Source organism: Roseobacter sp. CCS2, from assembly GCF_000169435.1.
In the GTDB taxonomy this organism is placed as follows: Bacteria; Pseudomonadota; Alphaproteobacteria; order Rhodobacterales; family Rhodobacteraceae; genus Yoonia.
On sequence record NZ_AAYB01000003.1, the window covers coordinates 57,672 to 114,361 of the forward strand.

A 56,690-nucleotide genomic window follows, 5' to 3' on the forward strand; every position below is an offset into this window, starting at 1 on the left:
GTGCGCCCAATACGCTGTTTGTCGGCTTGCTTGCGTCGCTCATCGGCATGTCCATCGGCATCTTCCTTGGCTTCTCCGCCGGTTTCCTTGGCGGGCGCACCGATGACGTGATCCGCGTTAGTGCTGACGTGATGATCACCATCCCACCTTTGCTGATCCTCGTCGTGTTTCAATCGGCTTTTGGGGATGTCTCGCTCACCATGATGGCCCTGCTGATCGCGGGTTTCGTTTGGCAATCACCCACACGCCTGATCCGCGCGCAAGTGCTGTCGATGAAGCAATCGGGATATGTTCAGATGGCCCAACTCTCTGGTGCCTCCACCAGCCACATCATGTTCCGCGAGATGATGCCAAATCTGGTACCTTATCTCTTTGGGTCCTTCATCGCGTCGGTCACGACCTCCATCGTCACGGCCGTCGGCCTCGAGGTTCTCGGCCTTGGCCCACAACGCATCCCGACGCTTGGCCGCACGATCTATGAGGCGATCAATGCAGGCGCACTGATCCAGAACCTGTGGTGGTGGTGGGGTATTCCCACGCTGTTGTTGGCGGTGATTTTCATCGGTCTTTTGCTGATTAACCTTGGCCTTGATGAGGTCTCAAACCCACGCCTGAGGAAACTGTCATGACAGATAAACCCGTCCTCACCCTCAAAGACCTGTCGATTGAGTTTCCCACGCCGCAAGGTGTTGTCCAAGCGGTCAAAGCGCTGTCGCTCGACATCCACAAGGGCCGACGCGTCGGGTTTATCGGCGAAAGCGGGTCGGGCAAAACCACGACCGCGCTGGCCGTCATGCAAATGCTGGCTGAACCGGGGCGCGTGGCCAGTGGCATGATTGATCTGGGTGGGACCAACGTCCTTGATCTGGATGAAGAGCAGATGCGCCGCGCGCGCCTTAGCCGCGTCGCCTACATCCCGCAAGGTGCGATGAATTCGCTGAACCCTGTGATGCGGGTGGAACCGCAGATGTGGGACGGGATCATCGCGCACGAGGGCAAGCTTGACCGGGCCGAATTGAAACGCCGTTCCGATGCGGCGCTGGAAAGCGTGGGCCTGCCAGTGCACACTGCTGACCTTTATCCGCATGAATTGTCAGGCGGCATGAAGCAACGTGTCTGTATCGCGATGGGAATTATTCTGAACCCCGAATTGATCATCGCGGATGAACCCACCTCGGCTTTGGACGTCGTCACACAGCGGCAGGTGATGCAGACGCTGAAGGCCATCCAGACCGAGATCGGGTCGGGCCTGATGCTGATCGGGCATGACATGGGGTTGATGGCGCAGACGGTCGATGAACTGGCCGTCCTGAAAGATGGCGAGTTGGTCGAACACGGCTCGGTGCAGCAAATTCTTGAGGCCCCAAAGCACCCCTATACGCGCGATCTGATCTCTTCTGTCCCGCTAGTTGGCGGCGAAAGCTTCCTTAACCCCGATACCCGTGCCGAAGCCCCCAAAAGGGCCAGCGCTGAACCGCTGCTCCGCTTTGAAAATGTCCGCAAGGACTATGGTGCCGTCACCGCCCTACACCCGATGTCTTTCCAGTTGCAAGGCGACACCCCGCAGATCATTTCTATTGTGGGGCAATCGGGGTCGGGCAAGTCGACCATGGGGTCGATCATGCTGGGCTTTAACCCGCCCAGCCAAGGGCGCGTGCTGTTTGAAGGACAGGATGTGGCGACAATGTCAGCGGCGCAATCGCTGGATTTCCGCAAGAACGTGCAGGCCGTGTTTCAAGACCCTTACGCCTGTTTCAACCCGTTCTACCGGGTGAACCACGCGCTGAAGTTCCCGTTCAAACAGTTTGGTATGGCCAAGTCAGATGCGCACACGCAACAGGCCATGGAAGAGGCTTGCGCGGCAGTTGGTCTTGACCCTGATCTGGTGCTGAACCGCTATCCGCATCAGTTATCCGGCGGACAACGCCAACGGCTTGTGGTGGCCCGTGCGCTGATGCTCAGCCCCAAACTGCTGATCGCGGATGAACCCGTGTCCATGGTCGATGCATCCCTGCGGGCGTCGATCCTGTCGAATATCTATGACCTCAAGGATAAATACGGCATCTCGATCCTCTATATCACGCACGACCTTGCCACAGCCTATCACGTCAGCGACTACGTCATGGTCCTGTTCAAAGGCCACGTGGTCGAAGCCGGACCACCCAAAGAGGTGATCGGCGCGCCACAGCACCCCTACACGAAACTACTGATCGACAGCATCCCTTGGCCCGATTTACACCGCAGTTGGGGTGATGGGCGGCAAGATTGGGACCCCGCAAAACTGGAGGCGGAGGCAGCGCAAGCATCCGCGGTCTATCGCGGTATGGTGCCGGGTTTTGATTTGCAAGAAGCATGAAACGCAGCTGGCCTTTTACGCCTGAAAAGATCGCAGCGCGGCTGCGCCTGATCGCGCCTTATGTACATCGGCAACGGTCAGTGCTGCCGCATTTTCGGATTTTGCCATTATCAAAGCCGATGCTGGACGCACCCATCTGCAATGATCCAACGCTCTGGGATGAAATCCCGCATGAAAGCTATTGGGGGCATGCGGATCTGAATTTTGTGATGAAATCGACGTTTCGGGTGCCTGATGGCTGGGACGCAAATCATCTTGCCTTGCACCTTCCGCTTGGCATTTTGGGGGATGTATTCAACCACCCCGAAGCGCTGGTGCATGTTGATCAAATCCCGATCGGGTCGGCGGACCGGTATCACCATACAATCCCGCTTGCCGCCGATCTGGCAGATGACGCGGCGCATGTGCTTTCATTGCACGGGTGGACCGGGCTTGCGGGCTGGCCACCCGACCTGAACTCAAAATCGAAACTGTTCATGGGTCTGCCGGCATTGGTGGAACGGGATCCGGTGCTGTTGACGTTTATGCAACTGGCACAAACGGTCTTGGATACGGCGATAACATTGGACGATGACACAGGTGTGGCACTGCTGGACATCTTGGATCAATCCGTGCGCCTGCTCGACACACGCGATCCGATTGGCGATGCGCTGTATGACAGTGTGCCCGCAGCGCTGGCCTTGCTAAGACAAGGTTTGCCTTCAGTCGGGAAACCTTTGGATGTCACCCTGCACGGCATTGGTCACGCGCACATGGATATTGCCTATCTTTGGACGATAGATCAGATCAGACTGAAGAATGCGCGCACCTATTCCAACGTCTTGCGGTTAATGCAGGACGACGCGGACTTTCGCTTTTCGCACTCACAACCGCAACTCTATGCCTATACGGAACGCGACTATCCCGCCCTTTTTGCCAAGATCAAAGAACGGGTTGCAGAAGGCCGGTGGGAAGTCATGGGCGGGATGTGGGTCGAGCCTGATTTGAACGTCACCGGTTCAGAATCGTTGATCCGCCAGTTGGTTTTGGGCCGGACCTATTTCAAAGACACCTTTGGCGATGTCGAAACGCCCGTTTTGTGGTTGCCTGATACGTTCGGCTTTCCTGCGCAAATCCCGCAACTGATGCGCTTGGCCGGTCTCGAGCTTTTTGTGACCAACAAATTGAACTGGAACCAGTTCAATCAGGTGCCATCATCGACGCATCATTGGGAAGGGCTGGATGGATCGCGCGTGTTGGCGCACGTGTTGACGACACCGCGCGACGTGCAATATCTGCCATTTCCAACCAATTATAAAAGCGACCTGTCCGGTCCCGAGGTCTTGGGCACCTACACGCGATCTACTGCACCGCAATCTGTCCGCGATCTGCCGATTTGCTTTGGCTATGGCGATGGTGGGGGCGGCCCGACCGAGGATCTGCTGGCCAAGGCGCAGGTCTATAAGGCAATGCCCGGCATGCCGCAGTTCAAATACAGCACCGTGCGCGATACATTTGAGGCGATCAAAAAGATACCTGACCTGCCTGTCTGGCAGGGTGAACATTATATGGAAGGCCACCGCGGCACCTATACCTCGCAAGGATGGATCAAACGCGCGAACCGCAAGGCCGAATGGGCCCTGCATGAGGCAGAGGCGATGGCGGCCATGGCAGGCCAGAGCCCTGACCTGACCGAAGCCTGGCAGCTACTTTGCCTTAATCAATTTCACGATATCATCACGGGCACGTCGATTGGCGCGGTATTTGAGGATGCCCGCCGCGACTTTGCCAAGATCAGGGATGTGACTGAACGGGCGGCCGTGAGTGCCGCCAAAGCGTTGGGTTGTGCGCAAGCAAGCGTGGTGAATACCGCGCCGACACGCGGCCCAAGGCTGGCCACCTTTGGCAAAGATGCTGATATTACGGGACAAAAGACGGATGACGGCACATTAGTCTACTTCGATGATCTGCCGGGTTATGCCATCGCACCGATGGCATCCGCCAACATGCCTGATGGTGATGTTATCGTGCGCAAGGATGGTGATGACTTCGTTATGGAAAACCCCTTGGTCCGCGTTGTGCTGACAGCCAGCGGGCAACTCAACAAAGTCTTTGACAAAACGCTGGATCGTGACGTCCTTGCTGATGCAACGCCCAGTAACCACCTACTCGCGTTTGAAGATCGGCCAATTTGCTGGGATGCCTGGGATATCGACCCCAGCTATGAAGACCGATGCGAACCTGTGCTGGGACACACAACAGGCAAGATTGTCGAAAACGGCCCGCTTCGCGCCACTGTTTTGTTCAAGACCGCTTGGCGCAGCAGCACAATCATTCAACGGGTGCAGTTATGCGCGCATTCCAAGCGGATTGATTTTGTTACCGATGTGGATTGGCATGAAACCCATACGCTTTTGAAGGCAGCTTTCCATACGACAGTGGTCAGCGATACTGCCGCGTTTGACACCCAATGGGGCCGTATATCGCGCAGCACGCGACGGGACACCGATTTTGACGCGGCACGTTTTGAGGTGCCGGCGCAGAAATGGGCCTGTCTGTCGGATGATGCATGTGGCGTCGCGGTGTTGAATGACTGCAAATACGGATATGATGTTCTTGAATGCCGGATAAGGATTACTTTGATCAAATCCGCAACTGCGCCAGACCCAAAGTCTGATCAGGGGGCGCATCGGTTTACTTACGCCTTACTGCCCTTTGATGCGGGGCAGCCCGAGCAGCTGAACCACGAGGCCTATGATCTCAATGCGCCTCTCAGGGTGTTGGATGCCACAACTTCGGCTAGTGCGGACACAACACCGCTGATCCTGTCAAGCGCGTCTAACGTTATCATCGAGACGGTCAAACCGTCCCTGGTTGGCAATGACCTCATCATCCGACTGTTTGAATCGACCGGCGTTGCGACTACGACGGAACTGCGCATCGAGCCGCAATGCCGTTCGGCCCATTTGGCAACGATCTTTGAAAAGACGACAACCCCTCTGATGCTTGCGGGAAACAGGGTTGCGCTAACCCTGCGACCATTCGAGATTGTCACCATCAGGCTTGAACGTGCATAAAGTGTGCATTCAAGTCGCGCGATATTTTTAGGACATTCAATGACAGATCAAGCACAGCAGATCGCGCCGCCGGGCCCCATGGATAGCGATTGGTTTTGGCTGGACCAGGCAGACCATCGGGCGTGGTTGAAGCGGCAAAGCGAAAGCCAATTGACCTTTTTTGCCGCCAGTATGCAACCTGGTCCCGGCTTTTGCCTGCTGGGCCATGATGGCACGCCGTTACCGACCAAAGAGCAGGAACTGCATACAACGACACGGCTGGTCCATTCATACAGTCTTGGTGTTTTGCAAGGTCATCAGGGTGCAAAAGATATTGTCGATCACGGTATGGCTTATCTAGCCAGCCATCACAAAGACACGGTGCATGGCGGTTATGTATGGGCGCTGACCGATGATGAGATCAGCGATGATCGCAAGCTGGCTTATGGTCATGTCTTTGTCCTGCTTGCTGCATCCAGTGCGAAAATGGCGGGTCATCCTGACGCCGATGCGCTTTTGGCCGATATCACCGGCATTTTGGACCGGCATTATTGGGAAGAAGATGCAGGCCTTTTATGCGACGAATGGAACCGCGATTGGACCCCGTTTTCCACCTATCGCGGCATGAATGCCAATATGCATGCGGTCGAGGCGATGTTGACGGCCGTTGAAGCAACAGGAGAGACAGTTTTTCTGGATCGCGCGGCCCGTATTTTGGATTTCTTTACGCGCCAAATCGCACCGAAGGAGAACTGGCGTCTGCCAGAGCATTACACACAAGATTGGCAGATCGACCGGAACTATGCTGGCAATCACATGTTCCGGCCCGCGGGCACGACGCCGGGGCATTCGTTTGAATTGGGGCGGCTGACCCTGCAACATTGGGACCTGATGGGGCGTCCAGAAACAGACGCCCCACAGGTGGCGCGCAGGCTGATTGAACAGGCGTTGCACGATGCATGGCTGCCAGAGGGTGGCTTTGCCTATACATTGAACTTTGATGGGACGGTTGCGGATGGATCCCGCTTTTGGTGGCCGGTGACCGAAGCAATCGGCGCCATCGCAACGCTGATCGCGCTGGATCGGCGCACCGAGGATGAAACCTGGTACAGACGGTTATGGCATTTCGCAAATGCGACTTTCATTGATCATGATCAAGGCGGGTGGTTCCCCGCAATCGATGAAGAGGGGGCCCCGACAAGTTCAATCTTCCTTGGAAAGCCTGACATTTACCATTCGCTGCAGGCCTGCATCTTTCCACTTTCTGGACGTCTATCAAGGATGATAGTGCCGCCAAGTTAGAGGTGCGAGATGGCCGTTATCAGCACCGCAGCTGAAGTGTGATGGCTGGATGTCTGAAAGCCCGCACTTGTTCGCCGCGCAGTTAGACCGCTGGTTTACCCATCGCGTGGTGCAAGCGTGATACTTCCTCGTGTGTCAGGCCCAGTGCGGCCGCCAACTCTGACAGAAATTTCTTTTCAGCAAACGTATCGGGGTTCCCGACCAAAAGTGCTCCGGAATAGACCTCTTTGCGCGCGTGGGCTGGTGTATCCGCCGCAATGGCATTTGGGTCGATGGGTTCTTGCATCGCGTTGCGCAGGGTCGCCTTTTCCTGCGTCGTTGCATCGTCCAGAATTTCCATCAACGTCTGCTGTTCGGCATCCGAAATAGCGCCATCCGCTCTGGCCATTTGCACCATGGCCCTTAAAACCGGCCCACTCTCAGCGTCTGTATCGAGTGTTTCTGACGACATTTCAGCTTCAACATCCGCAGCGGCCGTTTCCGTATCGGACCGATGACCAAGCGCGCTGGCCAGCGTGCCAAGCATGGAGCCGAAGGATTGATCCATAATGCTGGTGGATTCAGTGCGCTGGGTCGTGTTGGCCCCATTCAACGACCCCAGAATAGAGCTGAGAATGTCAGGTGAACCGGCTGGTTCCACATCACCACGAGAGTGGGCGGTTTGACTGCTGGTCGGCTGTGCATCGCGGTTTTGTAGCGCGTTCTTGATGCCCTCTAATCCACCTGCGGACCTGACAGCGTCCATTCCCTTTTTTGCGGCAAACGCCAAAGCGAGTTTGGTCACCATTCTTTTGATCGACATCGTCTTCTCCTTTGCGTGGGGTGTCTGCGGACACATCAGTATAGTGTTACAAAGCCCAGCAGCGATGTTGGTTCCCAATGCAAGGCGTCGAAATCGGCGACGCGGCAATGACGGTGCTGGAAATATTTGTTCGATGCGCCGCGGAACCTAAGTGTAACGAAAGCGGTTTTGTTTCTATCTAAAGTCGAATGAGCAGACCCGTTGCAACGCCTTGATGTACCCCCATTGAAAGATCCGCATGCCAGCCGAAAATTCCCCTCCACGTCCCCTGACAGTTGTGTGGTTCAAGCGTGACCTGCGTTTGCATGATCATGCGCCACTTTCCCAAGCGGCGCAGGCTGGCACCGTGCTGCCGCTTTATGTGATAGAGCCTGAATACTGGGCCTTGCCGGATGTCAGCTATCGGCAGTGGCGGTTCTGGGCTGGTGCCATTGCGGATTTGCAACAACAGATTGCGACACTGGGTGGTCAGCTTTGTCTGCGCAGCGGGGCGGTCGTGGATGTTCTGTCGCAATTGCGTGCGGATTACGGGCCTTTTGATTTAGTTGCGCATCAGGAAACCGGAAACGCGTGGACATTTGCACGCGACAATGCTGTGCGCGATTGGTGCCACCGCAACGGTGCAGATTTCACAGAACATCAGCAACATGGCATCTGGCGCGGTGCAGCACTTGACCGCAATCGCTGGGCGAAACGTTGGGACGCAATGATGGCCGCGCCGCTGACCCCCATTCCATCTGACATTGACTGGGCTCGGGTCACGTCAGACGCCTTGCCAGATGCTGCGGCTTTGGGACTGACCGATGACGGGATCGTCGCTATGCAATCACCGGGGCTTGCAGCGGCACGCGCCACTTTGGACAGTTTTTTGCATGATCGCGGCGCGCCTTATCAAAAGGCGATGTCCAGCCCTGTCAGCGGTGAAACCGCCTGCTCGCGCCTGTCCCCGCATTTGATGGCAGGAAGTATATCCATGCGCGAAGTGTATCAGGCAACCCTCGCACGGCAGTCTGCTGTCGCAGCACTGCCCAAAGCGGACCGTGGCACATGGCCAAGTGCCATGAAGTCTTTTGTCGGGCGACTGCATTGGCACTGCCATTTCATGCAAAAACTAGAAGCCGAGCCCGAAATCGAATGGTTGCCCATGGCCCGCATTTATGAGGGGCTGCGGCCCACACCGACCGACAGCAGTTTATTGTCCGCCTTTGAGGAGGGGCGCACAGGATACCCCTTTGTAGATGCTTGCATGCGTTACCTGCGCGCAACCGGTTGGATCAACTTTCGGATGCGCGCCATGCTGATGTCTTTTGCATCTTATAATCTGTGGCTGCCGTGGCAGCAGTCCGGCACCGTCCTTGCACGGCTGTTTACTGATTATGAGCCGGGTATTCACTGGCCGCAAAGCCAGATGCAGTCAGGTGAGACAGGTATTAACGCCGTGCGAATATATTCGCCGGTCAAGCAAGGCTATGATCAGGACCCGACCGGCGTATTTACACGTCAATGGGTGCCTGAGCTGGCGCATCTGACGGGGAAGGCCTTGCAGGATCCGTGGACGTTGGATGCACTACCCAAAGGTTATCCGGCGCGCATCGTCGACCATCAGCAAACCGCGCGAGAAGCGAAACAGCGTATCTATGGTCTGCGCCGTACTGCAGAGGCACGTAGCCAATCCGCCGCAATTTTTGAAAAACATGGCAGCCGCAAACCGCGTGATCTGCGCACACGGCGGAAGGTGGCACATACAGATGACTGACTGGCACCCCGATATTGCTGATAGGATTAGACCATTGAATGCCACGCCTATCGGTGCACCAGCCTCTTGCGCCTATGTATTGTGCTGGATCCAGCAAACACTGCGTTCCGATGACAACCCCTTGATTGATGCCGCAATTGACCTTGGTAACCGGCTGGGCTTGCCGGTATTGGTTTATCATGGCCTGCGCGAGGATTACCCACATGCGTCTGACCGACTGCATCATTTTATCTTGCGTGCCAGTCGCGATCTGCAGCGTGAATGTGTGCGTCGCGGATTACGCTGTGTGACGTTTGTTGATCAGGCGCAGACGCGCGAAAAAGGACTGGTTTACCGCTTGGCGGCCACCGCTGCTGCGGTCTTAACAGACGATCAGCCTGTATTTGTGGCCCGCCAGCAGGCTGATAATTTCGCCGCACGCTGCGACAGGGCCGTATTTGCGGTGGATACTGCACGGTTGGTCCCGACACGTGTTCTGCCAGCAGGCCTCAAAACCACCCCCGCATTTCGCAAGGCAAGCGGCGCCCTGCGCCCCCAATACGAGGTACACCGTAATAATTTTGTGCCAGATTGTCCTGCCTATACCGGTGATGTGTGCTTTAAAGATGCCAACCTCGCGCAGGCGTCTAATACTGCGCTGAATGATTTGATGGCGCATTGCGACATTGATCATAGCCTGCCGCCCGCGCCGGACTTTGAACCCAGCGCTGCTGCGGCCCGATCCGCACTTGATGGTTTTGTGACTGACGCATTGGCGACCTATCCATATCGTCGCAACAATGCGGCGGACAAGGCGGGTGTTTCACGCTTATCGCCATACCTGCATTTTGGCGTGCTTGGACCGCGCAAGATGACCGCCGCCGTGCGTGCCGCTGATGTAACGGCGAATGCCAAATGGAAATATCTTGATGAATTGCTGACTTGGCGCGAGTATTTTCATTATCTTGCCTATCAGGACGACAATTTTGCCAGCTTTCGGTCGCTGCCGGATGCACCACGCACATCGCTTGAGGCACATTCCAGCGATCCACGTCCCACACTTTATGCATTGACCGATCTGGTGCATGGCAACACCGGTGATGAAACATGGAACGCCGCACAGCGCCAATGGTTGGCCACCGGTTATATGCACAATAATTTGCGCATGTATTGGGGCAAGCAAATCATCAAGTGGACGCCTGACCCTGAAACAGCGTGGGATACGGCCTGTTATCTAAACGACCGGCTGGCGCTGGATGGGCGTGATCCGGCAACATATGGGAACATGAAATGGGTGTTCGGTATGGCAAAACCGGCTTGGAAAGAACAGCCGATCTATGGCTGGGTCGCGCCCAAGTCTGACCGGGCCTTGCGCAAGCGCGATGGTGTTGTGGCGTGGCTTGCGCAATCGGCAAGCCGGGACGTACCACAAATCAACGTGCCAGACGCCGTTCCGACCTATTCCCATGCCGGATGACACCAGTGAACAAACCCTGCGTCGTGCCATACTGCGCCTGACGGCAGATCGTGGTCCAAACAAAACAATCTGCCCTTCCGAAGTGGCCCGCCACGTCGCAGGCAATGATCCTGACGCGTGGCGCCCGTTGATGCCGCAGATCAAGGTGGTGGGCTCTCGATTGGCGGGGGAAGGCCACGTCGCGTTGAAACAGGGGGGGCAAACGATTGATCCTGCGGCGGTTCGCGGCGCATATCGGATCGCGATCATAAATTAAACATCCTGATCTTTGCGGGTTAAGTCATACCACCACGCGGCATAGTGGGTGTTCTTTGGATGATGCCTATTCACATCTTCGGCCCCGTCATCCCATCACACCGGGCCGCGTTCGCCCAATTTGACCTTGGCACTGTGAACCGCGGCACGTGCGCTGGTCAACGCCGCATCTGTTTGCGCATTCTTGACCGCACGACGGGCCGTCATCAGTTCCTTGACGTATTGTGCCCGCACATCTTCTGGCAAAGCCGGGTTACTACAACGCCACAGCCGGTCGTTGACCAGAAAATAGCGTCCATCAGGCGTCGTGGGATATGATTTGCGCGCTGTCATACCGTGCAGAAATGGGTGTCTTCATCTGCGACTGGCGCATTGCCGAAATCGGATTGGTCGGGAATGCGGCCAAAAGCGATCTTGGCGCCCAGATATCCCCCCGGCACCGCGTCTTGACCGCCTAGTGATATTGCCTCTGGTCCGTGTTGCTGGCGCAATGTGTCCATCAGATCGCTGACCGCCTCCCAGCGGGAGATGTTGATTTGTTCTGGCGCGGTCGGGGTCAGAAACAGATCGTTTGTCATCTGCTCGTTTGCGATCAGACCATGCAGCATCACACTGACCGATCTAGGAGGAAAACCAACCGCGCGTTGCGCCGCGTCCAGACCCTGCGCCAAAGTTGCCAAAACCGTGTGATCATCCCGCGTGGGCAGAAAGTGCCCTTCCCAATCCCAGCGCAGATCATCTTTCCGGCTGCCGCTGCGCCCTCGATATCCGCCACCCTTAAAACCCAGCGTCAGCTTTGTCGCTCTGAGGTCAGCGCGGCGCAGGCGGCGTGCAGCCCCCAGTGCCAACTGCCGTGCACAGATTGTCACTTTTTGGGGCGTGCGCCAGTCGGCGGGCAACATGCGGCTATGGCCGAACATCCGCTTTTGTGTTGGCAGGCGTTCGGCATGTTGGCCGTGTAGTTCGTTCCAGAACCTTTCACCTTCCACACTGCGCCAGATCGCCCGCGCTTGCTTGGGGGCGAGGGCCCAGAGTGACTGAAAATCCGTGACACCCGCCGCCTGCAGCCGTTTTTCCATGCCGTCTGAAACACCTGGCAGATCATCCAGTGCGATATGAGCCAGAGATGCGGGTAAATCAGCCAGTTCGATTAACGCAAAACCATCAGGTTTATGCGCTTCGGCGCCAATCTTCGCCAGTAGTTCGGTTGGTGCGATCCCGATTGAGCAGGTCAATTCCGGGCTAAACGCGGCCGCGAGGGCGGCTTTAATCCGGTCTGCCAGCGCGCGACCCTCACGTGCTTCGCTGGGTAGCAGGTGGCAGACGACCTCATCAATGGATCTGACATGGGCAACCGGAACAACGGTGTTCACAACATCAACAATGCGGTTGTGCAGTCGAACATAGACATCATGGCGGGCAACCACAAAGATCATATCGGGCACGATACGCCGCGTATCTGCGATGCGCGCCATTGATTTGACACCCAGCGCTTTTGCTTCGCGGCTGATTGCAATGCAGCCAGTGTGCGGACTGTCCAAAGGTACGACCCCAACTGGCCGCCCGCGAAGGGCAGGGTTAAAGTGCTGCTCTGCGGTTGCAAAGAAGCTGTCAAAATCGAGATAAAGACGTGATATGTTGGTATCCGGGCACATGGTCTGGGAAGAATCGCTTTGTGATTGCAGCATGAGAACATAACAAGAACATAACTGTGATGCAAAGCCTGCCTTGTTGATCTAGCCGTCTAAAAACAGCGATTTGCGTTGCAAATTCTAATTCACACGGACGCAACGCTCTAATGCTTGCAGCAACGTTGTTGGATGCGACGGTTTCGACACCACCTCGATCTTAAGCGTTTCACCGGTTTTGCTGAGTTGTTCGGCGTTACCCGAATGTAAAATCATCGGAATGCCATATCTCTTAAGCTGCTGAATTATTGGTTCGCATGTCCCATCCAGCAATCTGTAATCCAGTACCGCTCCGTCAAAGCCGTCATCCGCTGGGCACTGTTCAATTTTCGAAAGCGTTTCTGCAATGCTGCGGTAGGGGCCTTCCACACTTGCTCCTGCCTCTTCCAGCGTCAACAAGATATCGAGACCGATAAGTGGTTCATCCTCTACCACGAGAATACATTTGTTGCGCAGCATTATGCCACTTCCTTTGATTGGTTGCGAAGACGAAGAAGTTCGACCTGTATAAGACCAACCTTGCAAACCGGTAAAAGTTGCCACGCAACGCAATCTTTCGTGTACTGCTGTTGTTGAAAGGCGTCTTTCGCAGCTGTCTCGCTGAATGATCGCGAAAGATGGCCCATGAAAATTGACACTGGCGACGGGGTATCGCTAGCAGCTGGGACAAAAGACCTATGCTCATGTGTGCAATGGACAAAGACACCGATATCTTATCCGGCATAGACGCGTTAAACACGGGATGCTTTTGTGATGCTTCCGTATATATGTGAACAAATATGACCGACTTCAAAGATCAATTCGTTCAGGCTGGTGGCTTCAAGACGCGCTACTGGCGTATTGGTCAGAGCGACATTCCTTTGGTGATGTTGCACGGGCTAGGCGGCACAATCGAAGATTGGGTTGGCACGCTTACCCCGCTTAGTGCGCATCGACAGGTTATAGCGATTGACCTGCTTGGCAGTGGAAAGTCAGACAAGCCCAGCGACTGTCGTTATTCACTCGATATCATGCGCGATCATATTGTTGCGACGCTGGATGCGCTGGAACTCGAAAAGATTGACCTGAACGGCTGGAGCTTGGGTGCGCGCATCGCTTTGGACATTGCGTCGTTGGTGCCAGACCGCATCAATCGGCTTGTTTTGACAGCGCCAGCGGGTATTGGACCCGATACGATACTGGATCTGACTGCCCCAGCGCATGAAATACTTATCCAGCTTGCGACGCGACCAACGGCATCGGCGGTGCGGCTGATCGACAATGTGATAAAAAGCGATAGCGGTTTCAGAATGCTACAGTTCTCTAAGCGACGGTTGCAGCTTGTTGCCGACGCTCGTTCGCGTGCCGCATTCATGTGTCAATTAAGAAGTCTTGTAGGCCCGTCTGGTTACTTGTCAGGACCTCGCGAGGATATCCTGTCGAAGCTTCCGCAAATCGCGGTTCCAACTTCGGCGATCTGGGGGCGCGAAGACCATTTAGCACCCTCCAGCCATGCCGAGATTTTAGCACGACTGATGCCCAACTGCGACGTACATTTTATTGAAGACTGCGGTCATACCCCTCATATTGAGTGGCCTGATAAGTACAACGCAATTCTATCCGGGTTTTTGGAATGACAAAGGGGCTTTTAACAAGCCCCTTTGCACTAAGACAGTGATCGCGATGGTTTAGTTCCACCAACCTTCGTCGACGGATTCCATCTCTTCCAACTGCTCTTCAGTTTTCCGTGTCACGATAACGTAGGTTTTGTCATCAACCGGTGTCAGACGAATATCATCAACTGGAATCAAGACATGCTTATCGCCAATGTCGAGAAAGCCACCGACCTCTGCCACAATCCCAATCATGTTGCCGTCACGATCCAGAATGATGTCTTCGATTTCGCCAATGTCGTTCCAATCAGGTCCAACGCCATCGGCCTCCCAGTTGCCCCAGGTATCGTCATCCAGCGGGCCGTTCAGCGTATAAACATCACCACCGGTAATATCGCGTGTACGGATCAGGTTTTCAGTATCCATTGAAGACTGCGCAAGCACCGGTGCGGCTACTACGCTGGCGGCAAGCGCCATAAGGCTAAAACGTTTCATTTTGTGTTCCTTTGCTAAGCAATTGAGGAGCCGACGATCATGTCAGCACCCTGTATGGGCTTAGCGTGGCTGATCGCTTTGCAGGTAGCCAGCGGTCGGCGCTGTCAATCATGCCAAACACTAAACCAGAACAGGTTTTTAGTTGGAAAGGTGTCAGGTCTCGCTTCATCCGCTGCTTCAATAACGCCGAGACTGTTTGGTTTCCCGGTTTGAGGAAAGGGCTGTCAAGTAATGCCGGTCGCCGGTCGCGTTTTTCAGTTGGCATGCAAAACATCATCACCTACGTGCGCGCGACGATGTCATTGCATGCATCAAACCAGACGTGTACCCAAGAACAATTAGTAGAATATTGCACCAAGAGTAATTGTTTAAAGTCACCTGAAAAACCCTATCGAATGATGGGATAATAACAGACAGGACAACACAGACAGGGTTCATGATGACCCACCCCGATTGATGATTGTCCTAAGAGACACGCCCATGCGCTGCACGGCAGGAAAGTTGCGACGCCCAAACTTAATTTATGTTAATAATGCTTATGAATGACGACTATCAAAGCTGCCTTAGCAGCCGACTGTCCCGCTTTGTATCTTTGACACAAGCAGAATGTGGCTTCATCCAGGAAATGGAAAAGGACGAACACCAGCGGCGCAAAGGGCGACCGGTAATCAGCGTGGGTGATGCCACCGAGGGGATTATGGTCCTAAAAGCCGGGTGGGCTGTCGTGAAAGCAGACAGTGCTGATGGCCGCAGCCAAATCCTGCGTGTCTATTTGCCAGGTGAGGTTATGGGCCTTGCAGAAATCGGCTCATCTCATGCCAATCACAGGGTCATTATGCAGACTGACGGCACGATATGTCCCTTTCCGCGCCGGGGCTTGGCACCGCTCTTTATCGACTACCCAAGATTGGGCGCGCTTCTGACCGCACTTGGCAGTCTTGATCAGATTGCGCTACGCCATCATGCAAGTAGCCTCGGATCGATGGATGCCTCTAACAAGCTCAAATTTTGGCTCCTGCAACTGCGGTCGCGTCTTGAAGTGGCAAATGTGGGCCTTGGAAATCGGTTTCGTGTGCCTTTTAGCCAAGTGGAGATTGGGCAAGCGGTCGGGCTGACGTCGATCTATGTGAACAAACTTTTGCGGAAGTTCGTTGATAATGGCGACATCGAGATTGAGCGCCCTTACTTTCGCCTGCTGAAACGTGATGAATGGGAAAAAGACTGCGAGTTCGTAAACGCCTTTCATGATATGGATACGTCATGGTTTCCATCAGCGATCGGCGAAGGAACAACCGGCAGTGCTGATCTATCTGCTCCGTTGCGCGCCTAAGCTGACGTATCCCTGTTCATGCGTCCGGTTGCCAGCAAGTTCATTGTGCGATCACCCTCGTAAGATGCATTGAGACATTTGGTCAACGCAGTCAGATCATCATCTAACTCTAGTTGGTCTGCAAACGCCGCAAGACAGCCATAGCCGGCAATCGCATAGTGCATCAGGCGCTGATATTGGGTGATAATCATTGCGTCTTTTGTTGCATATTCGCCGAATAACTGTTCCAGCGCGTGCGCGCGTGCCTCGCTCACCAGACCTTCCATGCCTTTGCACACGTCACCCTCGACATTCTCATCATGGCGATCCGCAATCTCTTCAAGTGCCGCAATCGTATCTTTGACACCGGCGACACCCGCTTTCAACGCATTGCCCAGATTGTTGTCGGTGGCGGCGTTTACCATCTCACTGGTGACGTCCAAGGCCTGTTTGTTTGCGCTGTAAATATCCTTGAGTTGCTCAACGTACAGGTCTTCCAATGTGTCGAGGCGCATTATCAATCCTTTCAAGATGTACCTTAACGCTAACCCAGATCAGTCAAACGAAAAGGCATCATCCAAGAATGAGGGGTGATTTGTGGGGCTACGCTAAACCAGATTAGTATCTGCGGTCCCCGTCCGCCGCCGCGGGTTCATATGGTCATCCGTTCAAGGGTATGGCGCATGGACGCAAAGCCGAAACGCCCGCCGGCGTTCCGGCAGCAGGCTGGTAAAATATGATATTTCGTTTCAAGAATGACATCACCAAAGATCGCACGGGGTGCGTTGCTGCGGGTGTTGTGGTCCATGGGTCGCTGGCATTGTGTCCTATTATGGTCGGACAGACTGTAATGAGCGGCTTTCTTGCGTTCACAATCTTTGGGCTTGCGGTGCTGTATCGTTACGCGCCATCAAGAGGCACGCCTGAATGGGAAGGGGCCTTACCGGGTGCAGTAATTGTGGCCCACGCGCATGTTGATACGGCGCAAGAACGATGTCTACTGGCGGGGCAATACGATGCCCCAAAAGCGGATACGCTAGGTGAGGCAGCTAACAAGAAATGATAGGATCAATCGAATGTTGAATGCTGTGTTTTGGTCCTTTGCAATTGCCATCGTCGTCGTAACGCTATTGCCGTTCACCAACAGCGTGCAGTGGTGGATACGCATGTGGGATTTCCCGCGGTTGCATATCGCCATAATCGCGCTGACCGTTGTCGCGTTGGCCGTTCCATTGGCAATATCTTATAAGCCGTTATTCTTAGGCATGGTTTGCGCTGCGTTCGTTTATCAGGCGATCCAGATATTCCCCTACACGCCTTTCGCTCCCAAAGAGATCGCACTATCCGCCGCACCATCCGCGTCTGATGAAGTAACATCTATGGCGGTGAACGTTTTGATGGAAAATACGCGCTATGATGATTTGATCAATATCATTGAACGCGAAGACCCTGATGTGCTTTTGCTGATGGAAACCGATGCTTTATGGGCGGAGGCGTTGGAAAGTACATTGGCGCGCTACGCCACCGTTAAATCCTATATTGAAGATGATCATTATGGAATGATCTTTGCGACGCGGTTGGATGTTGTCAGTACGGAATTCATTTGGCCCATTGATGACGATACGCCTGCTGTGAAGGCAATCTTGCGCGCCCCTAATGGCCCCGAATTCAACTTTATAGGGCTACATCCGCGCCCGCCAGTACCGGGTAACGACACTGAAACACGCGACCGGCAAATCAAGAATGCAGCGCTGATGACATCGTCCATGGATCGTCCGACGATTTGTATGGGTGATTTCAACGATGTGTCGTGGTCATGGACCACCAAGCGCTTCAAGGAATACGGCAATTTTCGAGAGCCAAGAATTGGGCGCGGCATGATATCAAGCTTTCATGCGGATTATCCGTTCATGCGCCTGCCAATTGACCAGCTGTTCGTGACCGAGAATGTCGGGCTCGTCTCGTTTGCGCGGCTAGAGAATTTTGGATCGGATCATTTTCCGATGATTGCCACGATTTTCCTCAAAGAGGATGGAGCTGGTATCGATGGAGAATGAAACCGAAAAAACTGCGCCGGATTCAGAGTTTTCATCGCATGCGGCAAGTTGGAAGCGGCTAGAAATACCCATTATCGGTATTTTTTGCCTGCTGATGTTGCAGGCAATGATTGCTGCCAGCGATTTTCTGGTGCCGGTGATTACAGCCTTTCTTGGATATTTTGTGTTGAACAGACCACGCCGCTGGCTTGGCCAACTTGGCATCCCGCCAGTCATTTCAGCAGCACTTTTTACAACGATCCTGACGCTTTTAATCGTCGTTCTACTGGTTCAGTTGAGCAGCCCTGCCGCGCAATTCATTGAAGATCTACCAAGCCTCATGGCTGAGATACAAGAAAAGCTGGCATCCGCAGGCGGCGCATTGGAAGCGATCAACGAAGCCTCAGAGGCCGCAGAAGAAATGATGTCTGATAAAGCGGCGGAGACAGTCGCTGTCGAGGTTGTATCAGACACCGGCATTGTTGCGACAATCTTTAGCATGGCACCGGGATTCCTGAGCCGCATCATGTTTGCGCTCGTGCTACTGTTCTTTCTTGTCGCCTCGGGCGACATGTTTTTAACAAAGACTGTACAAAGCCTGAATAAGTTCAGCGACAAGAAAAAGGCAGTCGAAGTTCTTCACACCATCGAAGACCGCCTTGGTTATTACCTTGGCGGGATCGCAATCATCAACGCCGGTTTAGGGGTCGCAGTGGCCGTGGCGATGACATTATGGGGGCTGCCGAGCGCGATTATTCTGGGCTTCATGGCGTTTGGCCTAAATTTTGTGCCGTTTGTTGGTGGGCTTATTGGCGCGATGATTGCAGCGGCAGTGGCTTTTGTCAGCTTGGATGGAACTTGGACTGCTATGGGCGTTTTTGCCACATACATCATGCTTACCTCAATTGAGGGCCAATTCATCACACCGCTCGCAATTTCGCGTCGGATGAGACTGAATACAACTGTCGTTTTCTTGTCAGTTGCGTTCTTTGCATGGATTTGGTCGGTTATGGGGATGGTCGTGGCATTGCCGGTCTTGATCGTGGTCAAGATCGTTTGTGATGAAACAGGAACATTTCAAACCCTTGCAAGGTTTCTTGGTGATAATGACCGTGCCAGCACTGCTGTGGAAAGCTAGTTTCTGACGGAAGGGGCAATTGCGGCTGTTACCGAATTGCCCCCACAGCCTATGTTTTGCGCCGAATAAACCGGCCCAGAAAGATAAGAAGGCATGCGCCAATTATCGCGACAACCAACTGACCGATCCAACCGCCCAGCGTTGTGCCTATGATTGCGATCAGTAGCCAATTCATAACCAACGCGCCAACGATACCAAGCACGATGTTCAACAGCAGACCTTGATCCGATTTCATAATTTTTTCGGCAACCCAGCCAGCAAGCGCGCCAAGGATGATTGCACCAATCCAACCTATTCCAGTCATCTGAATTCCTTTAATTTACTTTAGGTGAAAGCCAAGAATGGGCGAAGCCGCGTGACCACGGGGACAGTACGTCACGAAACTTCGCCCACAGTGCCATAGCTCGGGTACTGCTATGACATTTCCCGCTTAGTCGAGACCAAGCTGTTCTGCCAAACGCACACCAGGTTCCAGGATGCGCACTTCGCTTTCGTTGTACTCAGGCATGTTCTCAAGCTGCGTTTGCGTGACCTGAGGGACGATCAACTCATTACGACGCACGATCAGCTTTTCAAGTGGCACGGCCACTTCGTTTTCGCCCATGCCCAAGAAACCACCAACACCTACGATGGCGACCAGGGTCTGACCGCGCATACCGACAAAGTCGACTTCGCCAACATCTTCGCCGGTTTCTGTGGCGACGCTGCGACCAATCAGATCCTCAGCGTTTTGGTCAAAGATCGGCAACATACGCACCGCTTCTTGGTAACGCGCGCGATCTTCGTCTGCCATGTTGCCCTGCGCATCAGCATTGAAGTCTTCCAGAACGACACGAGCCTGCATCTGTTCAACCGTCACATCGGCTTCACCACCGTCAACAACGTTGACTTCAGGCTCTTCGCTGGTGACAGAAATATTTGCGCTGTCGCCTTGCTCAACATTCACAAGCGCGTCTTCCTGCGTCACATTGATTTCAGCATTCTCGGCACTGGTCATGTTGACTTGTGCTTCACCTTGCTCAAATTCGACCCGCGGTTGCGCCTCTTGAATTGTGATCTTTGGCTCTGGACGGATGAAACGCACGACGGGCTCTGGCTGGTCCAGATCGATAATCGGCTCGCCTGTCTCAACATCAACAACCGGGTTTGGCACCATAACCGTGACAACAGGTTCAGGAATAACAACTGTGATCTGCGGCTGCGCCTGTTCAACAGTGATAATGGGTGCCTGCTGGCGTACGCGCACAGTTGGTTCAGGCACTACGACAGTAATCTCTGGCTGCGGCTGTTGTACGGTGACGACAGGTTGGCCTTGTGTCACTTCGACGTTCGGATCAGGAACAACCACATTAACTGTCGCGTCTTCTTGTTCGACCACAACTTGACCACCCTGAACCGGCACAGCCGTTTCATTGGTATCAGTTGTCGTTTGCGCAAATGCGCTGCCAGCAACGACTGCGCTAAGCGCGACAGTGCTAAGTAGTATTTTCATAGTTGAGTTCATTTTCTCTTTCCTTCGTCGTCCCAGCAGAGCCGCAACACACAGGTGTGCGGCAATCGTTAACAATGCCGGTTTTGGTTACATTTCGCGAAGTGTGGGTCAGAGGATTTTGGCCATGCGACATTCACTTGCGGTGGCCCAGATTGGCGGTGTCGCCAGTCTTTCAAGCTGCTTTAAATATATCAGGCTCACCGCCGCATAAGGCGGTGTTTGCATTAAACCAGAACAAGATTTGGACCTTTATTTGCGGCAAATTCGCCCTCAGCCGGGTGCAGCCGCGCGGCGAACTACAGCGTCATCCAAGTGCTTGCCATGCATCACCAGAACATCGCCCGTTAAGCCATGATCTGAAGGCAGATTCCGCGTTTCGGCCTCTGGTCATTTTCGGTGATATGCGTGCTAGGCCGCGCGTTTACCATTCCGCATCAAGAATACCGCTTTATTCGGTCGCGCCTAATCAACAGCAACGACCGCGGGCAGGTTAGGCGGCCTCGGCGGGTTGCGCATCGGGGAAGATGGGTGTTTTGCGGTCGTTGGCCAGCTTGGCACCTTTTGCAATAATCCTTTCGCGCGCGATGCAGGCCACATCCCAAGAGGTATTGGGATCTGCGCAGGGCAGGGCGAACCAAACGTCTTTACCAAACACATCCTGATCCGCGACACGCACTTTGACATTGTCCAGATCACCCAGTTCGTCTTGATCAAGCTCTTCGATCACATCGTTAAAGATCCGGCGCAGCGCTTCAATGTCTGCCTCATGCGCGCATTTGATCTTGATGATCCGCTTCATCGCGGGTTCTTTCATCGTCCAGTTTTCAAACGGCGTTGATACAAATTCTTCAACCGGGACCACCAAACGCGTGCCGTCCCAATCGCGCAGTTGAACATAGGTGAAATTGATACGTTCTACATGACACAGATAGTCTTTATAAACGATGCGATCACCAATCTTGGCCGATCCGTTTAGCGCAATTTGCAAAGAAGCCATGATATTACCAAGCACCCGTCTTGCGGCAAAGCCAAGAACCAGCGTCAGCGCACCAGCAGTACCCAATAGTGTTAAACCAAGGTTCTGAAAAATACTTGTTTGGCTTAGAAACACGCCGCCGCCGATAAATACAACGATGACGATAAAAGCACGCCGAGCGGCTGCAATCCGCGTGGCGACCGTGCGCGTGTGTTCTTCTTGGCGTTGCGTCAGATCCGTATCTTCAAGGTCGACCAGTTGATCAAGTATGGCTTCGACCGCATTGACAACAAGCCAAAGACCGGAAGCCATCAACCCGATCCACGCGACAGGCGCGAGCCATGTCGTGATCTGGCCTGAAAATACAAACAGGTTTGCACCCACATACAGCGCAAAGCCGGTACTGGCACCTGTTGCAGCCGGACCTCTGACCGCATTCAAGACATTCCTTGAGATACGCCTTTTGGCCTTTTGCGATAACGCACCAAGACTATTCCAGACCAAATATCCGATCAGGGCAGATACAAGAAGAAGTATTGGAAGCCCCGCAACCTCCCACCACATAAGGCCGAATATGGCGTTTTGCTTAAGTGCATCTGGCAGCCAGCGTTCCAGCGGACTGGGACCGTAGCGTTCGTAAAGTGCCGGAATGTCCGCGACGGTTTGTGGTGCGAAAACCCAAACGGCATCATTTTCACCGGGCTTTACACGGTTCAGACGGATTGCCGTTGGGTGATCTTCAAGTTCGAGCGTCCACAACAGTATGGATTTACGCGCCTGACCGGCCATACGGTCTTCTGATGGTCCCCGCGCATCCAACCCATCTGGGCGGTCAACAATGTTGTTCCAATCAATGATTGTTTTGCGGGCGATAATGGTTTCGAGCTGGCGAATAAGCTTTGGACCGTCCACAGCCTGTTGATCATTAGGAAGCGCATTGAGGTTCAGCAGATGCGCCGCCGCTGACCGGTCATCGTTTCGCGCCGCAAAAATCAAAGATTCGATTGCCGCCCGTGGCGTGGTCTGGTCCAGCGTATCGGGCGCGGTATCCAGCCCATCGTTCAAACCATCAACGCAATACCAACGCTCTATGTCGCATGATTGCGCGGTGGCCGGTGAAGCGATCGCGACCAGTAGGACCAGCATTAAGCAGTTCAACAGACGATATAACATGACTGGTTACGCCGCGGCGGGCTGGGCCTCAACGAAATCCCACGCTTGTGCTATCTCGTCTGTATCAAACGCACGCGCGTCGACAGGGATAACCTTATCCATCAGGTCAATCATCTTTGCCGCTGACGCAGGAGCGCCGACCACCGCGTAACGCGCGACATGCGTCAAAGACCGGAAGCGAGATTTGATAACGTCAATATCTAAAACGCTGTCCCAATCGCTGCCGGTGAATTTAGTCATCTCCAGCAGCATGCTCACTTTCGGCTTCTTATCGAAGACATCGTTCATAAATTTTGCCAGCGCTTCTGCCGCGTCGTCGTCAATATGCCCGGTGATATGAAATGCAAAAACCGCGTCGTTATTCGTCGCAATTTGCTGGATAGGGCCATGGGAAAAACTGGTCACGATTGTCTCCTACACGCAATGTTATAGTGAGATAACTTCGTGCAAGCCGCAAAAGTTCCAAATGGGTCCCCACGTTTCACAGCTAACGCTGCCTTTTCGCGAAAAACTGAGCGCGCGTTGCGGGATTTACCTGAAAATGCGGCCCGCTATCCTGAGTGAGAACGCATACAGGATGGCGCACATAGGCCATTCATCAACGCGATGCCAACAAATCGTTGGCATCTTCTTCCAACTGGTCTTCATCGGTTTCGAGCGGAAGCAGATCGCTTTTCAAATCATCTTCTCCGGCGGTATGATCAGGCTCAATCGGGGGTGGCTTCGGCGTAGGTAATGCCGCGACAGATCCTGTTGATCCATCGACATGTTCGACCTGCGTTTGCACATTTACCCCTTCTGGGAAGATTACTTCACGTGCTTCGTCGGGCATTGAAATCCCGGCTTCGGTCAGGTCGGATTTAACCATACGCAGAAGCGCTGACTTCAACTTGATTGGCGACACCTCTAGCCCATCAAACCAAAAGTACGTTTTGATGTTGATGGTCGATGCACCCAGTTCGTCCACCAAAACCATCGGCGCAGGATCGGTCAGGACTGCGTCGTGGGACGCTAGACCTTTCATAATGACGTCTTGAGCCTGCGCGACGATGGCATCGTACCCTATCCCGACCGTGAACTCGCCACGGCGCTCTGGTGATGACGTAAAGTTCTCAATCACGCTTTTGAATATAATTGAATTGGGCACGTGGATAAGGTTTCCTTCAACCGAGGCTATGATTGTGCTGCGCGTATTCATACTCCGCACAGTGCCGGCAATTCCCACGACCTCAACAAAATCCCCCCGGCGAAAAGGGCGGCGTACACTCAATATCAGGCTGGACAGGAAATTTTCGGCAATATCGCGGAATGCAAAGCCCAAGACGATGCCAAGAACACCGGCACCACCAACAAGTGAAATCGCCAGTTGGGTCAAACCAGCGACCTGCAAAACGATGTACAGACCAAGAAGTAATACGGGAAACGCGATGGCACGCGCAACGACCGTGCGCAGGAATGGTGACTGGATACGAGTTGTGAGTGCTGCTTTTGCCATCCGTGATACCAGCCGTGCAGCGAACCATGCCAAAGGCAACACTAGGACCGCCAAGACGACCAGCGGCATAAGGGCCACGGCTTGACGTGCTAGTCGTTCAATCTCGTTGATTGCTGGATCAAACGACCAAACCACAGCGTCATCCACTGTCATGCGGTTCACAACTGCGACCACGCCGGTGGTTTTGGCCGCTAGCTGCCGCGCCCATTCTTTCCGGGCCTCTGTTTCTGCGATGCCATCCAAGAAAACGACACCTTCCTGTACCGAAACACTGACGTTTGAATACCAGGTTGTCGCATCCATGATATCCGAAATCCTGTTTTCGATCGCTGCGTCTGAACTGCTGGGATCCACCTCAACAGGCGTTTGCGGCGCAAGGATATCGGTGTTGTCAGTTTCGGTAGAAACTGTTTGGGCCTGCATGCTAAATGGCAGCATAATTGCGATAATACCGGCAAGCAGGATGGGGTGAAGGTGCTTTAAACGCATGCTCAAGATTGATTGCCTAACTGTGCGAGAGTTGATCAACGTGGGAGGTTAGAATGCATAGTTTTGATCTGCATCGTTATATCTATGGTTATCCTTACGCTCAGGTTGAAAATGTCTGTTGGGGCCGACGACCCTATTACGTTGAACGCAAAGCGAGAAAATTGGTTCCAGATCGAGCTGTCACGCTGGATTGGGGCAAAGACTTTATGGGGGGGAGGGGCGCTGAGGTGCCGCGTCCCAAATCATGCTTCACTTTCGAAACCTGAAGTAAGCATTGGAAAGGTAGGGTCTTTTCAGTGATGATTAATCAGCTATTGGCGTCTGCTTCTACGGCAGAGGATCAGTACCCACCCAAATGCGCCGTCTGTCTGCTTTCACCCTCGGGGGCTAGACTGCCCTAATTCGTGTGCAGTATGTGTGCCACATGGCCGCGTGAACCTGATCGCGGACCTTAGGAGAATGAAGAATGCCCAACACTGCAGCCACTGCAGCAGCGCGATTATCCGTGGCTCCGATGATGGATTGGACGGACCGGCATTGCCGTTATCTGCACCGCCTGATGTCGCGTCATACGTTGCTTTATACTGAAATGGTGACTGCACCAGCGGTTATTCATGGTGATCGCGACCGCCTTTTGGGGTTTCATGTCGATGAGCAACCACTGGCCTTGCAATTGGGCGGCTCTGATCCTGCGCAGCTGGCCGAGGCTGCGCGGATCGCCGAAGGGTACGGCTATGCCGAGATTAACCTGAATTGTGGCTGTCCATCGGATCGGGTGCAGTCAGGTCATTTTGGTGCGGTCTTGATGGAAAGCCCCGTTTTAGTGGCAGACTGTGTGGCGGCGATGATCGCAGCCGTGCGCGTTCCAGTGACCGTTAAATGCCGTATTGGCGTGGACGATCAGGATCCGCATGTCATCCTACCCGATTTCTTGGCGCGTGTGTCTGCCGCGGGTGTTGACCGGTTTTCAGTGCATGCGCGCAAGGCATGGTTGCAGGGATTGTCGCCGAAAGAAAATCGGGAAGTACCACCGCTGAATTATGATTTAGTGATGAAAATGAAAGGGTTGTTTCCTCATCTTCATGTTTCAATAAATGGTGGCATTGCGACGCTTGATCAGGCTGAAGACTTTCTTGCGCGTGGTCTGGATGGCGTCATGATCGGGCGTGCGGCCTATCACACGCCCGCCGATATTCTGTTGCAAGCAGACGCGCGTATTTATGGCGATCCGCGCGAACGCACTGCTGAAGATGTCGTTCATCTGATGCTGCCCTATATCGCGGATCATATCGCGCAGGGTGGGCGGCTGGGGCAGGTGACCCGCCACATGCTGGGCCTGTTTCAGGGGCGCCCGGGTGCACGCGGCTGGCGGAGGCATTTGTCAGAAAATGCACATGCTGATGGGGCAGGGCCCGCGGTGGTGTTATCGGCTTTGGATCACGTGACGCGGTTGGCTGCATAGGCGCGCGATGAGTGCGCAGGCTCTTGCACAGGACGGCTAGTCGTTTTTTCTTACGATCGGGCTGTGGTGGCATGTGCCCGCGTTTCGCAGGGCTTACGCAGGGTTCCCACCAGACATTTGCGACGACATTTATGTAACGGAGGTTTATCAAGAAACGCACCGCCGCATTTTTAATACCTGCAATCGGGTTGAGGTCACAGCGACGCCGGGACAGGCGATTGTGGTGGACCGGCATCTTTTGCATGGCGTGGCCCCTTGGGCTGCAGATGCTCAGGAAAAGATGCGGATGATGGTGTATTTTCGGCCTTTGATTGGCCCCGCAGCCTGGCTTTAGGCCTTAAGGCGGTTGTAGTCAGCCAATCCTTTACCCGCCTCATCCACGAAAAGACTGGGTAAAATCCGTTGGCTGGTGATCTGGTCGACGCGAATGTCATCGAATTGATTGGTGGTTTCGCACCACACCACGCAGGTCCATAGGCGACCCCAGTAATCCAACTGCAAAGGGCGCACCGTGCGCGGTTTATCGTGCAGCACAACCTCCAGCTTTTGCCGTGTGCGCACCGCCTGACGCAACATCGGCAGATGCTGAAACCCGCGCGCGGCATCCGCGAATGGGTATATCGCAAATCCAGAGCCACTGGGCGCGCGGCTGCGATCCTCTGGCATGACAGCGTCAAGCTTGTCAGCCAATGCGCGGGCCGCGGCAGAAAGTTCGGGGTCGTCGCTGTGGCGCACCGCACTGAGCCCCAGATGAAGCGCCTCCATTTCAGTCATTGTCAGGTTCAGCGGGGGCAGGGTGATGGCTGCGGTAACGCGATAGCCGATGCCACGTTCACCTTCGATCGGCACGCCCGAGGCAGCAAGCGTTTCCATATCGCGATAGATCGTGCGGAGTGAAACCTGCACTGCGGCCGCCAGATAGGCGGCACGATGTAATGATCCATCGCGCAGAATTTGGACAAGCTTCATAAGTCGGTCGGCACGGCGCATGGTTTCCCCTCGATTCGGCCTAGTTTTGCCATTTTTCTGTCAACTGACAAGTTTTTGTCACTAAATATGAAAAACCCTTGCAAAAAAGGCCCTTGGACGGGCGCAAAACAGCAGTTCGCGCTTCCCTTGGCGCGCATCCGGCCCTATTTGTCGAAGCAGAATTATGAAACGACGCGCGGCCACACGCCCGCTATAGGAGAAAAGACATGCTCAACAATATTGGCCTTCCCGGTCTTCTACTGATCGCCGTTGTGGTTTTGGTCCTGTTTGGACGCGGCAAGATTTCCAGCCTGATGGGTGAAGTTGGTAAAGGCATCACCGCCTTCAAAAAAGGTGTCGATGACGGCAAGCAGGAAATCGAAGACAGCATGGCTGACGCCAAAGACGTGACCCCCGAAGAAGAAAAAGACAAAGTCTGATCGTTTTGTCTGACGGAAAGGACCGCGCCTGATGTTTGGCCTTGGTTGGAGCGAAATGCTGGTTGTCGGCATCGTGGCGCTGATTGTGATCGGCCCAAAAGACTTGCCCGGTTTGTTCCGCACTGTGGGGCAATTCACCGGGAAGGCGCGCATGATGGCGCGCGAATTTTCAAACGCGATGAACCAAGCGGCAGATCAATCAGGCATAAATGAAGTGTCAAAGACGCTGAACGCCGCCGCCAATCCCAAAAAGTTTGGGGCCGATAAGCTGAAAGAAGCCACCGGTATGGCCAAAGGGCCTGCAACTGCTGAACTGTCTGCCGAACGTCAGGCCGCAAAAGAAAAGATGAGCAAGGCAATGGGCGATGCCGCGATAGCGCGCAAAGCGAAGGAAGCTGAAAAGGCGGCTGTAAAGACCACCGATGCCGCAGCCCCAGAAAGCCCGGCACCCGAGGCAAAATCATGAGCGCGCAAGACGATATCGAAGACAGCGCCGCCCCCCTGCTGGAGCATTTAACAGAGCTGCGGTCCCGCCTGATCTATTCGGTCATGGCGTTTTTGGTCGGTATGATCATCTGCTTTTCGTTCGGTGGCATGCTGCTTGATTTCCTATTGGGGCCAATTGAGAAAACCATGCGCGATCTGGGTAACCCGAACCCGGTCATGCAGTACACCGCCCCGCAAGAGTATTTCTTTACCCTGATCCGGATTTCGGTTGTGGGCGGTCTGACAATTTCATTCCCGGTCATTGCGTATCAACTTTGGCGGTTTGTCGCGCCCGGTTTGTATCGCAATGAAAAGAATGCGTTTCTGCCGTTTATCATCGCCTCACCGGTTCTTTTCCTGATCGGCGCCGCTTTTGCGCATTACATCGTCGTCCCGCTGGCCATGGCGTTCTTTCTGGGCTTTGCTGATTTGCCTTCTTTTGTATCGGCGATCATGGCAGGTGCTGTGCCGCCGCCGGGAACCGAGTTGTTACCCGGCGCCGCTGGTGGATTGAGCTTGCCCAGCGTCGCGCCATCAACATCGCAAGGCGTTGATATCGTCTTTAACGGGAAGGTGAATGAGACGCTTGATATCACGCTCAAGATGATCGTGGCTTTTGGTGTTTGTTTTCAACTGCCTGTCTTGCTGACCCTGATGGGCTCTGCGGGATTGGCCAGTTCACGCGGTCTGCGTGGCACACGTAAATACGCAGTCGTTGGTATTTTGATCGTGGCAGCCCTTGTGACGCCACCTGATGTCACAACGCAGTTGATCCTCTTTGTTGTGGTCTATGGCCTGTATGAGATATCGATCCATCTGGTCGCGGCAGTTGAGCGCAAGAAAGATCGGGTCGCGCGCGCGGAAGGTGTGATTGGCGAAGACGAAAGCCTTTTTGATATCGACGACGATGATGTCAGCGCAGGAGAGGCCGCCGCCGATGCCGCCGAAACCGAGGACCCCAAGGCGTGAGCAAGAAAAGCCTGCATCGGATTGCAGCGGCTTTGGAACGGTTAAGCCCTGCACCCGCTGACGCGCCTGACTTTACGGCGGCATCAGCCTTTGTGTGGCACGCTGACCCTGATCGTTTGGAACCTGTGGCGCGGGTCAACTGCGTTGATGTTGATCTGCTTGTGGGTGTTGATCGGTCGCGTGATACGTTGGTGGCCAATACCGTACAATTTGCTGCGGGTTTGCCCGCAAATAACGCCCTTTTATGGGGTGCGCGGGGCATGGGAAAATCAAGCCTTGTCAAATCCGTACACGGCGCAGTGCATGCAGATCATAAGGGGCTGAAGATTGTGGAGGTACAGCGCGAGGACCTACCGACAATCGGGCGCTGCCTAAATCTGCTGCGCGGTGCGAAAGAGCGGTTTATACTGTTTTGCGATGACCTGTCCTTTGGCCATGATGATGCCCACTATAAATCACTTAAAGCGGTGTTGGACGGTGGGATCGAAGGGCGGCCTGAAAATGTGGTGCTTTACGCGACGTCCAACCGGCGTCACCTTATGCCGCGTGATATGATCGAGAATGAGCGTTCTTCGGCCATTTCCCCGTCAGAGGCTGTGGAAGAAAAAGTATCTCTTTCGGATCGTTTTGGTCTTTGGCTTGGGTTTCATCCCTGCGATCAGGATGAATATCTGGCGATGATCTGCGGGTATTGCGATGCGTATGGCGTCGATATCGACGATGCGACTTTGCGGGCGGAAGCCGTTGAATGGCAGGCGACACGCGGCAGCCGATCAGGCCGGGTGGCTTGGCAATATTTCACGGATCTGGCGGGCAGGCGGGGCGTGATATTGGGGTAAGGTGGATCATGATCCACCTTACTTATCTGTCACTTAAGGCAAGAAATCACCCGGATCGAGACTTTGCAGACCACGTCGTACCTCAAAGTGGAGGAAGCTTGGATCAGCCGCGCGCACCTTACCAATCGTTTGCCCGCGCGAAACGCTTTCGTTTTTGTCGACTGTCAGCGCGTCCATTTGCGTATAGACGGTCAGTAACCCGTCACTGTGTTTGATGACGACAATCGAACCACCGCTGGTGTCGGTTGTCACCGCCGCAACTGTACCAGAGCCCGCGGCCTGCACATCTGTCCCTGCAGGAACCCCAATATCAACGCCTTCGTTTGTACCCGGCGCGTAGGCGCGGATGATGGAACCTTGCACCGGCATCAGGAAGCGCGCACCACTGCTGGCAGGCTGCGCGGATGTTGTGCCAAGATCAGGTGTGGCAGGCACAGCCGCTGCGGCAACCGGTGCTGACGGCGTGTCGGCCGGTAAAGGCCGCGCCGCACTAGGGGGCACTGGCGTCGCCGTGCCGTCACCCGGCGCGGTCACGGCGGCAGTCGCTACCGGTGCGGGCGATGTCCCGCCCTGTGGGATCAACAGGAACTGGCCCTCACGTATGGTGAATTCGGAATCAAGGCCGTTCCATTCGGAGATACTTGCCACCGGCACGCTATAAAGGCGCGAAATCGAAAAGGCGGTTTCACCGCGCTTGACCTGGTGGCGGATGGGTTCGGTGCCGCGCACGACTGGTGTTGAAGGCGCAGGTGCTGCGGCTGGTGCAATTGGCGTTGCCGTTACGCCAGTGCCTGATGCATCCGCGCGGTCAAGTGCCGTCGTTGCAACCGCGGTGACGTCAAATGGCTGGATCGGTCCGGTTCCGACAGCACCGGTCGCTGGCGATGGCTCTGCCACACGTGTTGGCAAGGCGATGACCTCATCGCGCCGCAGGATGACGTCTGGGGCAATGCCATTGTATTCAGCCAGTTCGTTTGCATCGAGGCCAAGGCGGATTGCGATGCCACGAATGGTATCATCGCGCCGCGCGACCACGACTTGATAATTCGGGTATGAAATCACACCACGGTCATCGGGCCGTGGTCGTCCGGGCAGGGATTGCACAGCAGAGGTCGTGTCAAACCCGTTGCCCATATCCCGCATATCGAAATCAAAATCTTCGCATGCCGCGAGTGCAACCATTGCCACACCCGCCATTACAACGCGTCGTACCGGGATATGCCCGTTTGCCATGCTACCGCTCCTTTGCCAAGTCGCCCCTTATCTATGGGGTCGTACTATATTTTGGGGTAGTTTACTCTTGTCCGAGCCCTTCTAGCAAGGGGACAAAGCGCACAGCACGCAATTCGTCGTATTCAAGGCCAGTTTCGGTGCGTGTGACACGGATTAGGCTTTGCACAGCGTCAGATTGGCCAACAGGCAAAACCATGATCCCGCCTATACGCAACTGTGCCAGCAGGGGTCCTGGCGGGTCTTCAGCAGCAGCTGTAACCAAGATACGATCAAACGGCGCCTGTTCTTCAAATCCCCGGCTGCCGTCGGCAGTGAATGTGGTGATATTTGTGATGTCATTGGCGTCGAATACGGCGCGGGCGGCATGCACCAGTCGGCGATAGCGGTCAACAGTATAGACCCGCCGGGCCAGCTTGCTCAGGATCGCCGCCTGATAACCGGAGCCTGTACCGATTTCGAGCACTTTGTCGCGCGGGCTGATTTGCAGGGCCTGCGTCATAAGCCCCACAACCGAAGGCTGGCTGATGGTCTGACCGCAGGCGATGGGCAGCGGCATATCTTCGTAGGCGCGATCAGCAAAAGTGCCTTTGACATAGTCGGCGCGATCAACCTGCTCCATCGCGGTCAGAACACGTGTGTCGGTCACGCCTTTGCTGCGCAGCGCGTAAAGGAATTGCATCTTCATGGCCGCATCAAATGTCACTTGAGTGCATCCTTAAGCGTATCCACCAGCGCATAATCAGTCAGGTCCGCCCGCATTGGCGTGATCGAGATATAGCCATCAAGGTTCGCTGCCGCGTCCGTGCCCGGTGCTGTTGGTTCATGCTGCGGGCCGCCGCGCACCCACAAAAACTTGCGTCCGGTGGGTGATGTCTGCGCCTCAGCCCGGAACCGGGTGTTCAAACGAAAGCCTTGGGTTGTCGCGGCCATACCTTTGACGGCTGCGGCAGGGACGGGCGGAAAATTGACGTTATAGAACACCTTATAATCCGCATCATCCCAAAGTGTTTCATTAAGCAAAGCACGGACCGTGGCAGCACCATGGACAGCCGCTGCTTCAAACGGATCATCGAGGTTTGCATTGTCAGGGCCGTAGAACTGCGAAAGGGCTATGGACCGTACGCCTTGCAACGCCCCTTCGATGCATGCGCCGATCGTGCCGGAATAAAGTGTGTTTTCGGCGGCGTTGTTGCCCCGGTTCACCCCTGACAGGATCAGATCAGGTGGATTGTCTTTCAAAACATCATATAGCCCCGCAATCACACAATCAGCAGGTGATCCTTCGGCGGCAAACCGACGCGGACCCAGCTCTGCGATCATCGTGGGATGGGTGTAGCTGATACAGTGACCAACGCCTGATTGTTCAAAGGCGGGTGCTACGGTCCAGACTTCGCCATCGGGGCCAGCAACTTCTTTTGCGATGTCAGTCAAAACACGCAGTCCGGGTGCATTGATGCCATCATCGTTGGTAATCAAGATCTGCATGAAGCGCCCCTTTTGCTTATGGGTTGTTCCTATGCGTAGATGCGATGGGCGGCAAGTCGGACAGCGCGGCGCGCGGCCTGATGGCTTTAGCCGAGGATCATTGGCAACAGTCGTGCGGCCTCTGCCGCTGGTTCGGTCAGTGCCGCGCGATCCTCACCGGGATAAAAGCGGGCGCGTGTGGCCGTTGGCATGGGGTCTGGTGTCAGGATTTGCACATTGGGCCCGGTCTTGGCGCTTTCTGCGGCCCAACTGCGTGCCAGCGCGATCTGTGCGCCCTTGGTTGCGCCATAAGCGCCAAAGAACTGATCGCCACCGCGCGGATCATCAAAGAAGACCGCTTGGCCGGTTTGCCCCAGCAGCGGGCTGACATAGGCGATAAGGCGTGAAGTCGCCTCAATATTGATGGTCATTGACTTGGCCAGATCTTTGGGACCGATATGCCCGGCAGGGGCAAGGGGGGCTGCATGGATGGCTGTGTGCAGCCATAGATCAAGGCTGCCCCAGCGATCATAAATCCCGCGGCACAATTGCTGCATGGCTTCATCAATGCCGATATCCATCGGTGCAAGCGTGGCTTGGCCACCTGCCGCCTGGATCGCATCATCCAATTCTTCCAACGCGCCGACCGTTTTGCCGACAGCGATGATATGATGGGTGGGGGCAAGGGCCTTAGCCAAAGCCGCGCCAAGGCCGCGTGATGCGCCGGTGATCAATGCAGTTTTTGTCATGGGGCGGGTGATGTGCCGAACGGCGCGCAAGGTCAAGCTTTAGCTGCGCGGCAGTTCTAATGCTTCTGTGCGCCCCCAGCGGTTCGTAAGCAATATCTGTTCATCGCCGATTGCCGTGATCTGCATACCAAAAGCTGTGTCGCCCACTTGGACGCGCGCGATCTGGCCGCGCGACGACCGCAACAAAGCCGCCATGCCATCATGAGCATCCATCAATCCGATGACCGAAAGACTGTTCAGTTCAAGTGCATCTGGCTTTGTGGCATTGCGCCAGCAGTGCGGCGCTGTGATTTTGGTCTGACATAATGAAAACTGCGTCGATTTTTATCGTTTGCGCGCTCTTGCCAGAGAATGCGGTGAAGAAAAAGGGGGCAGAGGACAGCTTAACGCTGCGTCGCAGCAAAAAAACGATCACATTGATGTTAGATAGCGCTCGCCGTCATTCGGCCGCTGTTTTTGCCTGAAAGCCCTGCTCAATCATATCTGATGGGGCGACGGGATATTCGCCAGAAAAGCAGGCATCGCAGTAGGCTGGTGCGTTTGGATCGCGCCCTTTGGCTTCGCCAACCGCGCGGTAAAGACCGTTGAGCGAAATGAACTTGAGGCTATCAACACCCAAATGATCGCGCATTTCGTCCTCGGTCATGGTCGCAGCCAGCAGTTTGTCGCGCTGGGGGGTATCGACACCGTAAAAGCACGGCCATTGTGTGGGTGGCGACGCAATGCGGAAATGCACCTCAGCAGCACCGGCATCCAAGATCATTTCCTTGATCTTGCGGCTGGTGGTGCCGCGCACGACACTGTCATCCACAAGGATCACCCGTTTGCCTTTGATCAGCGCGCGATTGACGTTGAGTTTCAGGCGCACCCCCATGTTGCGAATGCTTTCGGTCGGTTCAATGAACGTTCGGCCCATGTATTGATTGCGGATGATGCCCATCGCGTAAGGAATGCCGGATTCCAGCGAATAACCAATCGCCGCCGGCGTGCCACTGTCAGGCACCGGGCAAACCAGATCGGCATCGACGGGATTTTCTTTGGCCAGCTCGCGCCCAATGTTTTCGCGTGTTTCATAGACGGACCGACCGCCCAGAATGCTGTCAGGACGGCTGAAATAGACATGCTCAAAAATGCAGAAGCGCGCCCGGTTGGGCCGGAAGGGGAAGTGGCTTGCGACACCTTTTTCGGTCACAACAACCATCTCACCGGGTTCAATCTCGCGTACAAACTCGGCCCCGATGATGTCGAGCGCGCAGGTTTCAGACGCAAGCGCCCAGCCATCGCCGATTTTTCCTAGTACCAGCGGGCGTACGCCCAGCGGGTCGCGGCAGCCGATCAGCTTGGTCCGGGTCATGGCGACGATGGAAAACGCGCCTTCGACCTTGCGCAACGCCTCTTCCATGCGGTCAGGAATGTTGCGGCCCATGGACCGTGCCATCAGGTGGATGATACATTCACTGTCAGAGGAGCTTTGAAAAATCGAGCCACGCTCGATCAGCTCGCGGCGCAGCGACAATGCGTTGGTGATATTGCCATTATGCGCAATCGCCGCACCACCCATGGAAAATTCGCCAAAGAACGGCTGCACGTCGCGCATCGCCGTCTGCCCTTTAGACCCGGCGGTGGAATAGCGTACATGCCCAATGCCAATTGTGCCGGGCAGGCGTTCCATCATCGCGGCAGATGTAAAGTTATCGCGGACCAGACCCATACGACGTTGCTGGCTAAAGCCTGTTTCGACGTCATGGGTGACAATGCCACCTGCCTCTTGTCCGCGGTGTTGCAGGGCGTGCAGGCCAAGGGCGACAAAGTTTGATGCATCGGTCACGCCGACAACGCCAAAAACGCCACATTCCTCCCGCAGTTTATCATCATCAAAAGGATCAGCGGGGGGCATCGCGGTGGACAAGGGGGCAGCTCCGAATCCGTTAGATTTGTCGTGCCACCCTCTTAGTGGGTCAAAGGCGGTCTGTCACCAAACGATCAGACTTCTTTGCCGGGAAAGACTGTTTCGTCGCAGGTGGGGCACATTCAACAACAAAAAGGGCCGCTGTGCTTTCGCGCAGCGGCCCATAAATGATGTCAGGTTTTCAATTACTCTGCCGGTGCGCCGCAGTTTCCAACCAATTGCTGGTACTGCTCTGTAATCCAACCCAAAGCCTGCTCTGGGTTTTGCTCTTCGATCTGGCCCGTCAGTTGTGCAAAGACCTCTGCCGCGCGGCTGTCGTCGATCATCGCAAATTCCTGAGCGGCAAAAATCGTGTCGTAGACAAAGAAAGCGACAGCGACCAGCAGGATGCCCCGCAAAACGCCGAAGAAGAACCCAAGCGCCTGATCCACGCCACCAAGGGCTGATCGCTGAACAACGCTGGAGAAAAGTGGCGTGAAGATCGACACGACCACCAAAGCAACCGCAAAGACGGCAGCAAAAGCGGCGATAATCGCCAATTCGCAGCTGTCGCCTATAAAGTCGCCAACGATGGGGATCTGGCGTACCAGCGGCTCTACCTGATCGGCAAAGATGAAAGCAACGATTGTTGCACCGATCCAACCGACAATGGCCATGGCTTCGCGCACAAAACCGCGGCTGTAGGCCAAGACGCCTGACAGCAGGACAATGATAGCGACGCCCGCGTCGACAAGTGTGAAACCTTCCATGGTCCGTCTTCTCCTGCGATTGACGCTATCTTGCGCCAAATACCTCTTCTACAAAGCCGGCCAGATCTGTGGCATGCCGCAGACCCAAGCCCTCCACGCTGGGCTGTTTGGCCTGCTGCGGGAGTATCGCAGTTGTAAAACCAAGTTTTTGCGCCTCTTTCAATCTATTTTCGGATTGAACAACAGGACGCAGCGCACCGGACAAACTGATTTCACCGAAAACAACCGCCTCTGCCGGCAAGGCTGCATCTTCGCGCGCCGAGACTAATGCCGCGGCGACAGCCAGGTCCGCACCCGGTTCAGAAATGCGCAAACCCCCTGCTACGTTGAGATATACGTCCAATCCGGTGAACGCCACACCGCAGCGAGATTCGAGCACGGCAAGGATCATAGCAAGCCTGCCACCGTCCCATCCGACGACCGAACGGCGTGGTTGGCTGTGTGGCGAAGGTGCCACAAGTGCCTGAATCTCGCACAGCATGGGGCGCGATCCTTCGATGCCTGCAAAGACCACGGACCCCGGCGCAGGGTCGCCCCGTTCGGACAGGAACAGGGCAGAGGGATTCTTGACTTCAGCCAACCCTTTGCCGGTCATTTCAAAGACGCCGATTTCATCTGCGGGGCCAAAGCGGTTCTTGACGGCGCGCAGAATACGGAACTGATGACCGCGCTCGCCCTCGAAATAAAGTACCGTATCAACCATATGTTCAACCACGCGGGGCCCGGCGATGGCACCTTCCTTTGTGACATGCCCCACCATGATCACGGCCATGCCGTTGCGTTTGGCAAATGTCGTCAACTCATGCGCAGATGAACGCACCTGAGATACGCTGCCCGGTGCGCTGTCAACGTTGTCCGCCCACATGGTCTGGATCGAATCGATAATTGCCAGATCGGGCTTTTCCGCCTCCAGCGTGGTCAGGATATCGCGTAGGTTGGTTTCGGAAGCGAGCATGACAGGGCTTTTTTCCAATCCCAGCCGACGGGCGCGCATTTGAACCTGGGCGTTTGATTCCTCACCTGAAATATATATAACTTTCAGTCCGTTACGCGCAAATCTTGCAGCGGCTTGCAGCAGAAGCGTAGACTTACCAATACCCGGATCGCCGCCAACCAAAAGGGCAGATGCCTTGACCAGACCGCCCCCCAGAACGCGGTCCAACTCGCCCACACCAGCCTCTGTCCGCGGCGGTTCTTGCTCTTGCGTGTCCAGATCGGTAAGTGGGATTGCCTTGCCCCGGATCGCACCCAGCGATTTGCCCTTGGGGCCGCTGGACAATGCCTTGGATTCGCTAATCGTATTCCACGACTGACAGGCATCACACTGCCCCGACCACTTGCGAAAAGCCGCACCACATTCAGAGCATGAAAAGTTGAGATCTTTGGCCATGTTCACCTTTTGGACCAAAAGCCGAACCTTGGCAATGATCTGTTAGGTGTTCGCCTTGGCCCGCGGTGTCAGTGCTGAAATCACGATTGAGGTAATGATGCAGGCGGTAAACATATAAAGCCCCCAACCTGTTTCCACTTTGCCAATGCCGACACCTTTAAAAACAACGATATATAGCGCAATAAGAAACACATCCGCCATCGCCAGCTTGCCGATCCACGACAGGGCAGGCAGTGTTTTGTCCTTAAGCAAGTCAAAGTGGACAAGCGCAAGGCCGATTGTCTTAAGATAAGGCGCAAACAATGCAAAGGCGGTCACAAGCAGCGCCAACGCAACATCGCTGTCCCACAATGCCTGCATGCCTGAGATCACGCTGATTTCACTTAGTCCAAAGATCGGCAAAAGACCGGCCCGCATCAAGGGGGCGAACCACGCGATTGGAAACAGGATCAAAAGGGTAAGATTGGCGATACGCAGAACATTCAACATAAGAAATCCAAACAAATTCTAGTATTTGCATTGTAAAGTTCATGCATCATGGCAACTTACTTGCCAAATGTCTTGCGATTGTAGCGGTCGCCAAGTTGGGTCAGCACCTCGTACCCGATAGTGTTGGCCGCCTGCGCCAGATCATCAACCCCTTGGTGCGGCCCGATCAGGGTTAGCTTCTTTGGTGTCTCGGTCAGGTCGGTGACATCAATTGTTAGCAAATCCATGGACACGCGGCTGACCAAAGGGCACGGCGTGTCACCATGATACAGTGTGGCCTTGTCTGACAAGATACGTGCGATGCCATCTGCATAACCGGCCGAGACTGTCGCGATCCGCGAAGCGCGGGTCGCTTGCCAAACGTTTCCATATCCGACGACTTCGCCTTCAGCGACATCGCGCACCTGTATCACAGGCAAATCAAGCTCTATTACCGGGCTTGCCTGCGCAAAGGGCAAACCGCCATAAAGGCCGATGCCAGGGCGGGTCAGGTCAAAGTGATATTCAGGACCCAGCAGAATACCGCCCGTTGCAGCCAGTGATCGCGGGGCGGTGATTCCATCGGTCATCTTTTTGAATTGGGCCAGTTGATAAGGGTTCATCGGATGATCAGGCTCATCCGCGCATGCCAAATGCGACATAACAAGGCGCGGCTTTTGCGCCAGTGCCAGTTCCGCGACCGCCGCCCATTCCTGCATTTCCATGCCCAGTCGGTTCATGCCGGTATCAAGCTGAACGCCAAAAGGGTGGCCGGGCAGGGTTTCCAGATGATGGGTCAGTTGCTCAACAGAATTGAGCATGGGCGTCAGGCCCAGTTCGCGAATGATGTCGGTATCGCCTGCCATATGACCCGAAAACACGCTGATTTCAGGCTTGGGCCCCAGTTCTTCGCGGATTGCCGCCGCTTCCTCGGCGACGGCTACAAAGAATTGACGAACCCCCGCCTTGAAAAGGGCCTTGGCCACATTCGCGGCCCCCAGACCATAGCCATTGGCCTTGACCACAGCCGCTGTCTTGCAGTCTGTCATCGCGTCCAAGGCGCGCCAGTTGGCGACGACGGCATCAAGGTCAATGATCAGGAGTCCGGTGCTCATAGCGACCTTTTGGCAGGGGGTTTGGCGGGGGGCAAGCATTTTGGCATCACCTGTCGCAGGTTACTGGTATTCCTGCCTTTCTCTTGCCGCGTTTATTCGGTTATTTTAGCGCAGGTCATAGGTAAGAGGTGCAGCGTGGGCATTTTAAAGAAAATTGTCACTCAATTGGAAACCCCGCGTGATCAGCGGCCTTTGGGCAGTGGCTGGTTATCGGGATCACTGGCGCTTCTTGCGTCAATTGCGGGTCTTTTGATTGTGCTTTTGCGCTGGTTTCCTGAAACGCTGTCATATCCTGAAATCGCTTTTATTCAGGACAGTGGTGTTGTGACCGCATTCTTGCGGTTCACGCTTTTGGCGGGTTACGCGCTTTCACTGCTTAGCTTGATCCTCAGCGTGCGAAAATCGCTTGGCTGGACAGCACTTGCCGTATCTGTTGTGGCTTCGCTGATGGCCACCACCCAACCACAGGTCGGGTCCGACGTGCCGCAAAGTTTCTACTTTGGTCTTGATTACTTTATCATCAACGTCCTGATCGTGGGTTTCCTCTTTGTGCCATTAGAGCGGTTCTTTCCGGCCCGATCAGAGCAAACGGTGTTCCGGGCTGAGTGGCAGGAGGACATGTTCTATTACCTCGTAAGTTCGATGCTGGTGCAGATATTGGGCTTTATCACCTTGGCCCCATCGAACTATGTCAACGCGCAAATCCCGCTGGATGACGTTCGCATCTATATCGTGTCGCTGCCGTTCTTTGTGCAGGTGATCATTATCATGATGGCGACGGATTTTGTGCAGTACTGGGTGCATCGCGCGTTTCACACCTATCCGGTGCTGTGGCGGTTTCACGCGATTCACCATTCCACAAAAAAGATGGATTGGCTGGCAGGTGCCCGTATGCACTTTGTCGAAATCGCCGTATTGCGCAGCCTGACGGCTGTGCCGATGTTTACCTTGGGCTTTAAGCCAGAGGCGATCCAGGCCTATCTGTTGGTGGTTTATTTCTACTCAAGCTTTATCCACGCCAATATCGGCTGGAAAATGGGCTTTCTGGAACGTTTCTTTGTCACGCCGCGCTTTCACCACTGGCATCACGGATCGGACCGGGCAGCGATTGATATCAACTATGCCAGCCATTTTCCGATCTATGACTGGCTGTTCGGTACGCATCATTTGCCTGAAAAAGAATGGCCAGAAGCATACGGTGTGATCGGCGATACGGTGCCAAAGGGATACTGGCGCCAGTTCGTGCATCCGTTCCTGAAGGACAAACCGAAAGAACCGGCAGAGTAGGGCGGGGTTTCCCCCGCCGCTACCTTTAGTTGGATTTTGGCGCGCCTTCCTCTGGTCGATCAAGAATAGTCTCGATCTCTGCCATTTGCGTAGGTGTCAGCGGCCCGTAATCCCGCGCACCACACAGATCATGCACTTGTTCGGGCGTGCGAAACCCCGGGATTGGCATTGCATTGGGTGTCCGCCCCCATAGCCACGCAAGCGCACCCTGCGCCAGACTGCGACCATCGGATTTGAGCGTTTCGCGCACAGCGTTGAGCTGGGCCATGTAGGCGTCGGTGATCTTGCCGTCTTTGAAGTAATCCTGCCAACCGGGGTTGCTGCCGCGGATCTCATCCTTGCTGAACGTGGTCTTGGCGTCGTATTTGCCGCCCAAAACGCCCATCGCAAGGGGGGAGCGGATCAGCGACAGCACATTGGTTTCTTCCACGGCGTGAATCATCTGTGAGGCGGGAAGAAAGACGTTCATGGCATGTTCAACGGCGGTGAAACCCGGATGATCGACAAAGGCGCGCATGCTGTCGGGGTAATCGGTGGACCAGCCATAAGCGCCGATAATGCCATCGTCGCATAACTGTGCCAGCATATCAAAAGTTGGTCGCGCATCCTCAACCGCCAATTCGTTGTTATGGTGCAGCACCATGTCGATCCGGTCGCGCCCAAGCCGTTTGCGCGATGCATCGATGGATTTGCGAACAATGTCAGGATCGTTGTTTGGCCCGACAAGTTGTTTGGTGTCCGTGTCGATATCCAACCCAATCTTGGTGGCAATCGCGATATCTGGGTGGGCTTTCAGGGCCTCGCCCAGTACGACCTCTGAATGCCCACAGCCATAGGCCTGTGCTGTGTCGAAATGTTCGATGCCATGCTCAAGCGCTGCGGCAACAGCGGCCTTTGAGATGTTATCATCAACCGTGCCCCAGCCCACAGCAAGGCCATCCTTGAAGAAAGGCCCGCCAATGGCCCAACAGCCAAGGCCAAGAGTCGGTTTTGTCGGAATATGTTTGAAATCAGCCATCTGAGACCTCCAATGATGTGCGGTACATATTGATCTTGTGGTCGAGGAAATGCTTGCAGGCTTTCAACTCCGCTTCGCGGTGGGCAAGGGTGACGGCGTGCCGTTCCAATAGACCCAGACGCAAGGCCCGTTGGTCAGGTGCATTGCAATCGGGCGCATGGGCCGACATTGCAAAGCGTTTGACGTCGTCCAGTGGCATCCCTGTGGCGCGTAGCCGCTCCAGGGTTGTCAGCCAATTGACGTCATCACCGCTAAACACCCGCCACCCGCGCGCATCACGCCGGATCGGGGCCAGCATGCCGGATTTTTCGTAGAACCGAATGGTGTCTTGGGTCAGTCCAGACCGGGCCGCAGCTTCGTTGATTCGCATAGCGCATTCCTCCGATGGCCAACGAGTTAGCCTATTGGAGTCACTCCAAGTCAAGCGATGGTTTTAGAATTGTTGTTCGTCGCCCTGTTGCCATGGCTTCACCAGATTGCCAAAGCGGGTGAATTCGGCGACGAAAGATAGCTCGACCGTGCCGATCGGACCGTGGCGCTGTTTGCCTACGATCACCTCGGCTTTGCCATGTAAGCTCGACATCTTTTCTTGCCAGGCGGCAATCGCTTCCATGTTGTGATCTTCGGGCTTTTCGCGCTCGACATAATATTCGCCGCGGTAGACGAACATGACGACATCCGCGTCCTGCTCAATCGACCCGGATTCACGCAGGTCCGACAGTTGCGGACGCTTGTCTTCGCGGTTCTCAACCTGACGCGACAGCTGTGACAGGGCGATGACCGGGATATTCAGTTCCTTGGCGATAGCCTTGAGGCCCATCGAAATCTCGCCAATTTCTTGCACCCGGTTCTCTGACGTGCCGCGCACCAGCTGCAAATAATCCACGATCAGCACATCCAATCCATGGGTCCGCTTCAGACGGCGGGCGCGGGCAGCCAATTGTGAGATTGGGATCGCAGCAGTATCATCAATATAAAGCGGGCAGGATTCCAACTGCTTGGCCGCATCCACAAAGCGGCGGAATTCGCCTTCAGTCATGTCACCCTGGCGGATTTTATGGGATGAAATCTCGGATGCCTCAGCCAGAATACGGCCCGCCAATTGCTCCGCACTCATCTCAAGCGAGAAGAAGCCGACAACGCCGCCATCAACGGCCCCCTCGCTGCCGTCCTGAAACTGGCCTTTACGATACGCTTTGGCGATATTGAACGCGATATTGGTGGCAAGCGAGGTTTTCCCCATCGACGGGCGCCCGGCAAGGATCAACAGGTCGGATTTGTGCAAGCCGCCCAGCTTTTTGTCCATATCCGTAAGGCCGGTTGAAATCCCCGCAAGCCCGCCGTCACGCTGATAGGCGGTATTCGCAACGTTGACGGCCTCGGTCACCGCAGCAAGGAACGATTGGAACCCTTTCTCAGACACACCCTGTTCGGCCAGCGTGTATAGGGCTTGTTCAGCCTCAACGATCTGTTCCTTCGGCTCATGTTCAACATCAACCTTGGCGGCTTTATCGGTGATGTCACGGCCCAGTTTGATCAACTCGCGCCGCGTGGCCAGATCATAGATCATCTGGGCATAATCACGCGCAGCAAAGGCCGAAATCGCAGCCCCGGCAAGGCGGGCAAGGTAAGGTGGGCCGCCTAGCTCTTTCAGACCCTCATCTTCTTCCATGAACGTCTTGAGCGTGACAGGGCTGGCCAGCATGTTGCGGCCAATCCGGCTGGCGGCGGTTTCAAAGATACGGGCATGAACGGGATCATAGAAATGCTTGGGGCCAATGATGGACGCCACGCGGTCGAACACATCATTATTGGTCAGAATAGCACCCAAAAGCTGTTGTTCAGCCTCAATAGAGTGCGGCATTAGATCGGTGTCAGCCTCTTCGACGCCGGTAGCATTAAATGCGGTTAGTTCGTTCATTGTTATTCACCTGTTCCCCGGCGTCGTCCTATCAGTTGCTATGCGGACGTGGCTATCTGGAAATGATGGGGGATATCCAGCGGGATAAATCTGTGGACAACATCCGATAGACCCCACGTATACCTTAGATAGTGGCTTTGCGCAAAGAAAACACAATATACGCGATGAGTCAGCGATTCTCGGATGCGTAGTTCCGCTGACTGGTGGATAAGTATTTAGGCTGGCGTCCAGCCGGCCGGATCCTTGAGGTACGCTTCGACCGCATCCAAAGTGGCCGGATCATAAGCACCGCGCGCCTTGGCCTCGGCCAACACATCCCACCAGGTGCACAGGCTGATCAATTGCACGCCGTGATCCGCCAATGTTTCTTCCACGCCATCAAAGATACCGTAGTAAAAAATGACTGCCGTGGCCGAACACGTCGCGCCGGTTTCACGGATCGCGTCCACGAAAGACAGCTTAGAGCCACCATCGGTCGTCAGGTCTTCCACCAAGATCACCCGCTGGCCTTCGGTCATCACACCTTCAATGCGGGCGTTGCGGCCATAGCCTTTGGGTTTCTTGCGCACATAGGTCATCGGCAGGGCCAAACGCTCTGCCACCATGGCCCCAAAGGGAATACCAGCAGTTTCGCCGCCTGCGACATTATCAAACGCCTCAAACCCGGCCTCCCGCATGATCGACACGGTCATGAAATCCATCAGAGTGGACCGAATGCGCGGAAACGAAATCAGCTTGCGGCAATCCACATACGTCGGTGCCTGCTTGCCAGAGGCATGTGTAAAAGGCTCTGTCGCATTGAAGTCAATCGCGCCAATCTCGATTAGCATGCCAGCGGTCAGTCGGGCAATTTCTTCTTTCGCGGGAAAGGACGTGGGGATCATCAAGCAACCTTCATCTTCTCATGTTCCAAAATACCTCCGCCGGAGGCATCAATTCTCTCAGTCTTCGACACGCCAATGGAGGTCAAAGCCCGGATCAAACACGGTGACAGGCCCATCCCCGGTCTCAATCTGAGCGGGATAGGCGACAGGGTCCCCCTTTGTCAGCGTGATCGTTTCCTCGTTTGGCTGCAGCCCGTAAAATCGCGGACCATTGAGCGAGGCAAAATCCTCTAGCTTCGTTATCTTGCCTGCCACATCAAAAACTTCGGCAAGACAGGACATCGTGTTGGGTGCGGTAAAAATACCTGCGCAGCCACAGGCCTGCAGCTTGTTTGGGTCTGTATGTGGCGCGCTGTCTGTACCAAGAAAAAACCGCTTATCGCCAGAAACCGCAGCCTGCACGAGCGCGATGCGATGTGCCTCGCGTTTGGCGACAGGTAGACAGTAATAATGCGGCTTGATGCCGCCCGCCAAAATATGATTGCGGTTGATGATCAAGTGGTGGGTCGTGATCGTCGCGGCAAGGTTCTTGATGCTGTCACGCACATAGTCGACCGCGTCCTGGGTGGTCACATGCTCCATGATGATCTTAAGATCAGGCACCTTTTTGCGCAGCGGTTTCAGGACCTTGTCAATAAAGACGGCTTCGCGATCAAAGATATCAATCTCTGTATTGGTCACTTCGCCATGAACGCAAAGCGGCATGCCGATCTCTGCCATCACCTCAAGCACGGGGCGAACCTTTTCGAAATCGCGCACGCCAGAGGCAGAATTCGTCGTGGCCCCGGCGGGGTAGAGTTTAACAGCGGTTGCGATGCCATCTGCATGGGCGGCGCGCACGTCTTCGGGGTCTGTGGCTTCGGTCAGATATAGGGTCATCAGCGGCGTAAACGCGGCACCCACCGGCACAGCCGCCATGATCCGTTCACGATAGGCCACAGCCTGCTGCGACGTCACGACAGGCGGCACCAGATTGGGCATAATGATTGCACGGGCGAAATGGCGGGTGGTTTCCGGCAAAACCGCCTTCAACATCTCACCATCACGCAGATGCAAATGCCAATCATCGGGGCGGCGTATCGTCAGGCTGGTCAAATGTTTGTCAGGCATGATTTCGGATTACACCGTTGTGCCAACAGACGCCATAGGCCAATGCAATTGTCCTTGCGAATGGCGCGGCAATTCTTGATATTTCAATGCAAGCTGATGGATCAGAAGGAGTATCATCATATGCTGGGTTTCTTGATTGCAGCAGTGGCTGGCTTTCTGACGCCGCAACTTGAGGGGCCGGTGGCCGGGCCTATTGTTAAAGCACTTGAAGGGTATTTTCCTGTTATGGCCAATGAACGGCGGTTGATCGCCTTTATGGCGGCCTTGCTAGTTGCGGCCATCCTTGCGGCGGCTTTTGACAGTGGTTCTGTCTTTGGGGTCATCATCGGCGCGATCCTTGGTTACTTTGGCCCCCGGATTTTTGAGGTGCTGAAAAAGGTCGTCGAAGGCAGACGCGATTCCGAATAGGGCCTGACCCACGACAGCATTGCGCGCCACGTGTGCCGCGATATCGATTATGTATGAATGTCCTGCGTTGGGCTAAGCTCTTCATGTTTTTCAACGAAGAAGGCTTTGTGCCCGCGCCGGATCATATAGGCGCAGATAATACGGGCCAACCGCGGGTGGCCTGTCACGACCAGTCGGCGGACCAAAGCCCGCACATAAGTCGGGTCATAACGTCGGGCGCGCAAAAGCTGTAAAAACCGTGGCCGGTCCAGCATGCCATCCATCGCCAGTTTGATCAAAACGTCGTGGATACCCATCCGGTCAAACGCTTGATCCAGATCGTCGCCCAACAGCATGCAGGGCAGGGCTGTCACATGCGGTCTGCGAAACAGCGCTGCATGGCATGCGTCAAGCCGTTCAATCGGATCAAACGCTATAAAGACGCGGCGCGCACCATCAATCATCTCGGGGGCATAGCCGTAGCGGTCGTTAAAGCTTTTCTTGCGTATGCGCTTAAAGCGCGTGTCCCAACCGGCCATTTCTGCGTCCAGTGTGGCTTGCGGACGCAAAGCGATCACAGTTGATCCGGGCGCCGCGACAGAGTAAGCCGCTGCCGCGTAAGACGCACCATCACCGCCACCGTGAAAGATGATGCGTTCGAAGTCATCAAAAAAGCCTTCGTCAATCATGCGGTCAAAGAAGTCATAAACGTGTTTATCGCGAAACCAGCTTTCCTTGAACGAAAAGAGCGATAAATGCGACCAGCCATCATGGCGCGCATAGGCAAACCCACGTGGTTCGGCATCGATATTGTTTTCGCGCACCGACTGTACGTTTTCGAATGTCACCAAAAGCGCGTTGCCCGCCTCAAGAAACCCGACACAGTGTTCGCGGCCCAGCTGTTCGAAAAAACCATGATCTTCGCAAACGTCATCAACCTTGGCCAGCCAAGCATTGGCACCAAGATCCCTGAAGTTCACGTCGATGGCGAGTTGCCGGTCTTCCATACTCACTACTCCAAGGCCGAAAGTAATGCGGCCACCCTTCAGGGCATACATACCTTCTCAGGCGGCAACTAGGCACGGACAGATTGCTAAGTGTTGCGGATACGGCCTAAAAGAACGCTTGAAGTCCCGTTTGTGCACGCCCAAGGATCAATGCATGCACGTCATGGGTGCCTTCGTAGGTATTCACCGTCTCTAGATTGATCATATGTCGCATAATCTGGAAGTCTTCGCTGATTCCATTACCGCCGTGCATGTCGCGCGACGCCCGCGCAATATCCAGCGCTTTGCCGCAATTATTCCGCTTCATCAGACTGATCATCTCAGGGGCAGCTTTGCCTTGTTCCATCAGACGGCCCAATTGCAAGGCAGACTGTGTGCCAAGGGCAATCTCGGTTTGCATATCGGCCAGCTTCTTTTGGAAAAGCTGCGTTTGCGCCAAAGGTTTGTTAAATTGTTTGCGATCCAACCCATATTGACGGGCCGCGTGCCAGCACGCCTCTGCCGCACCCATCACGCCCCAGGCGATCCCATAGCGCGCACGGTTCAGACACCCAAACGGACCTTTCAGACCCTGCACACCGGGCAGTAGGGCATCCTCGGACACAGCGACATTATCCATCACGATCTCACCCGTGACAGAGGCCCGCAAACTCAGCTTACCGCCCACTTTGGGGGCAGACAGCCCTTGCATGCCCTTATCCAGAACAAAACCGCGGATTTTGCCGTCATGCGCGTCTGACTTCGCCCAAATCACAAAAACATCCGCGATTGGCGCGTTGCTGATCCACATTTTTGATCCGTTGATGATGTAGCCATCTTCGGTCTTTTTGGCGGTTGTTTTCATGCCCGCCGGATCGCTGCCTGCATCAGGTTCAGTCAGGCCAAAACAGCCAATCAACGTACCAGCGGCCAGCCCAGGCAAGTATTTGGCGCGCTGGGCGTCACTGCCGTAGGCATGGATCGGATACATCACCAGCGATGACTGCACGGACATCATTGAACGATAGCCGCTATCCACCCGTTCAATCTCGCGGGCGACAAGGCCGTAAGTGACATAGCCCGCGCCCAGCCCGCCATATTCTTCGGGGATTGTCAGACCCAACAGGCCTGCGGCACCCATTTGTGCGAAAACATCGGGATCAACTGTTTCTTCTCGGTACGCGTCGGTCACGCGAGGCTGCAAAACATCCTGAGCAAATGTGTTGGCCGCATCGCGCAACATCCGCTCATCCTCGGTCAGCTGATCTTCCAGCCGCAGGGGGTCGGCCCAGTCAAATGGCCCAAGATCCGGGCCAAATCCAGTTGCTTTGATCGGTGTGGAATCGTTCATAACGTCAGCTCCCGTTCGCTTAGGCGCAAACTAGGCTTTCTGCGACACCGGGGCAATGGATGGCAGTGTATGACAACGTGAAATCCCCAGACTGATATCGCCAATAAGCCGATCATCATTGATCAATGCTCGTAATTTGCAACACTGGTTCCAAGTACGCTGTGCTATGCTACAGTAAGATTTTTGAGAACAAGATATATTAAACATGACAGAACATATTACTGATATTCCCCAACGCGCCCTTGACTGGCACCGCGCTGGCCGCGGGGTGGCCATTGCGACCGTTGTGCAAACCTGGGGCTCTGCGCCACGGCCGGTTGGCAGCCAAATGGTGGTTGACGCAGACGGCGCGATGGAAGGATCCGTCTCTGGTGGCTGTGTCGAAGGGGCTGTGATCACCGATGCCATTGATGCCATTTCCGAGGGCGAACAACGCCTGCTTAGTTTCGGCGTCAGCGATGATGAGGCTTTTGCCGTGGGGCTGGCGTGTGGCGGTGAAATCAAGGTGCTGGTCGAACCCGTAGGATCGGTTGTACCGGTTGAGATACTCGAACGGCTCACAGACGCCCGCTATCAATCGCAGCCTGTTGTCTATGTGACAGACATTGAAAATAGCAGGCCGCGTCTGAAGGCGGCCTCTGCTTACCCGGATCGGCACCGCACCGATACATCCGGAATTGAAGAGGACGGGCGCACCTTTGTGGCTGTGCACAATCCGCCCCTGCGGATGATCATCGTTGGTGCAGTGCATATCGCTCAATATCTGGTCGGTATGGCGCGGGCCTGTGGGTATGATCCCATTTTGGTTGATCCGCGCCCGGCCTTCGCGTCACAGGCGCGCTTTCCCGGTGAGGAGATACACGATGACTGGCCGGATGCGGCCCTGCGCGCGCTCAAGATTGATGCGCGCACGGCTATCGTGACGCTGACCCATGATCCTAAACTTGATGACCCGGCAATTGTGACCGCTTTGGAATCCGACGCATTTTATCTGGGTTGTCTGGGATCAACACGCACCCATGCAAAAAGAGTGGAGCGGTTGAAAGAGGTGGGCTTTACCGATGAAGAGATCGGGCGCATCCACGCGCCAGTGGGACTTGATCTTGGCGGGCGGCAACCGGCAGAGATCGCGGTCAGCATTATGGCGCAGGTGACAAAATCGCTTAGAAAACCGCCGTTACCTTAGGCCAGACAAAGCCGGTTTGCGTCTTCAACGTTGGAACCTTTCGTTTGCAGGGACGTTTCACCTCACAACCATTATTCCAAAATATACCTTGTGAGGACGCCATGCGAAAATCGACACTCAAATCCACAACATCTTTGGTGATGAGCTTTAGCCTGATCGCAAGCCCGATTTTTGCGCAGCAAGCAGCCGTGGATGCGATTGAACCTGAACTTTGCGTTGGCCTTGGCGCAACAGACGAAGCAGAGCCTCAGGCTGAGGTTGTTTTGCCTTGTCTGACAGTAGACGGCACCTTGATAGTAGACGAGGAAAACCTGCAAGCAGCCTTGGATGCGCAGGCCGACATGGCAGATGAAACAGAGCAAGATACAGCGGTAGAAAATGAAGAGGCTGCAGTCGAAGTGGAGGCTGATCTTGCCGAAGACACTGATGCGGCTGTTGTCGAGGAAGAGGCAGTTACTGCCAGCGACACTGACAATGAAGAAATCGTTCCAGAGGATGAACCGGCAGTTGTGTCGGATGAGCCGCTGGAAATTGAAGAAGCGCCTTCTGCGGATGTGATCGCTGATGACAATGCGCAAGCAGATGTAGCGGTCGACGGTTCTGTCGCAGATGATGAAAATGAAGCATCGCCAGAGGCTGATGTCGTTGTCGAGGAAGATGCGCAAGCGACTGACGATGCCCCAATTGTCGTAACAGAAGGGGCACCTGAGGGTGATGACACCGACGTGGTTATTTCCGAAGGATTGGCTGAAGGAGAAGACACAGAAGTTGTGGTTAATGAGGGCCTGCCAGAGGGTGCCGAGACCGAGGTAGTCGTATCGGAAGGTGTTCCCGCTGACGCGACAGAGGACGGCGGGCTTTCAGAAGATGTGTCAACAATCGTCGATGATACGTCGCCCGCGACCGCAGCAGCCGCCGCCGAAACCGAAGGGGAAGTGGACAGTTCTGGTGAGGTCGTAGTCGAGGAATTGTCAGAAGATGACGTGCGCGGCAGTGACCAAGATTTTGAAACCGCTGCCACTGGCGATGTCGAAACTTCCGCATCAAACGATGACGACGGGCTCAGCAATTTTGAACGTGCGCTTCTGGTCGGTCTTGGTGCTGTGGTTGTCGGCTCTGTGCTGAATAATGGTGATGAGGTTGTTTCCAATAGCGGCGATCGCGTCGTTGTCCGCCGTAATGACGAACTTGTCGTCTTGAAAGATGATGATGTTTTGCTGCGACAGCCGGGATCACAGGTGCAGACAGAGTCGTTCGACGATGGATCGACCCGGGTGATTGTCACACGACAGGACGGAACACAGATCAAGACCATTCGTGGCAGTGACGGCCGGGTATTGCAGCGCACGCGCATATTTGCTGATGGGAGCGAATACGTCCTGTTTGACGACACGCAACGCGCTGATCCAATTGATATGACGCAATTGCCGCAGGTGGAAGAAGACCGCGTACAGCCGCAAACATCGCAAGGCGATGTCGATAGTTTGCGTCTGGCACTTATGGCAACACAGAATGCGGCTATTGATCGGACATTCTCATTGCGCCAAATCCGTCAAGTTCGCGAAGTACGGGCGCTTGCCCCCGAGATTGAGTTGGACACCATCACGTTCGCAACAGCCTCGGCCGCGATTCAACCAAGTCAGGCAGAGGAACTCACCAACCTCGCCGTTGCCATCTCGAATATTATCGAAGACGACCCGCGACAGGTCTTTTTGATCGAAGGTCATACAGATGCAGTGGGCGATGCGAGCTATAACCTTGCCTTGTCAGACCGGCGTGCCGAAACAGTGGCTTTGGCGATGACAGAATATTTCGATATTCCGCCAGAAAACCTGATCACACAGGGATATGGTGAAAGTGCGTTAAAAGTGTCCACACCGGGGCCGGAGCGGGCAAACCGGCGTGCATCAATCCGTAATATTACATCGCTGCTGCGCTAACCCGCTTACATGAATGAAAAAGACCCTCTGCACTAGCAGAGGGTCTTTTTTCGTAGCGGGTTTTTCTTGATCAATCCTACTTGGGCAACGGCCCGATCAGCATGACCATCTGACGGCCTTCCATCTTGGGAAAGTTTTCAACCTTGCCAGCCTCTTTTGTGTCCTCGGCCACACGTTCTAGCAATTCGCGGCCCAATTGCTGGTGGGCCATTTCGCGGCCACGAAAACGCAGGGTGATCTTTACCTTGTCGCCATTGTCCAAAAACTTGAACACATTGCGCATCTTCACTTCATAGTCGTGATTGTCCGTATTCGGACGGAACTTCACTTCTTTGATTTCGATGATCTTTTGTTTCTTACGGGCCTCGGCTTCTTTCTTCTGGGTCTCGTATTTGAACTTGCCATAGTCCATGATTTTGCAAACCGGTGGATTGGCGTTTGGAGAAATCTCTACCAGATCAAGGCCAGCATCATCGGCCATTTCCATCGCACGTGCAGGCGTGACAACGCCGACGTTTTCGCCTTCGGCACCGATCAGGCGGATTTCATCTGACCTGATGCGGTCGTTGATCCGGGGGCCGGTGTCACGTTGTGGTGGGGCATTATGGGGTCTGCGTCCTATGGTCTTTATCCTTTGGTTGTTCCATTTTGGTATTGATCAAACTAAACACCCCAATGGGCAGCTTCAACCCGCAAAAGATGCGGTTTCCCGCTGATTATTCCCCGCTGATTGCACTTTCCCTTTGGCAAGCCATCTGACATATCCAAACCCAAGGTCCGATGGGGGCCCAAATATAGATTTGGAAAGGAGATGACCCATGCGTGCAATTATTATTCTCGTTGTTGTCGCGGTTGTTGGCTTTTTTGGCTATCAGTACGCTGCCGAAGGTCGCAACCCGAGTGAAGCGATTGGTGTTCTGACAGGCGCCACGCAAGAGGCAGAACGCGCTGCCGCCGAAGCAGAGGCCGCCGCCGCAGAAGCTGCTGCCGCTGCCGAAGCACAGGCCGCTGAAGAGGCCGCTGCCGCCGAAGCCGCTGCTGTAGAAGCTGCCGCCGCCGCTGAAGAGGCCGCCGCTGCCGCTGCTGCAGAAGTAGAAGCAGCCGCCCAAGCCGCAGAAGAAGCCGCTGCCGCCGCCGCTGAGGAAGCTACAACTGCTGCCGAAGAAGCCGCCGCCACTGCTGAAGAGGCTGTCGATGAAGCCACAGCCGAAGTGGCAGAAGCTGGTGACGATCTGATGTCGATGGCCGATGAATTGCTGACTGTTGACGGATTTGATGCCGAAAAGGTCACGCAGCTTGTCGAAGGTTCAGAGATGTCTGACGATATGAAGTCGCTTATGACAACAGCCGTTGACACTGCAAAAGACAATCCTTTGCTGCTTGAGCCAGTGCTTGCAAACATCCGCGAGGCGCTGGGCCTTTAATCCCGCGCATCGCTGAAAAAGAAAAGGCCGCGTCGTTTCTGACGTGGCCTTTTTTTGTTTAAGTATGGGTGACTTAGTCCAAAAACGCCTTCTCAACCACATAATGTTGCGGGTTTGAATTGGCGCCTTCAACCAGCCCATATTCCTCAAACATCTCTTTCAGTTCAAGGTTGAAGGCCAGATTGCCACAGATCATCGCCCGGTCCGTTTCAGGTGACAGGGGCGGCACGCCCAGATCGGCAAATGCCTCGCCCGACCGCATCAGGTCGGTGATCCTGCCCATCTTCGGGCTCTCTTCGCGGGTGGTGGTTGGATAATATTTGATCTTCTTCCAAAACCCTTCGCCGATCACTTCGTTAAGCAACCCATCGGTTTTGAGCGCTTCGATCAGGTCACGCCCATAGGTCAGCTCACCCACTTCGCGACAGGTATGGGTGATGATCACCTCGTCATAATCTTCATAGGTCTGCGGTTCGCGCAGCAGCGATGCAAACGGGGCAAAACCGGTGCCGGTGGCAAAGAACCAAATGCGTTTGCCGGGGATTAGCGCGTCATGCACAAGAGTTCCGACAGGTTTGGGGCGCAAGATCAGCTCATCTCCGGGTTGGATGTGCTGCAACCTTGATGTGAGCGGGCCATCCTGCACCTTGATGGAATAAAACTCCAACTCTTCGTCCCAGGATGGGGATGCAATGGAATAGGCGCGCAACAGTGGCTTTTGCTTGCCTGTTTTGGGGTCAGGATCACCCATCAGACCGATCATCACGAATTCGCCTGAGCGAAAGCGCAGCGCGGCTGGGCGCGTGACCCGAAAGGAAAACAAGCGGTCGGTATAGTGTTTCACATCCGTTACGGTCTGCGCATCAGGCAGGGTAGGGACGGCTTTGGCGGTATCTAATGTCACGGGCGTCGCTTCAGTCATATGTGTCATGGCAGCCCTGTTAGGGCCGCCCTCCGGTTTAGTCGTTGATCTATGTCAGGGAAAGGGGGCTTAGCCGCGCAGGCGCGCCTGATAGTTATGATTTTGCCAATCCGCACGAAATTGCCATTGATCTTCGGGCTGGCGGGCGGCCAAAGCATCATCAATTTCAACCTCATCAAAGCCGGACCGGCGCGCCATCGCGTATTGGTCGGCCAGCACATGCCCTTTGGCGCGCAAACGGCCCTTGTATCCTGCGCGACGTAGCATTGCAGCCAGTGTGAACCCACGCCCATCGGCAGAAGACGGAAAGGCGATGCGAATCATCGGCGCATTGTCGAGCCCGATAAGCGCATCTGGTGGCGTGTCTGACGGCAGATCAATGCCATAATCGCAATCATTGGCAGCGACGTCGTCCAGCGCAATAAATCCGCAGTCGAAATCATCGGCGGAAAAGCCTGTGTCGGTGACGATCACACTCATGCAGCTTGTCCTTCTTTTGTGGCTACAGACGTTTCAAAATGAATACCGCATTCCGTTTTTTCGCTGTTACGCCAACGACCTGCACGTTGATCTTCATGATCGCTGACCCGCGTTGTGCACGGCATACAGCCCACTGATGGATAGCCTTTGGCAACAAGCGGATGGCGTGGCAGGTTGTGTTGCGTGATATAGTCCTGCAAGTCCCGCGCTGACCATTTGGCCAAGGGATTCACCTTGATCTTACGGCCCTCTTTTTCAAAAAGCGGCAGATCAGCACGTTTGCCACCCTGGAACTGTTTGCGCCCGGTGATCCAGCCATCGAACCCTGCCAAAGCCGCGGCCAATGGCCGGGTTTTGCGCAGGTTACAGCACGCGTCCGTATCGGCCTGATGCAACAGCCCGTCAACATCTTCGATCAACACGGCATCGCGATTGGGTGTGATCACGTGCACGTCCGTCAGCCCAAGTGACGCGGCCACCTCTTTTTGATAGGTCAGCGTCTCTGGGAACAGCATTTCGGTATCCAGAAAGATAACAGGCGTGGCCTTGTCGATCTGGGATATCATGTGCAGCAGCACAACGCTTTCGGCACCAAACGATGACACCATAGCGATTTTTCCGATTTGCACATCCGACAGGGCATGGCGCAGCACGGTTTGCGCGTCTGATTTACGGTGCAGGATATTGCGGCGCTCGGCCAGTTCCTTAAGCGGCATTTGCTTTGTCCTCTGCTGGATAAAGGATGGCTTTGAACGGCTCCATGCCCAAGCGGCGATAGGTTTGCAGGAAGGTTTCTTCGGCGTCTGAACGCAGACCCAAATAACCTGTCACCAAACGTTCAATCGCTGGCACAATCTCGTCGGCGCTAAAGCCGGGGCCAGCACGTTCGCCGATTGTTGTCGTCTCAGTCCCGTCACCACCCAGCGTAATCTGGTAGTTCTCCACACCAGCCCGATCTAGTCCAAGGATACCAATGTGACCCACATGGTGGTGCCCGCACGCGTTGATGCAGCCTGAGATCTTGATCTTCAGCTGACCGATTTCATGTTCGATTTTCAACTCATCAAAGCGCGTGGCGATGTCCTGCGCAATCGGGATCGAACGTGCCGTCGCCAGCGCGCAATAGTCCATGCCGGGGCAGGCGATGATATCGGACGCCAGTCCGATGTTCGCAGTTGCAAGATCAGCTTCGCGCAGGGTCGCATAAACCTTGGCAAGGTCGGCCTTGTGCACATGCGGCAAGATTACGTTCTGTTCGTGACTGATGCGCAGTTCACCATGGCTGTATTGTTCAGCCAAATCGGCCATCACGCGCATTTGGTCTGATGTGGCATCGCCGGGTGTGGCGCCATGCTTTTTGATGCTGATCGACACGATGGCATACCCATCGGCCTTGTGCGCGGCAAGGTTGGTGTCGGTCCATGACCGGAAGGCAGGGTTGGCCAGACGTGCGGCCTCATACCCATCGGTTGATTTTGTGGTGAAGGCGGGTGGCGCGAACGCCGTTTCAATCTCGGCCAAGAGGTCTTGATCATGCCCAGAGAATCCGTCGCGGATTGTCGCAAAACGCTCTTCCACCAGCTCTTGGATTTTTTCCAACCCGTTCTCATGCACCGTGATCTTGATGCGCGCCTTATACTTGTTATCGCGGCGGCCCAGCAGGTTGTAGACGCTAACAATCGCCTCGCAATAGGGCAGCAAATCAACCTTTGGCAGGAAGTCACGCAGCACTTTGCCCACCATCGGAGTACGGCCAAGACCACCACCGACGATAACCTCGAAACCCGGCTCGCCCGCGTCATTGCGGACCATGCGCAGGCCAATGTCGTGCGCCTTGGTGACGGCGCGGTCGTGTGCGGCACCCGTCACGGCAATTTTGAATTTGCGGGGCAGGAATTGGAATTCTGGGTGGTCGGTGGACCACTGGCGCAGCAATTCTGCAATCGCACGTGGGTCTTCGATTTCGTCCGCAGCAGCCCCAGCAAAGTGGTCTGCGGTCACGTTGCGGATTGTGTTGCCGGACGTCTGGATCGCATGCATGCCAACATCGGCCAAGGCCTCAAGCATATCAGGCACATCTTGCAGTTTTGGCCAGTTGTACTGGATGTTCTGGCGCGTGGTGAAATGGCCATAGCCTTTGTCCCAACGGTCCGCGATATAGGCCAGCTTGCGCATTTGGTCCACACTCAGCGTACCATAAGGGACTGCAACGCGCAGCATATAGGCGTGCAGTTGCAGATAAAGGCCGTTCATCAGGCGCAGCGGCTTGAATTCATCCTCGGTCAAAGAACCATCGATACGGCGTTCAACCTGCCCACGGAATTGGGCAACACGGGAATGGACGAATGCTTCGTCAAAGTCGTTGTAGCTGTACATTACGAAAGCTCCACTTGTTTGCCATGGGCATAGTTCGATGGGCCGCGCGTGCGAAAGGTTTCGCGGAAGTGTGTGGGTTCCGGACCTGCCTCGCCTGCTTTGGCGTCTGCCAAATAAGCGCCTGCGATTTCATCCGCCCGCGATTGTGCTTCAAGCAGGCGCAAATCAGCGTGGGCCTCATCGGTCATCAACTCAGCTTCACTGATATCGCGGGTCCATGTGTTGGCTTCGGTCAACCACACGGCGTCGCCTTCCAGCAACGCATTGGCAGTGACAACTTTGGGGGTGAACGTCCGGGGCATTATGCAAACTCCTTGAGTTGGCGGGCTTT

The 56,690-nt window shown here is 54.9% G+C and carries 58 protein-coding genes (2 of these 58 cut by a window edge); 22 read left to right on the top strand and 36 right to left on the bottom strand.

Features of this window, described 5'->3' with window-relative positions; translation table 11 throughout:
• The 4 genes in view from RCCS2_RS11510 to RCCS2_RS11525 are tightly spaced (at most 39 nt apart) and all read left to right on the top strand, a layout consistent with a single transcriptional unit that may run on beyond the window.
• Positions 1-629, top strand: the 3' portion of a protein-coding gene (locus tag RCCS2_RS11510; protein ID WP_008234386.1) for an ABC transporter permease. The gene continues 304 nt to the left of window position 1, outside the view; only the last 629 of its 933 coding nucleotides appear in the window; its start codon lies off the left edge, out of view; the stop codon is at positions 627-629.
• A complete protein-coding gene (locus RCCS2_RS11515; protein WP_008234389.1) occupies positions 626-2,356 on the top strand; it encodes an ABC transporter ATP-binding protein in 1,731 nt (576 codons plus the stop codon). Before RCCS2_RS11510 ends, RCCS2_RS11515 begins: the two co-directional genes overlap by 4 nt.
• Positions 2,353-5,412: an alpha-mannosidase gene (locus tag RCCS2_RS11520; protein WP_008234390.1), complete on the top strand. Its 3,060-nt coding sequence runs from the start codon at positions 2,353-2,355 to the stop codon at positions 5,410-5,412. Before RCCS2_RS11515 ends, RCCS2_RS11520 begins: the two co-directional genes overlap by 4 nt.
• A 39-nt stretch (positions 5,413-5,451) precedes the next feature.
• Positions 5,452-6,693 carry an AGE family epimerase/isomerase gene (locus RCCS2_RS11525; protein ID WP_008234391.1) on the top strand — a complete coding sequence of 414 codons (1,242 nt, stop codon included), beginning with the start codon at positions 5,452-5,454 and terminating at the stop codon, positions 6,691-6,693.
• A gap of 82 nt (positions 6,694-6,775) precedes the next feature.
• On the opposite strand, the gene RCCS2_RS11530 is transcribed toward RCCS2_RS11525, so the two are convergent.
• The gene (locus RCCS2_RS11530) at positions 6,776-7,495 is read right to left on the bottom strand and encodes a tellurite resistance TerB family protein (protein ID WP_037294070.1); all 720 of its coding nucleotides are present in this window, start codon (positions 7,493-7,495) and stop codon (positions 6,776-6,778) included.
• A 238-nt stretch (positions 7,496-7,733) separates the two neighbouring features.
• Between RCCS2_RS11530 and RCCS2_RS11535 the strand changes: the two genes are divergently transcribed.
• The 3 genes from RCCS2_RS11535 to RCCS2_RS11545 are packed head-to-tail and all read left to right on the top strand — an operon-like array spanning position 7,734 to position 10,963.
• Positions 7,734-9,251, top strand: a complete 1,518-nt coding sequence (locus RCCS2_RS11535; RefSeq protein ID WP_008234393.1) for an FAD-binding domain-containing protein — start codon at positions 7,734-7,736, stop codon at positions 9,249-9,251.
• A complete protein-coding gene (locus RCCS2_RS11540; protein ID WP_008234394.1) occupies positions 9,244-10,707 on the top strand; it encodes a deoxyribodipyrimidine photo-lyase in 1,464 nt (487 codons plus the stop codon). The genes RCCS2_RS11535 and RCCS2_RS11540 overlap by 8 nt, the downstream gene beginning before the upstream one ends.
• Positions 10,697-10,963, top strand: a complete 267-nt coding sequence (locus tag RCCS2_RS11545) for a DUF3253 domain-containing protein (protein ID WP_008234395.1) — start codon at positions 10,697-10,699, stop codon at positions 10,961-10,963. Before RCCS2_RS11540 ends, RCCS2_RS11545 begins: the two co-directional genes overlap by 11 nt.
• A gap of 95 nt (positions 10,964-11,058) precedes the next feature.
• On the opposite strand, the gene RCCS2_RS11550 is transcribed toward RCCS2_RS11545, so the two are convergent.
• The 3 genes from RCCS2_RS11550 to RCCS2_RS11560 form a co-directional block, all read right to left on the bottom strand.
• Positions 11,059-11,295, bottom strand: coding sequence for a hypothetical protein (locus tag RCCS2_RS11550; protein ID WP_008234396.1), 237 nt, complete (start codon positions 11,293-11,295; stop codon positions 11,059-11,061).
• The gene (locus RCCS2_RS11555; protein WP_008234397.1) at positions 11,292-12,650 is read right to left on the bottom strand and encodes a Y-family DNA polymerase; all 1,359 of its coding nucleotides are present in this window, start codon (positions 12,648-12,650) and stop codon (positions 11,292-11,294) included. Before RCCS2_RS11555 ends, RCCS2_RS11550 begins: the two co-directional genes overlap by 4 nt.
• Positions 12,651-12,734: 84 nt before the next feature.
• Positions 12,735-13,109, bottom strand: a complete 375-nt coding sequence (locus RCCS2_RS11560) for a response regulator receiver (protein WP_008234398.1) — start codon at positions 13,107-13,109, stop codon at positions 12,735-12,737.
• A 320-nt stretch (positions 13,110-13,429) separates the two neighbouring features.
• Here RCCS2_RS11560 and RCCS2_RS11565 point away from each other — a divergent pair, with 320 nt between their 5' ends.
• Positions 13,430-14,266 (top strand): alpha/beta fold hydrolase, encoded by an 837-nt coding sequence (locus RCCS2_RS11565; protein WP_008234402.1) that lies wholly within the window; start codon positions 13,430-13,432, stop codon positions 14,264-14,266.
• Between the two features lie 51 nt (positions 14,267-14,317).
• On the opposite strand, the gene RCCS2_RS11570 is transcribed toward RCCS2_RS11565, so the two are convergent.
• Entirely contained in the window at positions 14,318-14,737 is a 420-nt protein-coding gene (locus RCCS2_RS11570; RefSeq protein ID WP_037294072.1) for a PRC-barrel domain-containing protein, read from the bottom strand.
• Positions 14,738-15,269: 532 nt separating this feature from the next.
• On the opposite strand from RCCS2_RS11570, the gene RCCS2_RS11575 reads away from it, so the two are divergent.
• A complete protein-coding gene (locus RCCS2_RS11575; RefSeq protein ID WP_008234404.1) occupies positions 15,270-16,067 on the top strand; it encodes a Crp/Fnr family transcriptional regulator in 798 nt (265 codons plus the stop codon).
• On the opposite strand, the gene RCCS2_RS11580 is transcribed toward RCCS2_RS11575, so the two are convergent.
• Positions 16,064-16,561 carry a ferritin-like domain-containing protein gene (locus RCCS2_RS11580; protein ID WP_008234405.1) on the bottom strand — a complete coding sequence of 166 codons (498 nt, stop codon included), beginning with the start codon at positions 16,559-16,561 and terminating at the stop codon, positions 16,064-16,066. The genes RCCS2_RS11575 and RCCS2_RS11580 overlap by 4 nt on opposite strands.
• A gap of 335 nt (positions 16,562-16,896) precedes the next feature.
• Between RCCS2_RS11580 and RCCS2_RS11585 the strand changes: the two genes are divergently transcribed.
• Genes RCCS2_RS11585 through RCCS2_RS11595 form a run of 3 tightly spaced genes read left to right on the top strand, consistent with a single transcriptional unit; the run spans position 16,897 to position 19,220 of the window.
• On the top strand, positions 16,897-17,109 hold the full coding sequence (locus tag RCCS2_RS11585; protein ID WP_156788526.1) for a hypothetical protein: 213 nt from the start codon (positions 16,897-16,899) through the stop codon (positions 17,107-17,109).
• Positions 17,110-17,122: 13 nt separating this feature from the next.
• On the top strand, positions 17,123-18,103 hold the full coding sequence (locus RCCS2_RS11590) for an endonuclease/exonuclease/phosphatase family protein (RefSeq protein ID WP_008234408.1): 981 nt from the start codon (positions 17,123-17,125) through the stop codon (positions 18,101-18,103).
• A complete protein-coding gene (locus RCCS2_RS11595) occupies positions 18,093-19,220 on the top strand; it encodes an AI-2E family transporter (protein ID WP_037294073.1) in 1,128 nt (375 codons plus the stop codon). The genes RCCS2_RS11590 and RCCS2_RS11595 overlap by 11 nt, the downstream gene beginning before the upstream one ends.
• A 49-nt stretch (positions 19,221-19,269) precedes the next feature.
• Here the strand turns inward: RCCS2_RS11595 and RCCS2_RS11600 are convergent, their stop codons facing one another.
• The 5 genes from RCCS2_RS11600 to RCCS2_RS11620 form a co-directional block, all read right to left on the bottom strand.
• Positions 19,270-19,524 (bottom strand): GlsB/YeaQ/YmgE family stress response membrane protein, encoded by a 255-nt coding sequence (locus tag RCCS2_RS11600; protein WP_008234411.1) that lies wholly within the window; start codon positions 19,522-19,524, stop codon positions 19,270-19,272.
• Between the two features lie 126 nt (positions 19,525-19,650).
• Positions 19,651-20,712, bottom strand: a complete 1,062-nt coding sequence (locus RCCS2_RS11605) for a PRC-barrel domain-containing protein (RefSeq protein WP_008234413.1) — start codon at positions 20,710-20,712, stop codon at positions 19,651-19,653.
• 490 nt (positions 20,713-21,202) lie between these two features.
• Positions 21,203-22,861, bottom strand: a complete 1,659-nt coding sequence (locus RCCS2_RS11610; protein ID WP_156788527.1) for a mechanosensitive ion channel family protein — start codon at positions 22,859-22,861, stop codon at positions 21,203-21,205.
• 6 nt (positions 22,862-22,867) lie between these two features.
• Positions 22,868-23,266, bottom strand: a complete 399-nt coding sequence (locus RCCS2_RS11615) for an STAS/SEC14 domain-containing protein (RefSeq protein WP_008234420.1) — start codon at positions 23,264-23,266, stop codon at positions 22,868-22,870.
• Positions 23,267-23,459: 193 nt separating this feature from the next.
• Positions 23,460-24,779 (bottom strand): mechanosensitive ion channel family protein, encoded by a 1,320-nt coding sequence (locus tag RCCS2_RS11620; protein WP_156788528.1) that lies wholly within the window; start codon positions 24,777-24,779, stop codon positions 23,460-23,462.
• A gap of 532 nt (positions 24,780-25,311) precedes the next feature.
• Here RCCS2_RS11620 and dusA point away from each other — a divergent pair.
• A complete protein-coding gene (dusA, locus tag RCCS2_RS11625) occupies positions 25,312-26,307 on the top strand; it encodes a tRNA dihydrouridine(20/20a) synthase DusA (protein ID WP_008234425.1) in 996 nt (331 codons plus the stop codon).
• 330 nt (positions 26,308-26,637) lie between these two features.
• Here the strand turns inward: dusA and RCCS2_RS11635 are convergent, their stop codons facing one another.
• A complete protein-coding gene (locus RCCS2_RS11635) occupies positions 26,638-27,297 on the bottom strand; it encodes a helix-turn-helix transcriptional regulator (RefSeq protein ID WP_008234429.1) in 660 nt (219 codons plus the stop codon).
• Between the two features lie 206 nt (positions 27,298-27,503).
• On the opposite strand from RCCS2_RS11635, the gene RCCS2_RS11640 reads away from it, so the two are divergent.
• The 4 genes from RCCS2_RS11640 to RCCS2_RS11655 are packed head-to-tail and all read left to right on the top strand — an operon-like array spanning position 27,504 to position 30,010.
• The gene (locus RCCS2_RS11640) at positions 27,504-27,716 is read left to right on the top strand and encodes a twin-arginine translocase TatA/TatE family subunit (protein ID WP_008234431.1); all 213 of its coding nucleotides are present in this window, start codon (positions 27,504-27,506) and stop codon (positions 27,714-27,716) included.
• A 31-nt stretch (positions 27,717-27,747) separates the two neighbouring features.
• Positions 27,748-28,182 carry a Sec-independent protein translocase protein TatB gene (gene tatB, locus RCCS2_RS11645; RefSeq protein WP_008234433.1) on the top strand — a complete coding sequence of 145 codons (435 nt, stop codon included), beginning with the start codon at positions 27,748-27,750 and terminating at the stop codon, positions 28,180-28,182.
• Positions 28,179-29,171 carry a twin-arginine translocase subunit TatC gene (gene tatC, locus RCCS2_RS11650; protein WP_008234434.1) on the top strand — a complete coding sequence of 331 codons (993 nt, stop codon included), beginning with the start codon at positions 28,179-28,181 and terminating at the stop codon, positions 29,169-29,171. Before tatB ends, tatC begins: the two co-directional genes overlap by 4 nt.
• Positions 29,168-30,010, top strand: coding sequence for an ATP-binding protein (locus RCCS2_RS11655; protein WP_008234436.1), 843 nt, complete (start codon positions 29,168-29,170; stop codon positions 30,008-30,010). The genes tatC and RCCS2_RS11655 overlap by 4 nt, the downstream gene beginning before the upstream one ends.
• 33 nt (positions 30,011-30,043) lie before the next feature.
• Here the strand turns inward: RCCS2_RS11655 and RCCS2_RS11660 are convergent, their stop codons facing one another.
• From RCCS2_RS11660 to alr, 10 genes are all read right to left on the bottom strand, one after another.
• Positions 30,044-31,243 (bottom strand): peptidoglycan DD-metalloendopeptidase family protein, encoded by a 1,200-nt coding sequence (locus RCCS2_RS11660; protein WP_008234438.1) that lies wholly within the window; start codon positions 31,241-31,243, stop codon positions 30,044-30,046.
• A gap of 61 nt (positions 31,244-31,304) precedes the next feature.
• Complete coding sequence (locus tag RCCS2_RS11665) at positions 31,305-31,946, bottom strand: protein-L-isoaspartate(D-aspartate) O-methyltransferase (RefSeq protein WP_008234439.1); 642 nt, start codon at positions 31,944-31,946, stop codon at positions 31,305-31,307.
• Positions 31,943-32,728 (bottom strand): 5'/3'-nucleotidase SurE, encoded by a 786-nt coding sequence (gene surE / locus RCCS2_RS11670; protein ID WP_008234442.1) that lies wholly within the window; start codon positions 32,726-32,728, stop codon positions 31,943-31,945. Before surE ends, RCCS2_RS11665 begins: the two co-directional genes overlap by 4 nt.
• Positions 32,729-32,814: 86 nt before the next feature.
• The gene (locus tag RCCS2_RS11675) at positions 32,815-33,456 is read right to left on the bottom strand and encodes an SDR family NAD(P)-dependent oxidoreductase (protein ID WP_008234443.1); all 642 of its coding nucleotides are present in this window, start codon (positions 33,454-33,456) and stop codon (positions 32,815-32,817) included.
• Between the two features lie 39 nt (positions 33,457-33,495).
• The gene (locus tag RCCS2_RS18400; protein WP_156788529.1) at positions 33,496-33,747 is read right to left on the bottom strand and encodes a hypothetical protein; all 252 of its coding nucleotides are present in this window, start codon (positions 33,745-33,747) and stop codon (positions 33,496-33,498) included.
• 148 nt (positions 33,748-33,895) lie between these two features.
• A complete protein-coding gene (gene purF / locus RCCS2_RS11680; RefSeq protein WP_008234447.1) occupies positions 33,896-35,353 on the bottom strand; it encodes an amidophosphoribosyltransferase in 1,458 nt (485 codons plus the stop codon).
• 197 nt (positions 35,354-35,550) lie between these two features.
• Positions 35,551-36,114: a CvpA family protein gene (locus RCCS2_RS11685; protein WP_008234448.1), complete on the bottom strand. Its 564-nt coding sequence runs from the start codon at positions 36,112-36,114 to the stop codon at positions 35,551-35,553.
• A 25-nt stretch (positions 36,115-36,139) separates the two neighbouring features.
• A complete protein-coding gene (gene radA, locus RCCS2_RS11690) occupies positions 36,140-37,504 on the bottom strand; it encodes a DNA repair protein RadA (protein ID WP_008234450.1) in 1,365 nt (454 codons plus the stop codon).
• A gap of 42 nt (positions 37,505-37,546) precedes the next feature.
• Positions 37,547-37,993, bottom strand: coding sequence for a paraquat-inducible protein A (locus RCCS2_RS11695; RefSeq protein ID WP_008234453.1), 447 nt, complete (start codon positions 37,991-37,993; stop codon positions 37,547-37,549).
• Between the two features lie 56 nt (positions 37,994-38,049).
• Entirely contained in the window at positions 38,050-39,087 is a 1,038-nt protein-coding gene (gene alr / locus RCCS2_RS11700; RefSeq protein ID WP_008234455.1) for an alanine racemase, read from the bottom strand.
• A 135-nt stretch (positions 39,088-39,222) separates the two neighbouring features.
• Here alr and RCCS2_RS11705 point away from each other — a divergent pair, with 135 nt between their 5' ends.
• Positions 39,223-40,374, top strand: coding sequence for a sterol desaturase family protein (locus tag RCCS2_RS11705; RefSeq protein ID WP_037294075.1), 1,152 nt, complete (start codon positions 39,223-39,225; stop codon positions 40,372-40,374).
• A 25-nt stretch (positions 40,375-40,399) separates the two neighbouring features.
• On the opposite strand, the gene RCCS2_RS11710 is transcribed toward RCCS2_RS11705, so the two are convergent.
• The 5 genes from RCCS2_RS11710 to pyrC form a co-directional block, all read right to left on the bottom strand.
• Positions 40,400-41,392 carry an aldo/keto reductase gene (locus RCCS2_RS11710; RefSeq protein WP_008234459.1) on the bottom strand — a complete coding sequence of 331 codons (993 nt, stop codon included), beginning with the start codon at positions 41,390-41,392 and terminating at the stop codon, positions 40,400-40,402.
• The gene (locus RCCS2_RS11715) at positions 41,385-41,762 is read right to left on the bottom strand and encodes a MerR family transcriptional regulator (protein WP_008234470.1); all 378 of its coding nucleotides are present in this window, start codon (positions 41,760-41,762) and stop codon (positions 41,385-41,387) included. The genes RCCS2_RS11710 and RCCS2_RS11715 overlap by 8 nt, the downstream gene beginning before the upstream one ends.
• Before the next feature lie 63 nt (positions 41,763-41,825).
• On the bottom strand, positions 41,826-43,313 hold the full coding sequence (locus tag RCCS2_RS11720) for a replicative DNA helicase (protein ID WP_008234471.1): 1,488 nt from the start codon (positions 43,311-43,313) through the stop codon (positions 41,826-41,828).
• 215 nt (positions 43,314-43,528) lie between these two features.
• Positions 43,529-44,197, bottom strand: a complete 669-nt coding sequence (locus RCCS2_RS11725) for an orotate phosphoribosyltransferase (RefSeq protein WP_008234474.1) — start codon at positions 44,195-44,197, stop codon at positions 43,529-43,531.
• Between the two features lie 57 nt (positions 44,198-44,254).
• Positions 44,255-45,307: a dihydroorotase gene (pyrC, locus tag RCCS2_RS11730; RefSeq protein ID WP_008234476.1), complete on the bottom strand. Its 1,053-nt coding sequence runs from the start codon at positions 45,305-45,307 to the stop codon at positions 44,255-44,257.
• A 96-nt stretch (positions 45,308-45,403) separates the two neighbouring features.
• Between pyrC and RCCS2_RS11735 the strand changes: the two genes are divergently transcribed.
• Positions 45,404-45,715, top strand: coding sequence for a hypothetical protein (locus RCCS2_RS11735; protein WP_156788530.1), 312 nt, complete (start codon positions 45,404-45,406; stop codon positions 45,713-45,715).
• A gap of 47 nt (positions 45,716-45,762) precedes the next feature.
• On the opposite strand, the gene RCCS2_RS11740 is transcribed toward RCCS2_RS11735, so the two are convergent.
• Both RCCS2_RS11740 and RCCS2_RS11745 read right to left on the bottom strand, forming a co-directional pair.
• A complete protein-coding gene (locus RCCS2_RS11740; protein ID WP_008234481.1) occupies positions 45,763-46,701 on the bottom strand; it encodes a hypothetical protein in 939 nt (312 codons plus the stop codon).
• Positions 46,702-46,807: 106 nt separating this feature from the next.
• Positions 46,808-48,031 carry an acyl-CoA dehydrogenase gene (locus RCCS2_RS11745; protein WP_008234483.1) on the bottom strand — a complete coding sequence of 408 codons (1,224 nt, stop codon included), beginning with the start codon at positions 48,029-48,031 and terminating at the stop codon, positions 46,808-46,810.
• A gap of 205 nt (positions 48,032-48,236) precedes the next feature.
• Between RCCS2_RS11745 and RCCS2_RS11750 the strand changes: the two genes are divergently transcribed.
• Both RCCS2_RS11750 and RCCS2_RS11755 read left to right on the top strand, forming a co-directional pair.
• Positions 48,237-49,217, top strand: coding sequence for an XdhC family protein (locus RCCS2_RS11750; RefSeq protein WP_008234484.1), 981 nt, complete (start codon positions 48,237-48,239; stop codon positions 49,215-49,217).
• Positions 49,218-49,318: 101 nt separating this feature from the next.
• Positions 49,319-51,157 (top strand): OmpA family protein, encoded by a 1,839-nt coding sequence (locus RCCS2_RS11755; protein ID WP_037294076.1) that lies wholly within the window; start codon positions 49,319-49,321, stop codon positions 51,155-51,157.
• A gap of 76 nt (positions 51,158-51,233) precedes the next feature.
• Here the strand turns inward: RCCS2_RS11755 and infC are convergent, their stop codons facing one another.
• The gene (gene infC, locus RCCS2_RS11760; protein WP_156788531.1) at positions 51,234-51,812 is read right to left on the bottom strand and encodes a translation initiation factor IF-3; all 579 of its coding nucleotides are present in this window, start codon (positions 51,810-51,812) and stop codon (positions 51,234-51,236) included.
• A 163-nt stretch (positions 51,813-51,975) separates the two neighbouring features.
• On the opposite strand from infC, the gene RCCS2_RS11765 reads away from it, so the two are divergent.
• Positions 51,976-52,581, top strand: coding sequence for a hypothetical protein (locus RCCS2_RS11765; RefSeq protein ID WP_008234488.1), 606 nt, complete (start codon positions 51,976-51,978; stop codon positions 52,579-52,581).
• A 73-nt stretch (positions 52,582-52,654) separates the two neighbouring features.
• Here the strand turns inward: RCCS2_RS11765 and RCCS2_RS11770 are convergent, their stop codons facing one another.
• The 6 genes in view from RCCS2_RS11770 to cysG are tightly spaced (at most 60 nt apart) and all read right to left on the bottom strand, a layout consistent with a single transcriptional unit that may run on beyond the window.
• Positions 52,655-53,512 carry a ferredoxin--NADP reductase gene (locus RCCS2_RS11770; protein WP_008234489.1) on the bottom strand — a complete coding sequence of 286 codons (858 nt, stop codon included), beginning with the start codon at positions 53,510-53,512 and terminating at the stop codon, positions 52,655-52,657.
• Between the two features lie 60 nt (positions 53,513-53,572).
• Positions 53,573-53,983 (bottom strand): DUF934 domain-containing protein, encoded by a 411-nt coding sequence (locus RCCS2_RS11775; protein ID WP_008234490.1) that lies wholly within the window; start codon positions 53,981-53,983, stop codon positions 53,573-53,575.
• Positions 53,980-54,699, bottom strand: coding sequence for a phosphoadenylyl-sulfate reductase (locus RCCS2_RS11780; RefSeq protein WP_008234491.1), 720 nt, complete (start codon positions 54,697-54,699; stop codon positions 53,980-53,982). The genes RCCS2_RS11775 and RCCS2_RS11780 overlap by 4 nt, the downstream gene beginning before the upstream one ends.
• Positions 54,689-56,359 carry a nitrite/sulfite reductase gene (locus RCCS2_RS11785; protein ID WP_008234492.1) on the bottom strand — a complete coding sequence of 557 codons (1,671 nt, stop codon included), beginning with the start codon at positions 56,357-56,359 and terminating at the stop codon, positions 54,689-54,691. Before RCCS2_RS11785 ends, RCCS2_RS11780 begins: the two co-directional genes overlap by 11 nt.
• Entirely contained in the window at positions 56,359-56,661 is a 303-nt protein-coding gene (locus RCCS2_RS11790; RefSeq protein WP_008234494.1) for a DUF2849 domain-containing protein, read from the bottom strand. Before RCCS2_RS11790 ends, RCCS2_RS11785 begins: the two co-directional genes overlap by 1 nt.
• Positions 56,661-56,690: the 3' end of a siroheme synthase CysG gene (gene cysG, locus RCCS2_RS11795; RefSeq protein WP_008234496.1), read on the bottom strand. It continues 1,362 nt past the right edge of the window; the window shows 30 of its 1,392 coding nt (coding positions 1,363-1,392); its start codon lies off the right edge, out of view — the gene reads right to left on this strand; it ends in the stop codon at positions 56,661-56,663. Before cysG ends, RCCS2_RS11790 begins: the two co-directional genes overlap by 1 nt.

Coding starts and splice junctions, on each gene's coding strand:
- RCCS2_RS11540 (WP_008234394.1), top strand. CDS start 9,244: ATGACTGACTGGCACCCCGATATTGCTGATAGGATTAGACCATTGAAT.
- RCCS2_RS11790 (WP_008234494.1), bottom strand. CDS start 56,661: ATGCCCCGGACGTTCACCCCCAAAGTTGTCACTGCCAATGCGTTGCTG.
- RCCS2_RS11600 (WP_008234411.1), bottom strand. CDS start 19,524: ATGACTGGAATAGGTTGGATTGGTGCAATCATCCTTGGCGCGCTTGCT.
- RCCS2_RS11750 (WP_008234484.1), top strand. CDS start 48,237: ATGACAGAACATATTACTGATATTCCCCAACGCGCCCTTGACTGGCAC.
- RCCS2_RS11560 (WP_008234398.1), bottom strand. CDS start 13,109: ATGCTGCGCAACAAATGTATTCTCGTGGTAGAGGATGAACCACTTATC.
- RCCS2_RS11710 (WP_008234459.1), bottom strand. CDS start 41,392: ATGGCTGATTTCAAACATATTCCGACAAAACCGACTCTTGGCCTTGGC.
- RCCS2_RS11580 (WP_008234405.1), bottom strand. CDS start 16,561: ATGCGCCTCGACACATTGGAAGACCTGTACGTTGAGCAACTCAAGGAT.
- RCCS2_RS11755 (WP_037294076.1), top strand. CDS start 49,319: ATGCGAAAATCGACACTCAAATCCACAACATCTTTGGTGATGAGCTTT.
- RCCS2_RS11660 (WP_008234438.1), bottom strand. CDS start 31,243: ATGGCAAACGGGCATATCCCGGTACGACGCGTTGTAATGGCGGGTGTG.
- RCCS2_RS11720 (WP_008234471.1), bottom strand. CDS start 43,313: ATGAACGAACTAACCGCATTTAATGCTACCGGCGTCGAAGAGGCTGAC.
- RCCS2_RS11550 (WP_008234396.1), bottom strand. CDS start 11,295: ATGACAGCGCGCAAATCATATCCCACGACGCCTGATGGACGCTATTTT.
- RCCS2_RS11745 (WP_008234483.1), bottom strand. CDS start 48,031: ATGAACGATTCCACACCGATCAAAGCAACTGGATTTGGCCCGGATCTT.
- RCCS2_RS11635 (WP_008234429.1), bottom strand. CDS start 27,297: ATGCGCCGTGCCGACCGACTTATGAAGCTTGTCCAAATTCTGCGCGAT.
- RCCS2_RS11585 (WP_156788526.1), top strand. CDS start 16,897: ATGAGCGGCTTTCTTGCGTTCACAATCTTTGGGCTTGCGGTGCTGTAT.
- RCCS2_RS11725 (WP_008234474.1), bottom strand. CDS start 44,197: ATGATCCCCACGTCCTTTCCCGCGAAAGAAGAAATTGCCCGACTGACC.
- surE (WP_008234442.1), bottom strand. CDS start 32,728: ATGCAGATCTTGATTACCAACGATGATGGCATCAATGCACCCGGACTG.
- radA (WP_008234450.1), bottom strand. CDS start 37,504: ATGGCCAAAGATCTCAACTTTTCATGCTCTGAATGTGGTGCGGCTTTT.
- RCCS2_RS11765 (WP_008234488.1), top strand. CDS start 51,976: ATGCGTGCAATTATTATTCTCGTTGTTGTCGCGGTTGTTGGCTTTTTT.
- RCCS2_RS11575 (WP_008234404.1), top strand. CDS start 15,270: ATGCTTATGAATGACGACTATCAAAGCTGCCTTAGCAGCCGACTGTCC.
- pyrC (WP_008234476.1), bottom strand. CDS start 45,307: ATGCCTGACAAACATTTGACCAGCCTGACGATACGCCGCCCCGATGAT.
- RCCS2_RS11785 (WP_008234492.1), bottom strand. CDS start 56,359: ATGTACAGCTACAACGACTTTGACGAAGCATTCGTCCATTCCCGTGTT.
- alr (WP_008234455.1), bottom strand. CDS start 39,087: ATGAGCACCGGACTCCTGATCATTGACCTTGATGCCGTCGTCGCCAAC.
- RCCS2_RS11715 (WP_008234470.1), bottom strand. CDS start 41,762: ATGCGAATCAACGAAGCTGCGGCCCGGTCTGGACTGACCCAAGACACC.
- RCCS2_RS11530 (WP_037294070.1), bottom strand. CDS start 7,495: ATGTCGATCAAAAGAATGGTGACCAAACTCGCTTTGGCGTTTGCCGCA.
- RCCS2_RS11525 (WP_008234391.1), top strand. CDS start 5,452: ATGACAGATCAAGCACAGCAGATCGCGCCGCCGGGCCCCATGGATAGC.
- RCCS2_RS11515 (WP_008234389.1), top strand. CDS start 626: ATGACAGATAAACCCGTCCTCACCCTCAAAGACCTGTCGATTGAGTTT.
- RCCS2_RS11555 (WP_008234397.1), bottom strand. CDS start 12,650: ATGCTGCAATCACAAAGCGATTCTTCCCAGACCATGTGCCCGGATACC.
- tatB (WP_008234433.1), top strand. CDS start 27,748: ATGTTTGGCCTTGGTTGGAGCGAAATGCTGGTTGTCGGCATCGTGGCG.
- RCCS2_RS11780 (WP_008234491.1), bottom strand. CDS start 54,699: ATGCCGCTTAAGGAACTGGCCGAGCGCCGCAATATCCTGCACCGTAAA.
- RCCS2_RS11565 (WP_008234402.1), top strand. CDS start 13,430: ATGACCGACTTCAAAGATCAATTCGTTCAGGCTGGTGGCTTCAAGACG.
- RCCS2_RS11570 (WP_037294072.1), bottom strand. CDS start 14,737: ATGAAACGTTTTAGCCTTATGGCGCTTGCCGCCAGCGTAGTAGCCGCA.
- tatC (WP_008234434.1), top strand. CDS start 28,179: ATGAGCGCGCAAGACGATATCGAAGACAGCGCCGCCCCCCTGCTGGAG.
- RCCS2_RS11695 (WP_008234453.1), bottom strand. CDS start 37,993: ATGTTGAATGTTCTGCGTATCGCCAATCTTACCCTTTTGATCCTGTTT.
- RCCS2_RS11735 (WP_156788530.1), top strand. CDS start 45,404: ATGGATCAGAAGGAGTATCATCATATGCTGGGTTTCTTGATTGCAGCA.
- RCCS2_RS11610 (WP_156788527.1), bottom strand. CDS start 22,861: ATGTTATATCGTCTGTTGAACTGCTTAATGCTGGTCCTACTGGTCGCG.
- RCCS2_RS11620 (WP_156788528.1), bottom strand. CDS start 24,779: ATGCAGGCCCAAACAGTTTCTACCGAAACTGACAACACCGATATCCTT.
- RCCS2_RS11740 (WP_008234481.1), bottom strand. CDS start 46,701: ATGGAAGACCGGCAACTCGCCATCGACGTGAACTTCAGGGATCTTGGT.
- RCCS2_RS11605 (WP_008234413.1), bottom strand. CDS start 20,712: ATGAAAATACTACTTAGCACTGTCGCGCTTAGCGCAGTCGTTGCTGGC.
- dusA (WP_008234425.1), top strand. CDS start 25,312: ATGCCCAACACTGCAGCCACTGCAGCAGCGCGATTATCCGTGGCTCCG.
- RCCS2_RS11535 (WP_008234393.1), top strand. CDS start 7,734: ATGCCAGCCGAAAATTCCCCTCCACGTCCCCTGACAGTTGTGTGGTTC.
- purF (WP_008234447.1), bottom strand. CDS start 35,353: ATGCCCCCCGCTGATCCTTTTGATGATGATAAACTGCGGGAGGAATGT.
- RCCS2_RS11775 (WP_008234490.1), bottom strand. CDS start 53,983: ATGAGTGTGATCGTCACCGACACAGGCTTTTCCGCCGATGATTTCGAC.
- RCCS2_RS11520 (WP_008234390.1), top strand. CDS start 2,353: ATGAAACGCAGCTGGCCTTTTACGCCTGAAAAGATCGCAGCGCGGCTG.
- RCCS2_RS11770 (WP_008234489.1), bottom strand. CDS start 53,512: ATGACACATATGACTGAAGCGACGCCCGTGACATTAGATACCGCCAAA.
- RCCS2_RS11675 (WP_008234443.1), bottom strand. CDS start 33,456: ATGACAAAAACTGCATTGATCACCGGCGCATCACGCGGCCTTGGCGCG.
- RCCS2_RS11685 (WP_008234448.1), bottom strand. CDS start 36,114: ATGGAAGGTTTCACACTTGTCGACGCGGGCGTCGCTATCATTGTCCTG.
- RCCS2_RS11545 (WP_008234395.1), top strand. CDS start 10,697: ATGCCGGATGACACCAGTGAACAAACCCTGCGTCGTGCCATACTGCGC.
- RCCS2_RS11640 (WP_008234431.1), top strand. CDS start 27,504: ATGCTCAACAATATTGGCCTTCCCGGTCTTCTACTGATCGCCGTTGTG.
- RCCS2_RS11590 (WP_008234408.1), top strand. CDS start 17,123: ATGTTGAATGCTGTGTTTTGGTCCTTTGCAATTGCCATCGTCGTCGTA.
- RCCS2_RS11595 (WP_037294073.1), top strand. CDS start 18,093: ATGGAGAATGAAACCGAAAAAACTGCGCCGGATTCAGAGTTTTCATCG.